The 57,671-nt window shown below is 61.0% G+C and carries 45 protein-coding genes and 9 tRNA genes (1 of these 54 running past the window's edge); 10 read left to right on the top strand and 44 right to left on the bottom strand.

The features are described 5' to 3' along the window. From uvrC to uvrB, 4 genes are all read right to left on the bottom strand, one after another. Positions 1-1,123, bottom strand: partial view of an excinuclease ABC subunit UvrC gene (gene uvrC / locus ICL81_RS05090; RefSeq protein ID WP_188033873.1) — the 5' portion only. 809 nt of this gene lie to the left of the window's left edge; only the first 1,123 of its 1,932 coding nucleotides appear in the window; the start codon lies at positions 1,121-1,123; its stop codon lies off the left edge, out of view. Then, on the bottom strand, positions 1,120-4,017 hold the full coding sequence (gene uvrA, locus ICL81_RS05085) for an excinuclease ABC subunit UvrA (protein WP_188034134.1): 2,898 nt from the start codon (positions 4,015-4,017) through the stop codon (positions 1,120-1,122). Before uvrA ends, uvrC begins: the two co-directional genes overlap by 4 nt. A gap of 86 nt (positions 4,018-4,103) precedes the next feature. Then, positions 4,104-4,673: a hypothetical protein gene (locus ICL81_RS05080; RefSeq protein ID WP_188033872.1), complete on the bottom strand. Its 570-nt coding sequence runs from the start codon at positions 4,671-4,673 to the stop codon at positions 4,104-4,106. A 49-nt stretch (positions 4,674-4,722) separates the two neighbouring features. Beyond that, positions 4,723-6,813, bottom strand: a complete 2,091-nt coding sequence (uvrB, locus tag ICL81_RS05075) for an excinuclease ABC subunit UvrB (protein WP_188033871.1) — start codon at positions 6,811-6,813, stop codon at positions 4,723-4,725. 237 nt (positions 6,814-7,050) lie between these two features. On the opposite strand from uvrB, the gene ICL81_RS05070 reads away from it, so the two are divergent. Beyond that, a complete protein-coding gene (locus ICL81_RS05070; RefSeq protein ID WP_188033870.1) occupies positions 7,051-7,482 on the top strand; it encodes a MarR family winged helix-turn-helix transcriptional regulator in 432 nt (143 codons plus the stop codon). On the opposite strand, the gene ICL81_RS05065 is transcribed toward ICL81_RS05070, so the two are convergent. Further along, on the bottom strand, positions 7,483-8,310 hold the full coding sequence (locus ICL81_RS05065; RefSeq protein WP_188033869.1) for a helix-turn-helix transcriptional regulator: 828 nt from the start codon (positions 8,308-8,310) through the stop codon (positions 7,483-7,485). It abuts the gene before it with no gap. A gap of 84 nt (positions 8,311-8,394) precedes the next feature. Between ICL81_RS05065 and ilvD the strand changes: the two genes are divergently transcribed. Continuing rightward, positions 8,395-10,254 (top strand): dihydroxy-acid dehydratase, encoded by a 1,860-nt coding sequence (gene ilvD, locus ICL81_RS05060; protein ID WP_188033868.1) that lies wholly within the window; start codon positions 8,395-8,397, stop codon positions 10,252-10,254. Between the two features lie 84 nt (positions 10,255-10,338). Here ilvD and ndk read toward each other — a convergent pair whose 3' ends face one another. The 4 genes from ndk to ileS form a co-directional block, all read right to left on the bottom strand. Continuing rightward, positions 10,339-10,755 carry a nucleoside-diphosphate kinase gene (gene ndk / locus ICL81_RS05055; RefSeq protein WP_188024004.1) on the bottom strand — a complete coding sequence of 139 codons (417 nt, stop codon included), beginning with the start codon at positions 10,753-10,755 and terminating at the stop codon, positions 10,339-10,341. Between the two features lie 76 nt (positions 10,756-10,831). Continuing rightward, on the bottom strand, positions 10,832-11,257 hold the full coding sequence (locus ICL81_RS05050; RefSeq protein WP_188034133.1) for a DUF4233 domain-containing protein: 426 nt from the start codon (positions 11,255-11,257) through the stop codon (positions 10,832-10,834). Between the two features lie 35 nt (positions 11,258-11,292). Further along, a complete protein-coding gene (locus tag ICL81_RS05045) occupies positions 11,293-12,654 on the bottom strand; it encodes a folylpolyglutamate synthase/dihydrofolate synthase family protein (protein ID WP_188033867.1) in 1,362 nt (453 codons plus the stop codon). Next, positions 12,651-16,037, bottom strand: a complete 3,387-nt coding sequence (gene ileS, locus ICL81_RS05040; protein WP_285895410.1) for an isoleucine--tRNA ligase — start codon at positions 16,035-16,037, stop codon at positions 12,651-12,653. The genes ICL81_RS05045 and ileS overlap by 4 nt, the downstream gene beginning before the upstream one ends. A 397-nt stretch (positions 16,038-16,434) precedes the next feature. Between ileS and valS the strand changes: the two genes are divergently transcribed. The 3 genes from valS to ICL81_RS05025 are packed head-to-tail and all read left to right on the top strand — an operon-like array spanning position 16,435 to position 19,858. Beyond that, positions 16,435-19,020, top strand: a complete 2,586-nt coding sequence (valS, locus tag ICL81_RS05035; RefSeq protein ID WP_188033865.1) for a valine--tRNA ligase — start codon at positions 16,435-16,437, stop codon at positions 19,018-19,020. Positions 19,021-19,025: 5 nt separating this feature from the next. Then, positions 19,026-19,340 (top strand): Fe-S oxidoreductase, encoded by a 315-nt coding sequence (locus ICL81_RS05030; RefSeq protein WP_188033864.1) that lies wholly within the window; start codon positions 19,026-19,028, stop codon positions 19,338-19,340. Positions 19,341-19,342: 2 nt separating this feature from the next. Continuing rightward, positions 19,343-19,858 (top strand): hypothetical protein, encoded by a 516-nt coding sequence (locus ICL81_RS05025; RefSeq protein ID WP_188033863.1) that lies wholly within the window; start codon positions 19,343-19,345, stop codon positions 19,856-19,858. A 200-nt stretch (positions 19,859-20,058) separates the two neighbouring features. Here ICL81_RS05025 and clpX read toward each other — a convergent pair whose 3' ends face one another. The 24 genes from clpX to recO all read right to left on the bottom strand — a co-directional run bounded on the left by clpX (position 20,059) and on the right by recO (position 43,524). Further along, on the bottom strand, positions 20,059-21,330 hold the full coding sequence (clpX, locus tag ICL81_RS05020) for an ATP-dependent Clp protease ATP-binding subunit ClpX (protein ID WP_188033862.1): 1,272 nt from the start codon (positions 21,328-21,330) through the stop codon (positions 20,059-20,061). A 118-nt stretch (positions 21,331-21,448) separates the two neighbouring features. Further along, a complete protein-coding gene (locus tag ICL81_RS05015; RefSeq protein WP_188033861.1) occupies positions 21,449-22,114 on the bottom strand; it encodes an ATP-dependent Clp protease proteolytic subunit in 666 nt (221 codons plus the stop codon). A gap of 32 nt (positions 22,115-22,146) precedes the next feature. Beyond that, positions 22,147-22,743 carry an ATP-dependent Clp protease proteolytic subunit gene (locus ICL81_RS05010; protein ID WP_188023996.1) on the bottom strand — a complete coding sequence of 199 codons (597 nt, stop codon included), beginning with the start codon at positions 22,741-22,743 and terminating at the stop codon, positions 22,147-22,149. Between the two features lie 146 nt (positions 22,744-22,889). Beyond that, complete coding sequence (gene tig, locus ICL81_RS05005; RefSeq protein WP_188033860.1) at positions 22,890-24,227, bottom strand: trigger factor; 1,338 nt, start codon at positions 24,225-24,227, stop codon at positions 22,890-22,892. 49 nt (positions 24,228-24,276) lie between these two features. Continuing rightward, a tRNA-Pro gene (locus ICL81_RS05000) sits at positions 24,277-24,354 on the bottom strand. Between the two features lie 126 nt (positions 24,355-24,480). Then, entirely contained in the window at positions 24,481-24,927 is a 447-nt protein-coding gene (locus ICL81_RS04995; protein ID WP_188033859.1) for an SRPBCC domain-containing protein, read from the bottom strand. A gap of 111 nt (positions 24,928-25,038) precedes the next feature. Further along, positions 25,039-26,241, bottom strand: coding sequence for an MFS transporter (locus tag ICL81_RS04990; protein ID WP_223160594.1), 1,203 nt, complete (start codon positions 26,239-26,241; stop codon positions 25,039-25,041). 118 nt (positions 26,242-26,359) lie between these two features. Then, entirely contained in the window at positions 26,360-26,806 is a 447-nt protein-coding gene (locus ICL81_RS04985) for a MarR family transcriptional regulator (protein ID WP_353055421.1), read from the bottom strand. A 176-nt stretch (positions 26,807-26,982) separates the two neighbouring features. Next, the gene (locus ICL81_RS04980; RefSeq protein ID WP_188033858.1) at positions 26,983-28,542 is read right to left on the bottom strand and encodes a hydantoinase/oxoprolinase N-terminal domain-containing protein; all 1,560 of its coding nucleotides are present in this window, start codon (positions 28,540-28,542) and stop codon (positions 26,983-26,985) included. Further along, positions 28,539-29,657 carry a DUF917 domain-containing protein gene (locus tag ICL81_RS04975; RefSeq protein WP_188033857.1) on the bottom strand — a complete coding sequence of 373 codons (1,119 nt, stop codon included), beginning with the start codon at positions 29,655-29,657 and terminating at the stop codon, positions 28,539-28,541. The genes ICL81_RS04980 and ICL81_RS04975 overlap by 4 nt, the downstream gene beginning before the upstream one ends. After that, the gene (locus ICL81_RS04970) at positions 29,654-31,045 is read right to left on the bottom strand and encodes a cytosine permease (RefSeq protein WP_188033856.1); all 1,392 of its coding nucleotides are present in this window, start codon (positions 31,043-31,045) and stop codon (positions 29,654-29,656) included. Before ICL81_RS04970 ends, ICL81_RS04975 begins: the two co-directional genes overlap by 4 nt. Continuing rightward, on the bottom strand, positions 31,045-31,650 hold the full coding sequence (locus ICL81_RS04965; RefSeq protein ID WP_188033855.1) for a TetR/AcrR family transcriptional regulator: 606 nt from the start codon (positions 31,648-31,650) through the stop codon (positions 31,045-31,047). The genes ICL81_RS04970 and ICL81_RS04965 overlap by 1 nt, the downstream gene beginning before the upstream one ends. A gap of 75 nt (positions 31,651-31,725) precedes the next feature. Further along, positions 31,726-33,153: an iron uptake transporter deferrochelatase/peroxidase subunit gene (efeB, locus tag ICL81_RS04960; RefSeq protein WP_188033854.1), complete on the bottom strand. Its 1,428-nt coding sequence runs from the start codon at positions 33,151-33,153 to the stop codon at positions 31,726-31,728. Between the two features lie 33 nt (positions 33,154-33,186). Continuing rightward, complete coding sequence (gene efeO / locus ICL81_RS04955; protein ID WP_353055420.1) at positions 33,187-34,413, bottom strand: iron uptake system protein EfeO; 1,227 nt, start codon at positions 34,411-34,413, stop codon at positions 33,187-33,189. A 29-nt stretch (positions 34,414-34,442) separates the two neighbouring features. Further along, entirely contained in the window at positions 34,443-35,426 is a 984-nt protein-coding gene (efeU, locus tag ICL81_RS04950; RefSeq protein ID WP_188033853.1) for an iron uptake transporter permease EfeU, read from the bottom strand. A 212-nt stretch (positions 35,427-35,638) separates the two neighbouring features. After that, a tRNA-Gly gene (locus ICL81_RS04945) sits at positions 35,639-35,712 on the bottom strand. 190 nt (positions 35,713-35,902) lie between these two features. Further along, positions 35,903-35,975 (bottom strand) — tRNA-Asn (locus ICL81_RS04940). Between the two features lie 533 nt (positions 35,976-36,508). Further along, positions 36,509-36,581 (bottom strand) — tRNA-Asn (locus ICL81_RS04935). Positions 36,582-36,715: 134 nt separating this feature from the next. Beyond that, complete coding sequence (locus tag ICL81_RS04930) at positions 36,716-37,561, bottom strand: ATP-binding cassette domain-containing protein (protein WP_188033852.1); 846 nt, start codon at positions 37,559-37,561, stop codon at positions 36,716-36,718. Positions 37,562-37,637: 76 nt separating this feature from the next. Then, positions 37,638-39,479 (bottom strand): DNA primase, encoded by a 1,842-nt coding sequence (dnaG, locus tag ICL81_RS04925; protein ID WP_188033851.1) that lies wholly within the window; start codon positions 39,477-39,479, stop codon positions 37,638-37,640. Positions 39,480-39,489: 10 nt separating this feature from the next. Continuing rightward, the gene (locus ICL81_RS04920; RefSeq protein ID WP_370566843.1) at positions 39,490-40,767 is read right to left on the bottom strand and encodes a deoxyguanosinetriphosphate triphosphohydrolase; all 1,278 of its coding nucleotides are present in this window, start codon (positions 40,765-40,767) and stop codon (positions 39,490-39,492) included. Next, on the bottom strand, positions 40,760-41,956 hold the full coding sequence (dusB, locus tag ICL81_RS04915; protein WP_188033850.1) for a tRNA dihydrouridine synthase DusB: 1,197 nt from the start codon (positions 41,954-41,956) through the stop codon (positions 40,760-40,762). Before dusB ends, ICL81_RS04920 begins: the two co-directional genes overlap by 8 nt. Before the next feature lie 28 nt (positions 41,957-41,984). Further along, positions 41,985-42,791 carry an isoprenyl transferase gene (locus ICL81_RS04910; RefSeq protein WP_188033849.1) on the bottom strand — a complete coding sequence of 269 codons (807 nt, stop codon included), beginning with the start codon at positions 42,789-42,791 and terminating at the stop codon, positions 41,985-41,987. A 10-nt stretch (positions 42,792-42,801) separates the two neighbouring features. Beyond that, entirely contained in the window at positions 42,802-43,524 is a 723-nt protein-coding gene (gene recO / locus ICL81_RS04905) for a DNA repair protein RecO (RefSeq protein WP_188033848.1), read from the bottom strand. A gap of 63 nt (positions 43,525-43,587) precedes the next feature. Between recO and ICL81_RS04900 the strand changes: the two genes are divergently transcribed. Beyond that, positions 43,588-44,415: a trimeric intracellular cation channel family protein gene (locus ICL81_RS04900; RefSeq protein WP_353055419.1), complete on the top strand. Its 828-nt coding sequence runs from the start codon at positions 43,588-43,590 to the stop codon at positions 44,413-44,415. Here the strand turns inward: ICL81_RS04900 and ruvC are convergent. The 7 genes from ruvC to ICL81_RS04865 form a co-directional block, all read right to left on the bottom strand. Next, positions 44,412-45,014, bottom strand: a complete 603-nt coding sequence (gene ruvC / locus ICL81_RS04895; protein WP_188033847.1) for a crossover junction endodeoxyribonuclease RuvC — start codon at positions 45,012-45,014, stop codon at positions 44,412-44,414. The genes ICL81_RS04900 and ruvC overlap by 4 nt on opposite strands. A 113-nt stretch (positions 45,015-45,127) precedes the next feature. Next, positions 45,128-45,892 (bottom strand): YebC/PmpR family DNA-binding transcriptional regulator, encoded by a 765-nt coding sequence (locus tag ICL81_RS04890; RefSeq protein WP_188033846.1) that lies wholly within the window; start codon positions 45,890-45,892, stop codon positions 45,128-45,130. A 61-nt stretch (positions 45,893-45,953) separates the two neighbouring features. Next, positions 45,954-46,529, bottom strand: a complete 576-nt coding sequence (locus ICL81_RS04885; protein WP_188033845.1) for an HIT domain-containing protein — start codon at positions 46,527-46,529, stop codon at positions 45,954-45,956. Next, on the bottom strand, positions 46,526-48,493 hold the full coding sequence (thrS, locus tag ICL81_RS04880; RefSeq protein WP_188033844.1) for a threonine--tRNA ligase: 1,968 nt from the start codon (positions 48,491-48,493) through the stop codon (positions 46,526-46,528). Before thrS ends, ICL81_RS04885 begins: the two co-directional genes overlap by 4 nt. A gap of 160 nt (positions 48,494-48,653) precedes the next feature. Beyond that, positions 48,654-48,725 (bottom strand) — tRNA-Val (locus ICL81_RS04875). Between the two features lie 26 nt (positions 48,726-48,751). After that, a tRNA-Cys gene (locus tag ICL81_RS04870) sits at positions 48,752-48,822 on the bottom strand. A 46-nt stretch (positions 48,823-48,868) separates the two neighbouring features. Then, a tRNA-Gly gene (locus ICL81_RS04865) sits at positions 48,869-48,941 on the bottom strand. 195 nt (positions 48,942-49,136) lie between these two features. Here ICL81_RS04865 and ICL81_RS04860 point away from each other — a divergent pair. Continuing rightward, the gene (locus ICL81_RS04860; protein WP_188033843.1) at positions 49,137-50,150 is read left to right on the top strand and encodes a hypothetical protein; all 1,014 of its coding nucleotides are present in this window, start codon (positions 49,137-49,139) and stop codon (positions 50,148-50,150) included. A gap of 130 nt (positions 50,151-50,280) precedes the next feature. After that, positions 50,281-50,355 (top strand) — tRNA-Val (locus tag ICL81_RS04855). A 208-nt stretch (positions 50,356-50,563) separates the two neighbouring features. Here ICL81_RS04855 and carB read toward each other — a convergent pair. The 3 genes from carB to pyrR form a co-directional block, all read right to left on the bottom strand. Continuing rightward, positions 50,564-53,854 (bottom strand): carbamoyl-phosphate synthase large subunit, encoded by a 3,291-nt coding sequence (carB, locus tag ICL81_RS04850; RefSeq protein WP_188033842.1) that lies wholly within the window; start codon positions 53,852-53,854, stop codon positions 50,564-50,566. Further along, entirely contained in the window at positions 53,854-55,062 is a 1,209-nt protein-coding gene (carA, locus tag ICL81_RS04845) for a glutamine-hydrolyzing carbamoyl-phosphate synthase small subunit (protein WP_188033841.1), read from the bottom strand. Before carA ends, carB begins: the two co-directional genes overlap by 1 nt. Before the next feature lie 88 nt (positions 55,063-55,150). Next, positions 55,151-55,702 carry a bifunctional pyr operon transcriptional regulator/uracil phosphoribosyltransferase PyrR gene (gene pyrR, locus ICL81_RS04840; RefSeq protein ID WP_188033840.1) on the bottom strand — a complete coding sequence of 184 codons (552 nt, stop codon included), beginning with the start codon at positions 55,700-55,702 and terminating at the stop codon, positions 55,151-55,153. Between the two features lie 341 nt (positions 55,703-56,043). On the opposite strand from pyrR, the gene ICL81_RS04835 reads away from it, so the two are divergent. Further along, positions 56,044-57,114, top strand: a complete 1,071-nt coding sequence (locus ICL81_RS04835; protein WP_370566854.1) for a fatty acid desaturase — start codon at positions 56,044-56,046, stop codon at positions 57,112-57,114. A 173-nt stretch (positions 57,115-57,287) separates the two neighbouring features. Then, positions 57,288-57,360: transfer RNA gene (locus tag ICL81_RS04830), tRNA-Gly, on the top strand. Positions 57,361-57,431: 71 nt separating this feature from the next. Here the strand turns inward: ICL81_RS04830 and ICL81_RS11830 are convergent. Continuing rightward, positions 57,432-57,671: hypothetical protein (locus ICL81_RS11830; RefSeq protein ID WP_215394752.1), on the bottom strand; the 240-nt coding region annotated here is incomplete at its 5' end.

Genomic DNA, 57,671 nt, shown 5'->3' with positions numbered 1-57,671 from the left:
GTACGAGGTTTTCCCCCGCGTTCAGGATTGCACGATCCATCAGCTGGGCCTTATCGCCGCGTTCTGGGATGCGGATCTTCACCCTGCCGCCGCGTGGACGCTGCTTGCCGAGCGCCTTTTGCAGCTCCTCGACCCCGTCTGGCATGACAGATACGAGGATCTCCGCAGGTGGCTCGCGATCCTGCGGGTATGCCGACTGCAGCACCTGTTCGACGAGTCGCGATGGTGAGTCGTCGAGTTCAACGTCAACGATCCAGCTACGCTCACCGCGGATACGGCCGCCTCGAATGATGAACTGGTGTGCCGCGGCAGACAGCTCGTCAGATCGCAGGCCAAACACGTCGAGGTTGACGTCCATGCCGAGCACGATCGCGTTTTTCTCAAGTACGTGAGCAACGGCTTGCATCTGATCACGGAGCTTGGCGGCATCTTCGTAGCGCTGCTCAACAGCTGCAGCTTTCATCTCACGCTCGAGGATTTTGAGGTGTGAGTCATCGGCACCAGCGAGAAATGCGCCGAGCTCCTCGATCCGCGCCCGGTGGTCAGCGATGCTGATCGTGCCGGAGCACGGACCACCGCACCGGCCAATCTGGCCGGCAAGGCACGGCCGACCGGAGGTCATGGCTCGCTTGTAATCGGCGTCGTTACAGGTGCGGATCGGGAATGCCTGCTGCAGTAGCGAAACCGTCTCTTTGAGCGCCCACACCTTCGGATACGGGCCAAAGTACTTCGCGCCACGGATGTGCTCGTTGCGAGTAATGATGAGTCGTGGCGACTCCTCACGAAGGGTGAGGGCAAGGTACGGATAGGTTTTGTCGTCCTTGAACTGGACGTTGAACGGAGGTTTGAACTCCGTGATCCAGGTGTGCTCAAGAACGAGCGATTCAGTGTCGGTTGCGACAACGGTCCAGTCGAGCTTGGCGGCAAGCATGAGCATGCGTTGCGTACGCGGCATGAGTGCGTGCATCGGCTGGAAATAGTTTGCGAGCCGTTGGCGCAGGTTTTTTGCTTTGCCGATGTACAGCACCCGGCCGTATCGGTCGCTGAACCGATACACGCCGGGGCTGGTGGGGATCTCCCCCTGCGCAGGGCGGAAGGAAGATCGGTTGTCTTCAGGTGTCACTTGCTGGCCTTTGCGGCCGCCTTCGCTTCACGGCCGTGCAGCACCTCTGCGAGAAATCGGCCGGTGTGGCTCTCGGGGTGCTCAGCGAGTTGCTCGGGGGTGCCCGTAGCGAGAATCGTGCCACCACCAGAGCCGCCCTCGGGGCCGAGGTCGATGACCCAATCGGCGCTGCGAATGACATCGAGGTTGTGCTCGATGGTGATGACCGTGTTGCCCTTATCAACGAGACCGTTGAGCACGAGCAGGAGCTTGCGCACGTCTTCGAAATGGAGACCGGTCGTCGGCTCATCCAGCACGTAGATGCTGCGGCCGTTCGAACGCTTCTGAAGTTCGGTTGCGAGCTTCACGCGCTGCGCCTCGCCGCCGGAGAGCGTTGTCGCGCTCTGCCCGAGGCGCACGTAGCCAAGCCCGACGTCGACGAGGGTCTTCATGTAGCGGTGGATCGACGAGATTGGCTCGAAGAACGACTCGGCCTCAGCGATCGGCATCTCGAGAACCTCGGAGATGTTTTTGCCCTTGTAACGGACCTGCAGCGTCTCGCGGTTGTAGCGGCTGCCGCCACAGATCTCACACGCGACGTACACGTCGGGCAGGAAGTTCATCTCGATCTTGAGGGTGCCGTCACCCGAACACGCCTCACAACGGCCGCCCTTGACGTTGAAGCTGAAGCGACCGGGCAGATAGCCGCGAGTCTTCGCTTCGGGTGTCTCAGCGAACAGATTTCGAATCTTGTCAAAAACGCCCGTGTAGGTTGCGGGGTTCGACCGCGGAGTTCGGCCAATTGGGGCCTGGTCGACGTGCACGACCTTGTCGAGGTGTTCGAGACCGGTGATGCGGGTGTGCTTGCCGGGAACGAGTCGTGCACCATTGAGCTGGTTCGCAAGCACGCGGTACAGGATGTCGTTCACGAGGGTCGACTTACCCGAGCCCGAGACGCCGGTAACCGCGGTCATGACACCGAGCGGGAACGTCGCGTCAACGTTCTGGAGGTTGTTTGAGCGTGCGCCAACGACCTTGAGTTCGCGCTTCTTGTCACGCTTGCGACGCTGCTTCGGCGTCTCGATACTGCGACGGCCCGCGAGATAGTCGCCAGTCACAGACTCGCGGTTGCTCAACAATTCTGCGTAGCTGCCCGAGTGGACAACCGTGCCGCCTTCAACGCCCGCACCTGGTCCGATATCAACGATCCAGTCAGCTGCCTCGATCGTCTCTTCATCGTGCTCAACGACGATAAGGGTATTGCCGAGATCGCGTAGCTTCACGAGCGTCTCGATGAGGCGGCGGTTGTCGCGCTGGTGCAGGCCGATCGACGGCTCATCGAGCACGTACAGCACTCCGGTGAGGCCGGAGCCGATCTGCGTTGCCAGGCGAATACGCTGTGCTTCGCCGCCAGAAAGCGTTCCTGCTGCGCGTGCGAGCGTGAGGTAGCCAAGGCCGACCTCAATGAGGAAGTCAAAACGGAGGCGGATCTCACGGAGCACCTGCGCCGCAATCTTTGCCTCGCGTTCGGTCAGGGTGACCTCGTCGAAGAACTGCTTTGCGTTCGACAGACTCAGCTCAGTAACCTGCGAGATCGACTGCTCGTTGACGGTAATTGCGAGCACCTCGGGCTTCAGGCGCTGCCCTGCACACGACTGGCAGGGCACCTCGCGCAGGAACTCCTGCCAGCGATCGCGCTTCGCGTCAGACTCCGCCTCGGCGTATTGGCGCTCAATGAAGGGAATAACGCCCTCAAAACCGCTCGAATACTTCACCTCACGGCCGAAGCGGTTCTTCCACCGAACGTTCACCTTGAAGTTGTTACCGTGCAGCACCGCCTCACGCACCTCTTCATCAAGCTCGCCCCACGGGGTCTTGAGTGAGAAGTCGAGGTCGTCTGCGAGGCCGACGAGCAGCTTTTCGTAGTACTGATAGAGGCTCTTGCCCTGACTCGTCCAGGGAACGATCACGCCCTCTGCAATCGAGAGAGCCGGATCGCCGAGCACAAGGTCTTCGTCAACTGACATGCTCGTGCCGAGACCTGAACAAGCGCCACAGGCGCCAAAAGGCGCGTTGAACGAGAATGTGCGGGGCTCGATCTCGGTGAGCTGCACGGGATGTTGGTTCGGGCAGCTGAGCTTCTCCGAGAAGAGCTGCACTCGGTCGTCGCTCCCCTTGTCGCGATCAACATATTCAATCGCGACGATGCCACCAGCGAGACGCAACGCGGTCTCGAGTGAGTCGGTGAGGCGGCCGAGAACGTCAGGCGTCGCCACGAGACGGTCAATGACGACAGAGATGTCGTGCTTGACCTGCTTCTTGAGCTTGGGTGGCTCGGAAAGCTGAATCATCTCGCCATCAACGATCGCGCGTGAGTAGCCGCCAGCAGCGAGCTCCTGGAAGAGGTCGACAAATTCGCCCTTCTTCTTGCTCACGACGGGAGCGAGCACCTGGTAGCGGGTACGCTCTTCAAGCTCCATGAGGCGGTCGGCGATCTGCTGCACCGTTTGTGCCTGGATAGCTTCGCCACACTGCGCACAGTGCGGGATGCCAACGCGCGCCCAGAGTAGACGCATGTAGTCATAAATCTCGGTGATCGTGCCGACGGTCGAACGCGGGTTGCGGTTTGTTGACTTTTGGTCGATCGAAACCGCGGGGCTCAGGCCCTCGATGAAGTCAACGTCTGGGCGGTCAACCTGGCCGAGGAACTGGCGGGCATACGCGCTCAGACTCTCAACGTAGCGGCGCTGACCCTCTGCGAAGATCGTGTCAAACGCGAGGCTGGACTTACCGCTGCCTGAAAGGCCGGTAAACACCACCATGGAGTCACGCGGAATCGACAGATCGACATTGCGGAGATTGTGGACGCGGGCACCCTTGACACTAATCTCGGCGTGCGCTGCTGAGGAGCGAATCGGGGTGCTGGGGGCAAGGTCGAAGTTCTTCGAAGTCACGGCTCTATCTTACGTTGCGAAGGGCAATAGTTCGAACATATGTGCGATTAAAATGCGCTGGGAAAGCGAGCGAGCTGTTCCTTCCAAAATGCTCGCCAACTCTCGACGTCGCTCTCGGCCGGAAGCCCCTCATGGCTCATCGTCACGATCGTCTTCGTCTCGTCCTTGACGGCAGCCGCCACTTCAAGCTTGCCGAGCCCGGTCAGGTTCGACCGCCAGAACGTTCGCTTATCGGTGCGCGAGCGGCGCGGCTCGGACCGCTCGGCCCCGAGAAAATTAGTGCTGAGCGCAGCCTTGGCCCAGAATTCGATAGCCGCATCGCGGTCCCCCACAATCGTGCGGCTCGCACTCACCCGGTACGTGCCGTCTGCCGACTGGCCCGGGCGTCGAATGCCCACGTGCTGCTCGAACGCGATCGTCGCCATCTGCGCCCACCACTCCGGATTCTCAAGCGCGGCTGGCATTCGAGCAAGTGCGACTGTCGCAATCTCGCCATGGCTGAGTGATGCGGCATTCGCGGCCGCAAACAGCTCGAGCCATTCCGGCCAGGTCACATTTGATGCGCGCTCGAGGGCGGGGATGTTCGCCCCGCGGGTGGCGTTCGTAGCTGCGGTCATCGGTGCTCCGTTGTTTCCTGATCGTTTGAGTGGGCGCGGATCGTCAGGCCTAGAGGTGGCCCGCCTCATCCATGCTCCGCAGCTCACGCTTGAGCTCAGTGAGCTCATCACGCAGGCGCGCGGCGAGCTCGAACTTGAGTTCCTCTGCTGCGAGCAGCATCTGCTCGGTGAGTTCGCTGATGAGTTCTTCGAGTTTCGCCGCACCCTCGGAAGCGATTGCGCCGGCGCGGGCCGCAGCCTTGCCCTTCGCTTTCTGCGCCGACCCACCCTTGCGCTGTGCGTGTGCGCCAGAGCGCGAGAGCACATCTTCGGTGTCGGCCGCCTCACGGTTGAGCATCTCGGTGATGTCACCGATCTTCTTCCGGAGGGGCTGCGGGTCGATGCCATGCTCGGTGTTGTATGCGACCTGAATCTCACGGCGGCGATTAGTCTCTTCGATCGCCTCCTGCATCGAACGCGTAATCTTGTCGGCGTACATGTGTACCTGACCCGAGACGTTACGTGCCGCACGACCAATGGTCTGAATGAGTGACGTCGAGGAGCGCAGGAAGCCCTCTTTGTCTGCGTCAAGAATCGAAACGAGCGACACCTCGGGAAGGTCAAGGCCCTCTCGCAGCAGGTTAATGCCGATCAATACGTCGTACACGCCAGCGCGCAGCTCCGTAAGTAGCTCGACGCGGCGCAGCGTATCGACGTCTGAGTGCAGGTAGCGAACGCGAACGCCCGCCTCCTCCATGAATGTGGTCAGCTGCTCAGCCATCTTCTTGGTGAGGGTCGTGACGAGCACGCGCTCATCACGCTCAGCGCGTGCGCGCACCTCTTCGAGAAGGTCGTCGATCTGACCTTCGGAGGGCTTCACGACGATCTCAGGGTCGATCAGGCCTGTCGGGCGGATGATCTGCTCGACGATGCCGTCTGCGCGTTCCATCTCATACTTACCCGGCGTTGCCGACAGGTAAATCGTCTGGCCGACGCGCTCCTTGAACTCTGCGAACTTCAGCGGCCGGTTGTCGAGCGCACTCGGCAGGCGGAAGCCGTGGTCAACGAGCGTGCGCTTACGCGAAGCGTCACCCTCGTACATTGCGCCGATCTGCGGCACGGTCACGTGCGACTCGTCGATGACGACGAGGAAGTCGTCCGGGAAGTAGTCGAGCAGACAGTGTGGCGCCTCCCCTGGCTTGCGCCCATCAATGTGCAGCGAATAGTTCTCGATGCCTGAGCAGAAACCGATCTGCTCCATCATCTCGAGGTCAAACGTCGTGCGCATGCGAAGACGCTGCTCTTCAACAAGCTTGTTCTGGCGCTTGAGCTCGGCGAGACGCTCGTCGAGCTCGGTCGCGATCGTGCCCATCGCGCGGTTCATGACGTCGCGGCTAGCAACGTAGTGCGAGCCAGGGAACACCGAAACAGTCTCAACCTGCTTGATGACGTCGCCCGTGAGTGGATGGAGATAGTAAAGCGCCTCGATCTCGTCACCGAAGAACTCAATGCGAATCGCGAGCTCCTCATACATCGGGATGATTTCGACAGTGTCGCCGCGCACGCGGAAGTTGCCACGCACGAACTCGATGTCGTTGCGCTGATACTGCATGTCGACAAAGCGACGCAGCAGCACATCGCGGTCGAGGCGGTCGCCCACTACGAGCGGCACCATCGCCTCGTAATACTCTTCAGGCTTGCCAAGGCCATAGATGCACGAGACCGTCGAAACTACGATCACGTCTCGCCGAGACAACAGCGCGTTCGTTGTTGAGTGGCGCAGGCGCTCAACCTCGGCGTTCACCGAGGAGTCCTTCTCAATGAAGGTGTCTGTCTGCGGAACGTACGCCTCAGGCTGGTAGTAGTCGTAGTAACTCACGAAGTACTCGACCGCGTTGTTTGGGAAAAGTTCACGGAACTCACTCGCTAGCTGTGCAGCCAGCGTCTTGTTGTGCGCGAGGACGAGCGTCGGACGCTGCACGGCCTCGACCAGCCAGGCCGTGGTCGCCGACTTACCGGTGCCGGTTGCGCCGAGCAGTACGACGTCAGTCTCGCCAGCGTTAATGCGCGCAGCAAGCTCTTCGATCGCCTTCGGCTGATCGCCGCTCGGCTCGTATTCCGAGATGACCTCAAAAGGCCGAACACTGCGCGTGGTTTCCATGTTTCTCACCCTACCTTTTGCCACCGACATTCGACCGTGAAGTGGCCAATTCGCAAGCCAGCTGAAGCACGCCCATCGCGAACAACTCATCATTACAGGTGGTAACGATCACCCCACACCAACACTTCCCAAACACGCCCGAGGGAGCCACGATCCGCCATATGACAGGTCAATCACCCCACTACCAAAGTGGCAACGCGTTCATTACACCACCTCACAAAGTGCTAGCGTAAAGGCGTGAACCCGACCCTGCTCGACCGACTGCTCGCTATCAGCACACTTTTCAAGCGAAACGAGCACCGTTCACTCAAGGGCACGTCACTGACGGCTGCCAGAATCCAGGCGATGCAGACGCTGTTCCACGCGGGTCCGTCGTCCCAGCAGGCGCTCGCCCGGGCGATGGGCATCACCCCGCGCAGCATTTCGTCATTGATTGACGGCTTGGTGGAATCTGGTTACGCGATCCGCGCCGCCGACCCACACGACCGCCGTGCGGTACTCGTCACCCTTACGCCAATGGCGCATCAAGAAATGCGGGTGCGCCAGCTGGCGCACGCCGAGGTCTCTCGCGAGCTGGTCCGCGCCATCGCGCCAGAGGACCGGGCCGCGTTCGATCGCGGACTCAACGCGGTGTTCCGTAAGTACGACGAGATCGTGCGCCGAGGCTAGTTAGCTCGCGGTCGGCTCACTTGCCGTTTCCGCAACCGGCTCCACGACGGGCACATACATCACGACGTGCAGATCGGTCGCGTCTGACGGCACCAGGCGATGATGCTCGAATACTCGCACGCCAGCTTCCGGGTGCACAAATGTGCGCAACCGAGACTTGAAGCGCTCGACGCTTTGCTCTGCCCACTGCCGCTTGAAGTCTTCACTCTGCGCGAGCAGACGTTCGACGACCTCGCGGTGGCCTTCTGAGCTCAGGCGCGCACCGGACTCTGCACGGAACTCGGCCATGAATGCGCGGCTATCGCTCTCCCAATCGGGGAGCATTTCTCGCAGGCGCGGATCGGTATACACGAGGCCAAGCAGGTTGCGTTCCGCAGTGGGGAGCGTCGCAATGGGGCCGTATAGCCATTCGTAACCTTGGTTCCAGCCGAGAATGTCCCACGCCGACGACACGATGAACGCCGGGTAATCGAGCGAGTCGATCAGTCGCTGCAGATGCGCTGGCGCCATCTTGTGCTCGACTACAGAAAAGTCTGCGTTCGGCCCAGCGAGCGCAAACACGTACTCCGCCTCAGAAGAAGTGAGCTGCAGCACGCGAGCGACTGCCGCGAGCACCTGACGTGAGGCGTTAATGTCGCGACCCTGTTCGAGCCAGGTGTACCAGCTGACGCTCATGCCGGCGAGAATCGCTACTTCCTCGCGACTCAGGCCAGAGGAAGAGCGGCGCGTGCCGCCGAGCAGGCCGAGGCCAGCTCGATCCACGCCCTTGCGTTTCGTGGCAAGGAACTCACCGAGCTGGACACCACGCGGGGTACGGGGACGAATCATGCATTCATAGTACCAGGAGTACTAGTAGTAACTCTGTTCGCGCCCCGACCTCCCACCTGGAAAAAGGGGTGGATAATATGAGTTATGGTCGCCTATCGCTCATTTACTGTTACCCATGGCCGCAACATGGCTGGCGCTCGTGCGCTCTTCCGTGCAGCCGGCGTTCCCGGCGCCGATCTTGGCCGCAAGCCCATCATCGCCGTGGCAAACTCGTTCACCGAGTTCGTCCCCGGCCACACCCATCTCGCACCCGTCGGTCGCATCGTCTCTGAGGCGATCACCCGCGCAGGTGGCATCCCCCGAGAGTTCAATACCATTGCTGTCGATGACGGCATCGCAATGGGCCACGGCGGCATGCTGTACTCGCTTCCCTCGCGTGACATCATTGCTGATTCGGTCGAGTACATGGCGAATGCACACTGCGCTGACGCACTTATCTGCATCTCGAACTGTGACAAGATCACCCCGGGCATGCTCCTCGCAGCGCTGCGTCTGAACATCCCCGTCGTGTTCGTGTCGGGCGGCCCTATGGAGTCGGGTCGCGCGACGCTCGCGAACGGCATGGTTCGCACCCTTGATCTCGTTGACGCGATCTCTGAGGCAGTGAACGAGAACGTTTCTGACGAAGATCTCCAGAAGATCGAGGAGTCGGCGTGCCCGACCTGTGGTTCGTGCTCAGGCATGTTCACCGCAAACTCGATGAACTGCCTCGTTGAGGCAATCGGTCTCGCACTGCCGGGCAACGGCTCGACCCTCGCGACCCACACCGCACGCCGCGCACTCTACGAAGAAGCAGGCGAGCTCATCGTGGACATCACCAAGCGCTACTACGAGGAAGACGACGCAAGCGTTCTCCCCCGCAACATCGCAACCCAGGCTGCCTTCGAGAACGCAATGGCGCTCGATATTGCAATGGGCGGATCGACGAACACGATTCTTCACCTCCTCGCCGCGGCGCACGAAGCTGGCGTCGACTTCGGCTTGGAAGAGATCGATGCGGTTTCGCGTCGCGTCCCCTGCCTCGCGAAGGTCGCCCCGAATGTTGCGAACGGTAAGACCTACTACATGGAGGATGTGCACCGCGCAGGTGGCATTCCCGCGCTCCTCGGTGAGCTCCGCCGCGGCGGCATGCTCAACGACGAGGTCCACACCGTACACGCGAAGACCCTCGGCGAGTGGCTCGACGAGTGGGACGTGCGTGGTGGCAAGGCTTCGGAGAAGGCATTCGAGCTGTGGCACGCTGCTCCCGGTGGTGTTCGCTCGTCGACCGCGTTCTCGCAGTCGGAGCGCTGGCGCGAGCTTGACCTCAACCAGGAGGGTGGCTGCATCCACTCGGTTGAGCACGCATACTCGAAGGACGGCGGCCTGGCTGTGCTCCGCGGCAACATCGCCGTTGATGGCGCAGTGGTGAAGACCGCTGGTGTTGACGAGTCGATCTGGACGTTCTCTGGCCCCGCAGTTGTCTGCGAGTCGCAGGACGAGGCTGTTGAGAAGATCCTCAACAAGCAGGTCGTCGAGGGTGACGTCGTTGTGATCCGCTACGAGGGCCCTAAGGGCGGCCCCGGTATGCAGGAGATGCTCTACCCAACTTCGTTCCTCAAGGGACGCGGTCTCGGCAAGGCGTGCGCGCTCATCACCGACGGTCGCTTCTCGGGCGGCACCTCGGGCCTCTCGATCGGCCACGTCTCCCCCGAGGCGGCTCGTGGCGGCGTCATCGCTCTGGTTGAGGACGGCGACATCATCAAGATCGACATCCCGACCCGTGAGCTCACGCTCGATGTGCCCCAGGATGAGCTCGATCGCCGTCGCGCAGAGCTCGAGGCAAACGGCGGCTACAAGCCGAAGAACCGTATCCGTCCCGTGACCGATGCGCTGCGTGCCTACGCTGCGTTCGCACAGTCGGCAGACAAGGGCGCGGTCCGCGTCATTCCCGAAGACGTCTAAGTCTTCGCTGCAATGCCGAAGGGCTGGCGCTGATCCAATTGCGGATCGGCGCCAGCCCTTCAGTGTGTGCTGGTGAGTACTCGCTTATGCGAACCAGAGACCCAGCTCGCGCTCTGCGGAGAGCGTCGAGTCAGAGCCGTGCACGAGGTTCTGCTGCACTTTGAGGCCCCAGTCGCGGCCGAGATCACCACGGATGGTGCCGGGAGCTGCGGTCGTGGGATCGGTTGCGCCTGCGAGCGAACGGAAGCCCTCGATGACGCGCTCGCCTTCCGCCTTGATGGCAACAATGGGACCCGAGAGCATGAACTCAAGGAGCGGCTCGTAGAACGGCTTGCCCTCGTGCTCGGCGTAGTGCTGCGCAAGGAGTTCGCGATCTGCGTTCACGAAGCGGATGTCTGCGAGGGTGTAGCCCTTTGCCTCAATGCGGCGGAGAATCTCACCGGTCAAGCCACGAGCGACGCCGTCGGGCTTCACGAGGATGAGAGTTGCTTCTACGGACATGCATGCTCCATTCAAATGTAATGCTGCGGGGGTGTCCCCCGGCGTTCAGTGTATCCGAGCGAACTCGGCAAATATGTTAGCGGCCCATTGCCGCGAAGTGCGCGATGCGACCGCGGTCGATCTGCGCCCCCTTGATCATGCAGTACACCCAGAGTGCAGTAAACAGCAGACCAACGATGAGCGCCATCGGCAGGATGAATGCGCACAGCAGCATGAGCGCGTGTGCAATCCAGCCGACGATGATACCGACGCGACCGATCCGCATCGTCCCGAGACCGATGATCTGGACGAGCGCGAGGCCGCCGCCGATGTAGAGGCCGAGTTCGCGCGGCTCGAGCAGGCCGAGACCGAAGATGGCCAGGCCAATGAGAACAACGATGATCAGCTCGAAGCCGAGCACGATCGAACCCAGTGCCTTCTGCGTCTTGGCCGCATCGTCGGTACGGCCCGCGCCGGAAATACGCATCGCCGAGTTGTGGGCGAGCGTCTCCGACGGAGACATCTTGAATTCTTCTTCGGAATTGGCGTTCTGGTGGCTCACGCGATGCCCCAATCTTCCCGATGCGAAAGCGCGAGTGCCTGACCCGCGAGTACGACCGAGCCAACAATGAGCACTGCGCGGCCGTCTTCCTCAGCTGCCCACTGGTGTGCCTCAGCGACTGCGTCTTCAAACACATCGACCGTGAGGACAGGCGTTTCAGGTATAGCTTCTTCAGCGAGCTCCGCGATGCGATCCGCCTCAAGCGAGCGAGGCGAATCTACCGCGGTCGCGTACACACGGTGTGCGATCGGTGCGAGCGTGCGAAGCAGGCCAGCGGCATCCTTCTCCCCCAGCACGCCAACAACGACGGCAAGCTCGGAGAACGAGAAGGACTCGGTGACCGCACGCACGAGCGCCTCGGCACCGTGCGGGTTGTGTGCCGCGTCGACATAGGTGACGGGCTCCTTCGAGATGAGCTGCAGGCGGCCCGGCGACGTGAAGTGACCGAGACCCTCCTCAAGTACCTCGTCAGGGATCGGGCGCTCAGCGCCGAAGAACGCCTCAACCGCAGCGATTGCGAGCGAGGTGTTCGCCGCCTGGTGGTGTCCGAAGAGCGGCACGAACGCAGGCTCGTACGCGTGACCGGTGATGCCAACGAAATCGACCTGGCGGCCACCGACTGCGAGACGATCCTCACCAATCGAGAAGTCAGTGCCAGCCACGTAGAGCTTCGCATCGTGGGCGACAGCGGCAGCGGCGATCTCGGCGAGTGCCGAGTCGTCCTGTGCCGCGCTCACGACGGTCGCACCCTGCTTGATGATGCCAGACTTCGTCTTTGCGATCTTGGCGATCGTGTCGCCGAGAATCTCGGTGTGATCGAGGCCGATTGGTGTGAAAACGGCGACGGTTGCGTCGACGATGTTCGTCGCGTCCCACTCGCCACCCATGCCAACCTCGATGACGGCAACATCAACGGGGGCGTCAGCGAAGACCGCGAAGCCGAGCACGACGAGCGCCTCAAAGAAGGTGATCTTCGGCTCGTTCTTCGCTGCAAGCTCAGCGTCAACGACCGACAGCGGCAGCTGTAGCTCGTCCCAGATCGACTCGAGCAGTTCAGCGTCGATGGGCTGGCCATCGATCTGGAAGCGCTCGGTGAAGTCGATGAGGTGCGGGCTCGTGAAGAGACCTGAACGCACGCCGTGCGCGCTGAGCAGCGTCTGAATGGCGCGGCTCGTCGAGGTCTTACCGTTGGTGCCAGCGACCTGGATCACCGGGTACTGGAGCTGGGGTGAACCCGCGAGCTCCGCCAGCCGGCGAACCGGCCCGAGTCGAGGCTCGGGCACGGCTTCGCCGGTGCGTTCGAGGAGCGCAGCATAGATGCGCTCGCTCGGGGTCAGGTTCTGTGAGATCGCGCTCATGCTCCGGCCTCGGTTGCGCGACGGACGCTCACGCGGATCTCGCCACGGTTCGCGTACTTATCTGCTTCAACGGTCTCGGTGTGCTCGAACTCGCCAGCGAAGCGGCCGTCAGCCAACGAGCTCGAAGCGAGCGCCGCGGTGTCGTCCGAACCGAGCGAGTACGCGACGCTGAGGGTGTCGTCAGCGACGGCAACGGCAACGAATGCGCTCGTGACGTCCGCGAGGTCTTCAGCCGAGGCGAACCAGAGTTCAAGCTCAATGCGATCGCTGATCTCGAAGCCAGCGTTCTTACGTGCTTCCTGTACCGCGCGGGTGACGTCACGCGTGAGGCCCTCTGCGAGGAGCTCGGGAGTGAGGTCGGTCGCGAGCAGCACGAAGCCGCCGGTGGGCAGCAGGCCGAGTGCGCGGCCAGCAGCTGCTGCGCCATCTGCGGTGAGGGTGAGCTCGTACTCGCCCTCGACCAGCTCGATGCCGCCAGCGGTGACCACACCGTTGACCTCTGACCAGTCGCCCGACTTTGCGCCCTTGATCGCCTGCTGCACGCTCTTGCCAATGCGCGGGCCAGCTGCACGTGCGTTGACTGCGAGCGAGTGCACGATGCCGTACTCGGCAGCGCTCTCGGGCTTCTGCTCAACGATGCTGACCGACTTCACGTTCAGCTCGTCGCGCAGGATGTCCGCGAAGGGCTCGATGCCGGCGGGCTGGTCGGTCACGACCGTGAGCTCGGCGAGCGGCAGGCGCACGCGGAGGCCGTTTGCCTTTCGCAACGCGAGCGCCGACGAGGTGACCTGGCGGATCTCGTCCATCGCAGCAACGAGAGACTCGTTGTTCGGGAAGACCGAAGCGTCGGGCCAGTCGGTGAGGTGCACCGAGCGACCGCCGGTGAGGCCGCGCCAGATCTCCTCGGTAACGAGCGGTGCCATGGGAGCCGCGATGCGAGTCAGGGTCTCGAGGACAGTGAAGAGCGTGTTGAACGCCTGCTGGTTCTCGGGCTTACCGTTCTCGCCGTTGACACCCTCCCAGAAACGGTCGCGCGAGCGACGCACGAACCAGTTCGTGAGGACCTCTGCGAAGTCGCGCAGCGACTCGGCAGCCGAGGTGGTGTCAAGGTTCTCGAGGTGAGCCTCAACCGAGCGCACGAGGTCGCCGGTCTTCGACAGGATGTACTGATCGAGCGGATCGGTCGAATCAACGCTCAACTGTGCGTCGACGCCGTCGGCGTTTGCGTAGAGGCTGAAGAAGTACCAGGTGTTCCAGAGCGGCAGGATGAACTGACGCACGCCCTCGCGGATGCCCTCTTCGGTCACGATGAGGTTGCCGCCGCGCACGACTGGCGATGCCATGAGGAACCAGCGCATCGCGTCGGAACCGTCACGGTTGAACACGTCGTTCACGTCTGGGTAGTTGCGGAGGCTCTTCGACATCTTGTTGCCGTCAGAACCGAGCACGATGCCGTGGCTGATGACGCTCTTGAACGCGGGGCGGTCGAAGAGAGCCGTCGCGAGGACGTGCATGACGTAGAACCAGCCACGGGTCTGGCCGATGTACTCCACGATGAAGTCTGCGGGCTGCGTCGCGTCGAACCACTCGCGGTTCTCGAACGGGTAGTGCGCCTGCGCGAACGGCATCGAGCCCGAGTCGAACCAGACGTCGAAGACGTCTTCGATGCGGCGCATGGTCGACTTGCCGCTGGGGTCGTCCGGATTCGGACGTGTCAGCGAGTCAATGTATGGGCGGTGCAGATCAACTTCACCGTCGTCGTTCACGGGGAGCGTGCCGAAGTCGGCCTTGATCTCCTCGAGCGAGCCATAGACATCGACGCGCGGGAAGTCGGGGTTGTCGCTCTTCCACACGGGAATCGGGCTGCCCCAGTAGCGGTTACGGCTGACCGACCAGTCGCGTGCGCCCTCAAGCCACTTGCCGAACTGACCGTGCTTGACGTTGCCGGGAACCCAGGTGATCTGCTCGTTGTTCTCGAGCATGCGCTCCTTGATCGGGCCAACGCTGACAAACCAGCTCGATACGGCGCGGTAGATCAGTGGGTTGCGGCAGCGCCAGCAGTGCGGGTAGGAGTGCTCGTACGAGCGCTCGCGCAGCAGGCGACCCTGTTCCTTCACGAGGCGGATCAGCGGACGGTTCGCATCCTGCCACAGCTCGCCGGCGACGTCGGTCACCGCCGCAATGAAGCGACCGCCCTCGTCAACGCTGAGAATCGGGGGCATGCCAGCCTCGCCGGTGATGCGCATATCGTCCTCACCGTAAGCAGGAGCCTGGTGGACGATGCCGGTGCCGTCGGTCGTCGAGACGTAGTCGTCAACGAGGATGCGCCAGTAGTTTTCGGTGCCCCACTTCTCAGTGTCAGCAAAGTAGTCAAAGAGCGGCTCGAATTCGACGTTTTCGAGATCCGCGCCCGTCACGGTCTTGGTGACTGCGGCCAGTGCGTCCTCGGCCGATTCGTACCCCAGCTCCTTGACGTGAGCTGCAACAAGATCGGTCGCGAGCATGTAGCTCGCGACGCCGGTCTCGCCACCGTCAGCGGCGCCGAGCGGGCCAGCGGGCACGATCGCATACGCGATCTCCGGGCCAACTGCGAGCGCAGCGTTCGTGGGAAGGGTCCAGGGAGTCGTCGTCCACGCGAGCGCGCGCACGCCGGTGAGGCCGAGCGACGCCGCCTTTTCGCCCTGCAGTGGGAAGGTGACGGTCACCGACGGGTCCTGACGCATCTGGTAGACGTCGTCATCCATGCGCAGCTCGTGGTTCGACAGCGGGGTCTCATCACGCCAGCAGTATGGGAGCACGCGGTGGCCCTCGTACGCGAGGCCCTTTTCGTGCAGCTGCTTGAACGCCCACAGGACGCTCTCCATGAACGGCAGGTTGAGCGTCTTGTAATCGTTCTCGAAGTCCACCCAGCGCGCCTGGCGGGTGACGTAGGTCTCCCACTCACCGGTGTAGTGCAGGACCGACTCGCGAGCCTTCTTATTGAAGACGTCGATGCCCATGGCCTCGATCTCGCTCTTCTCGGTAATACCGAGCTGCTTCATGACCTCGAGCTCAGCGGGCAGGCCGTGCGTGTCCCAGCCGAATCGGCGTTCTACCTTCTTGCCACGCATGGTCTGGAAGCGCGGGAACACGTCCTTCGCGTAGCCGGTCAGCAGGTGACCGTAGTGCGGCAGACCGTTTGCGAAGGGAGGGCCGTCGTTAAAGATCCACTCTTCTGCGCCTTCACGCTGGCGGATCGATTCCAAGAACGTATCGTCGTTCTTCCAGAACGCGAGCACCTGCTCTTCGAGCGAGGGGAAGTTCGGCGACGGCACGACGCCAAAACTTGCGCCATTCTGGGTTGCTGCATCGCCCGCGTTGGTGGGCTGCTTGGGGTAAGCCATGTGGCTCCTTCGGTCGAACGTCATCACGTATCGTGCCGGGACGAGCGGCAAGTCGCACTGACTCGCTACCCGCGGTACCACCCCGCTTGCTGACCTGCGCCCTAATTGAATAGGGTGCGGATCGCGCCACTTCATTCGGCGTAACGTGCCGTTGCCCGTTCGGTTCTACTGGGGCTTCTGACTCTCGCCAGCCACCCGTTCTTCCGAAGACTCCCCGGTGATAGCCGGATCAAAGTCGTATGACCCACATACTACCAGTGCGCGACACTGCGTGGGCTGCACACTCACTGACACTTTCCGAAGCTAGACTGGAGTGGTTTACACCTTCAGGCACCAGTGCACCCATCTCGCGGTGTGCGACTACGCGGTGCCGCCCATACTGAATCGGAGCCCCTCAATGAGTGCTATCCCTGACAAGCCGAAACTCGAAGGCCTTGAAGAGAAGTGGGGCCAGGTCTGGGAAGAGCAGGGTACCTACGCATTCTCGCGTGAGGGCGCGGATCGCGACGACGTCTACAGCATCGACACCCCGCCGCCCACCGCGTCGGGCTCGCTGCACGTCGGCCACGTGTTCTCGTACACCCACACCGACACCGTTGCGCGCTACAAGCGCATGCAGGGTAAGCGCGTCTTCTACCCGATGGGCTGGGACGACAACGGCCTCCCCACCGAGCGTCGCGTTCAGAACTACTATGGCGTGCGCTGCGATCCGTCACTCCCTTACGTCGAGGGCTTCGTTCCCCCGCACGACGGCGGCGAAGGCAAGAGCATCAAGGCAGCTGACCAGCAGCCGATCTCGCGTCGTAACTTCATCGAGCTCTGCGAGAAGCTGACCGTCGAAGACGAGAAGCAGTTCGAAGATCTCTGGCGCACCCTCGGCCTCTCGGTCGACTGGAAGCAGACCTACCGCACGATTGGCGCAGACTCGCTCCGCGCATCGCAGCTCGCATTCCTCCGCAACGTTGAGCGTGGCGAGGCGTACCAGGCACAGGCTCCGACGCTCTGGGACGTTACCTTCCGCACCGCAGTTGCGCAGGCAGAGCTCGAAGACCGCGAGCAGCCCAGTGCGTACCACCAGCTTGCGTTCCACCCGGTTGACGGCGGCGATGACATCCTCATCGATACCACTCGTCCCGAGCTGCTCGCAGCGTGTGTCGCACTCGTTGCGCACCCCGACGACGAGCGTTTCAAGGACCGCCTCGGTTCACTCGTGCGTACCCCGCTCTTCGACGTTGAGGTCCCGATCCTCGCGCACCACCTCGCGCAGCCCGACAAGGGCACGGGCATCGCGATGATCTGTACCTTCGGCGACGTCACCGACGTGATTTGGTGGCGCGAGCTCAGCCTCCCGAACCGTGCGATCCTTGGCTTCGACGGCCGCATCATCTCGGAGGCTCCCGAGGTCATCACCTCGGAGCGTGGCCGCGAGCTATACGCACAGATCGCAGGCAAGACCGTCTTCAGCGCGAAGGCAGCAATCGTTGAGGCTGCACAGGCTTCGGGCGAACTCGTCGGCGAGATCCGCAAGATCAACCACCCCGTCAAGTTCTTCGAAAAGGGTGACAAGCCCCTCGAAATCGTTTCGACCCGCCAGTGGTACATCAAGAACGGCGCAAAGGACGAAGCGCTCCGTGAGCGCCTGCTCGCACACGGCAAGGAACTCGACTGGCACCCCGACTTCATGCGCGTGCGCTACGAGAACTGGGTAGAGGGCCTCTCGGGCGACTGGCTCATCTCGCGCCAGCGCTTCTTCGGCGTCCCGATCCCCGTTTGGTACCCCATTGACGGCGACGGCAACCCCGTCTTCGACAAGCCCATCCTGCCGACGACCGATCAGCTCCCCGTTGATCCCTCGACCGACATCCCTGCTGGTTACACCGCTGAGCAGCGCGGCCAGGCCGGCGGTTTCCAGGGCGAAGTTGACGTCATGGACACCTGGGCGACCTCGTCGCTCACCCCGCACCTCGCTGGCGGCTGGGAGCGCGACGAGGAGCTGTACAAGCTCGTCTTCCCGTTCGACCTTCGCCCCCAGGGCCAGGACATCATCCGCACCTGGCTGTTCTCGACCCTGCTCCGCTCGGAGCTTGAGTCGGGCGAGCTCCCCTGGAAGAACGCAGGCATCTCGGGCTGGATCCTCGATCCCGACCGTAAGAAGATGTCGAAGTCGAAGGGCAACGTAGTTACCCCGGCAGGCATGCTCGAGCAGCACGGCTCGGACGCGGTTCGCTACTGGGCTGCTTCGGCAAAGCTTGGCACCGACGCATCGTTCGATCCGCAGAACCCGACGCAGATCAAGATTGGTCGCCGTCTGGCGATCAAACTGCTCAACGCAGCGAAGTTCACGCTCGGCTTCGATGCTTCGAGCGCCGGCCAGGTTACCGAGGCACTCGATCGTTCGATGCTCGCGGGCCTCGCTCGCGTCATCGAGCAGGCAACTCGTTCGTTCGAGACTTACGATCACCAGCGTGCACTCGAGATCACCGAGTCGTACTTCTGGACCTTCTGCGACGACTACCTCGAGCTCGTCAAGGACCGCGCACACGCAGGCACCGGCCAGGCTCAGGCTTCGGCAGTGACCGCGCTTCGCGAGGCGCTCTCGGTCTTCGTTCGTCTACTCGCACCGTTCATCCCCTTCGCTACCGAAGAGGTTTGGTCGTGGTTCGCTGAGGGTTCGGTACACCAGGCTTCGTGGCCCGTTGCATCGGAGCTCGCAGAGTTCATCGGCGAAGACGCAGACATCGACCTGCTCGATCTCGTCGGCACCGCGCTCATCGGCATCCGTGGCGCAAAGTCTGAGGCGAAGGTTTCGCAGCGCACCCAGGCAACGCTCGCAGTTGTCCAGGCGCCCGCTGCCCTGCAAGAGCGTCTCGTGCTCGCAGCAGAGGACCTCGCTGGCGTTGGTCGCATCACCGAGCTTCGCATCGAAGCTGCAGACGTCGATGGCGTCGTAGTAGCTGAGATCAACCTCGAGACCGCAGAGTAACGATCATGCAGTTGGGGGCACGCTGGCAGGTTGGCAACGACCCGCACCGCAGTGTGCCCCCAGCCTTGTTCGACACTATTGCTACGTGCGAGCAGGCTCACCCATCCGCGCGTGCATGGACCCTTACATGGCTTGAGGGTCGACCACGTCTGGCGCTCGATGACCTCGCTGAGATTTCCGTCGACCAGCAAGGCGCTGTGCGGGTAAAAGAACTCACCGCGTTGGCTTCCAATGCGAAAGACGTGCTTGGCGAAGAATCGTCCCTGTCATCGTATGATGATGACGAAGACGATGATGATGACTGGCTACTGGGAGGCTAATCATGCAGATCAACTTCATTCACAGCCGCAATTCAGCGCACAGTATTCGTCGCGCGCTCGCGGTGGTAGCTGCTGGCACAATCGCATTCGGTGTGTTGACGGGCTGTGCTCCCGAACCCGAGATCCCGACGCCAGACGAAATCACCACTCAGACAGATGAAGAGACGAAGTGGCCGGAGCTTGACAAAGAACCGGAAAAGGCGACCGTTCTTCCCGCTGATTTCCCTGATGCATTCCCGGTGCCAGAGGGCGTAGAGATTTACGATGTTGGGTCTCGAGACGACGGAAGTTGGTACTTGGTGCTTCGAGCACCAACCGCGGCCGAAGCTGATGCGCTCTGGCAGCAAATCATTGCTGCCGGAAACTTCGAAGCAGCCGACGCTGTGGAAACCGTCGAGGGCGGCACCTCTGCAACCCTCACCTCAGAGAAGGCGAACGTTGCCGCGATGAGCCTCCCCCAAGAGGATGGCTCAGTGCTGATGAACTATGACATCAGCGTATTCACGTTGATGCCGTAAGCCCCAGAGGTTTCCTGCGTTCAACCTCAGTTTTCCTGCAGCCAATTTCGTAGGTTGGACCCTGCGGACCTCAGAATGACAGGAGGCGGCGGGGCCGCCACTGCCCAGCTCTCCCCCGGCTTCGCCAGGAACGATCCTCCGTGAACTGCACGCGAGGAAAAAAGAGGCTGAAGAACGTCGGCCGGAGAAATGCGGAGCTGTTACGCACTCTCCCGCGCGTTGGCTTCGTATACGTAGGTAGGTTCTGCGTCGTCTTCAATCGTGGCGCGAGTGACAATGACTCGTGAGATGTCTTCTTCCGAAGGCACGTTAAACATGACTGGGCCGAGCACTGATTCGAGAATCGCGCGGAGGCCACGAGCACCGGTTTGACGTGAGACTGCGAGCTCGGCGATTGCTGAAAGTGCGTCTGGCTCGAACTCGAGCTTGACGCCGTCCATCTCGAAGATGCGCTGGTATTGCTTCACCAGCGCGTTCTTCGGTTCGACAAGAATTCGCGTGAGGGCATCTACATCGAGCGGGTCGACCGTCGCGACCACAGGAAGACGACCGATGAACTCGGGGATAAGACCAAACTTGTGGAGATCTTCGGGCAGCACTTCTGAGAAGAGCTCCTGCTCATTCTGCTTCGCCGCAACAGGAGCGCCGAAGCCGATGCCGCCCTTGCCGAGACGCGAGGCGATAATCTCTTCGAGGCCGGCAAATGCGCCGGCAACAATGAAGAGGACATTCGTGGTATCGAGCTGCAGCATCTCCTGATTGGGGTGCTTACGGCCACCCTGCGGCGGAATAGATGCCACGGTACCCTCAAGAATCTTGAGGAGCGCTTGCTGTACTCCCTCACCCGAAACGTCACGGGTGATAGAGGGATTCTCAGCCTTGCGAGTGATCTTATCGATCTCGTCAATGTAGATGATGCCGTGTTCAGCGCGCTGGACGTCAAAGTCTGCGGCCTGCAACAGCTTGAGAAGAATGTTCTCGACATCTTCACCGACGTAACCCGCCTCCGTCAGAGCTGTTGCGTCAGCAACAGCAAACGGAACGCCGAGCTGGCGTGCGAGCGACTGGGCGAGGTAAGTCTTGCCACAACCGGTAGGGCCAAGCATGAGAATGTTCGACTTTGCGATCTCGACCTGGTCGCCAGCAAGGTCAGTGCTCGCGAGCGAGCTCGCAGCCTTCACGCGCTTGTAGTGGTTGTACACCGCCACCGCGAGCGACTGCTTGGCACGCTCTTGGCCAATGACGTATTCGTCAAGAAACTCTGCGATCTCACGAGGCTTATGCAACGCGACATCGCTAGGTTCCGGCGCCTGCTGTTCGGACAGGCGTTCTTCGATGATCTCATTACATAGGGCCACGCATTCATCGCAGATGTAAATCTGCGGACCTGCGATTAGCTGTGCAACCTGCTTCTGCGATTTGCCGCAGAAGGAGCACTTGAGCACTTCACTGCTCTCAGTCATACGTGCCATGGCTGAGCCCCCTTAGTGATCATCGTGAGATTACCATCGAGCCTAGTCGCACCCACTGACATTTCGAGATTCCGACGGGGTCGTGTCGTGTACTTGCCACGACCCCGCCGAGCATCACTTAGGCCGAAACTGCCTGAATCGGGTTCTTTCGGCTGGTGAGCACCTGGTCAACAAGACCGTACTCGAGTGCCTCAGAAGCGCTCAGGATCTTGTCACGATCGATGTCCTGGTGCACCTGCTCGATCGAACGGTTTGAGTGCTTCGCAAGCGTCTCTTCCGTCCACTCACGCATACGCATGATCTCGCGCGCCTGGATCTCGATGTCAGAAGCCTGGCCGCCACCCTGGCCGGTAGCCGGCTGGTGAATGAGAACGCGCGCGTTCGGGAGCGCGAGGCGCTTGCCCGGCGTGCCACCCGCAAGCAGCACGGCAGCAGCTGACGCTGCTTGGCCGAGGCACACAGTCTGGATGTGCGGGCGAATGTACTGCATCGTGTCGTAGATCGCGGTCATCGCGGTGAACGAGCCACCCGGCGAGTTGATGTACATGGTGATATCACGCTCGGGATCCTGGCTTTCCAGGACAAGCAGCTGAGCCATAACGTCATCGGCCGATGCGTCATCGACCTGGACGCCCAGGAAGATGATGCGATCTTCGAAAAGCTTTGCGTAGGGGTCTTGGCGCTTAAAGCCGTATGCGGTGCGCTCCTCGAACGAGGGCAGCACGTACCGTGAGCTCGGCATCATCAGACCAGAACCGCCTGCCTGCGGAATTGAAGTGTTCATCTGTTCGTACTCCGTGTCTCTTGCGTCCGTGATTACTTGCTGGTGCCGCCGCCGCCGGAAACCTCAGCAGCAGAATCGCGGATGAAGTCCACGAAACCGTACTCGAGTGCTTCTTCAGCGGTGAACCAACGATCGCGATCGCCGTCAGCGTTGACCTGCTCGACCGTCTTCCCGGTCTGAGCCGCAGTGATAGCCGCAAGGCGCTGCTTCATCGAGTTAATGAGCTGAGCCTGGGTCTGAATATCGCTCGCGGTTCCACCAAAACCACCGTGGGGCTGGTGCAGCAGGACGCGCGCGTTGGGCGTGATATAACGCTTGCCCTTGGTGCCTGCGGTGAGCAGGAACTGGCCCATCGACGCTGCCATGCCAATGCCGACGGTAACAATGTCGTTGGGCACGAAGCTCATCGTGTCGTAGATCGCCATGCCAGCGGTGATCGAGCCACCCGGCGAGTTGATGTAGAGGTAAATATCTGCCTCGGGATCTTCAGCTGCAAGCAGCAAGATCTTGGCGCAGATCTCATTCGCCATGTCGTCTCGCACCTCTGACCCAAGCCAGATAATGCGATCCTTGAGCAGTCGGTCGAACACACTGTTCGGTGCCATCTGATCAGCCATTCGGGGCTCCATTCGTCGAGTATCTGATTCGAGGTTATCGACTCACAGCGAATCTAGCGGCTCTGTTCGCCGTAGGCGTGAGCGATAAACAGAGGAACCCCTCACCAGGCGAACTGGCGAGGGGTTCCTCAACACGATCTACGTGCAGTGAGAGAAGATTACTTCTCGTCTGCTGCTACCTCTTCGGTCGCTGCTTCTTCAGCTGCGTCCTCAGCGGGCTCGTTGTCGACAGCGGTGAACTCGGTGAGGTCGACAGCGTTGCCGTCCTTGTCGGTGACCTTTGCCTGTGCGAGTGCAATCGCGAGAGCCTTGTTACGGGTAACCTCGCCGATGATGACGCCCATCTGGTTGCCCTGGCTGATTGCCTGGAGGAACTGACCGGGCTCCATGCCGTACTGCTGTGCCGACTGGAAGATGTACTGCTGGAGTTCGTTCTGCGTGGGAACTACCTCTTCAGCGTCGACGAGTGCGTCGAGGAGGAGCTGCAGCTGGATCTGGTCCTCTGCCTGCTTGCGAACCTCTGCGCGGTGCTCGTCGTCCTCAAGACGGCCTTCGCCCTCGAGGTGGTTGTGTACCTCTTCTTCAACGAGCTCCTCAGAAACCGGGATTCCCGCCTTCTCGATGAGGGTCGAAGTGAAGATGTCGCGTGCCTGCTGGCCCTGTGCGAAGACTGCTGCGCGGCCAACCTGGTCCTTCAGGCTGTCGCGGAGCTCAGCGATGGTGTCAAACTCGCTCGCAAGCTGTGCAAAGTCATCGTTCGCCTCAGGAAGCTCGCGCTCCTTGACTGCGGTGAGGGTGAGCTCAACCTCTGCGTCCTTGCCCTCGTGCTCGCCGCCAAGCAGCTGCGAAGTGAAGGTCGTCGACTCACCAGCGGTGAGAGTCTCGATTGCCTCGTCGGTGCCGTTGAGCAGGTTGCCTGCGCCGACCTCGTACGAAACGCCGCTTGCCTGGTCAACCTCGACGCCGTCGATCTTCGCGAGAAGGTCGAGCTCGACGAAGTCGCCGGTCTTAGCGGGACGATCAGCGGTCACGAGGGTGCCGAAGCGCTCACGAAGCTTGGTGAGCTCTGCCTCAACCGCAGCCTCGTCGATCTCCGCGTTGTCAACGGTGATCTTCATGCCTGCGTACTTAGGAAGCTTGAACTCGGGGCGAACCTCGACCTCGAAGGTAAGCTCGAGGTCTGCGTCCTTAGCCTCGGGCCAGGTCACAACATCTGCGGTCGGGCGGCCCATGGGCTGCTCGCCGGACTCTTCGAGAGCCGCGCGGAAGAAATCGTCGAGCGAAGCGTTCACTGCTTCCTGAACAACTGCGTCGCGACCAACACGCTGATCGATGATCTGCGCGGGAGCCTTGCCCTTACGGAAGCCGGGGATGTTGACCTGCTCGGCAACCGTCTTGTACGCGGTCTTGAGGTACGGCGCGAGCTCGTCTGCCGTGACAGTCACGTTGAACTTGACGCGGGTCGGGGTGAGCTTCTCAGCGATCGTCTTCGGCAATTTGGCCTCTCATCGTTGTGTTAGGGCTGCGAATCGGACCGGACGGCCCTGGTCGGGGTAACAGGATTCGAACCTGCGACCTCCCGCTCCCAAAGCGGGCGCTCTAGCCAAGCTGAGCTATACCCCGTAACCCTGTGGGTTCTCGGTAGTTACGCATTGAGAAATGAGCAACCTGGGAAAGTATAGCCGATACTCCCCCTTGGAAAGCAACCCGGGTAAGTTATCCGGCGGTTCCTGGGCGTGTCATCCCGCTCTAGCGCGGGAGCAGCTCTGCCATTGCGTCGAAGAATGACTCCCAGCCCTGCAGTACTGCCGACTGCTGCTCGGGGGTAAACCCGGGAGTTTCCTGGGTGAATTTCATCAGCGTGCCACGCTCAGAACTTTCAAGATCAACAACGATAACCGCACGCGATGGGTCTGCGGGCTGATCCGTCATCGTAAGCACCAGACGTGCGCCGGGGGTGACCTCGATGAACTCACCCACCCAGTCAATGTGATTACCGTCGGGGAGTTCCATTCGCGCTCGCCATTCGCGACCTGCCTCTGCGATGTACTCCAGGTGTTCAAGTGGAACACTTACGCCTCCTCCACCGAACCAGTGCGCGAAGGACTGACCCGTCGTCCATGCGGTGAAGACCGAGGTTGGTGCAGCGTCGAACTCGCGCTGAATTTCGATTCCAGATGAGGTGATGTCGTTCATGTTGCTCTCCTTGTTCAGGCAGGCAGGTTTTGCGGTGTCGAGCCAGGCTAACAGTGACCAGGGAAGAGAAACACCCCCTGAGCGGGAATGCTCAGGGGGTGTTCAGTGGGGTTAGGCCGCGTCACCTGCTCCGATGATTGCCGCTTCGGCAACCGGGTTGCGATGCTCTGCACCAATGGGAGCAAGTCGCTTATGAGAGAAGGCCAACACCAGAATCGCAATGAGCACTGCTGTGGCCCCGACCCAGTAGGGCACCGGTGCCCCGAATGCTGCCGCAATGGGTCCGGCTACCGCTGGGGCGATCGCACCACCAATAAATCGCACCCCTGAGTAGGTCGATGACGCCACATTGCGCGGGAGGTCAGTGGCTTCCATCACCGCTTCCGTGAGCGCGGTGTTAATCACACCAAGGAGCAATCCGCTCACAACGACGACGACCACGAGTCCAGTGAGGGAGTTTACAAACACCCCGAGCAACATGAGGCACACGGTGAGGCCACCAAGCATCACGAAGAGCACGGTCGCGAGTCCGAACCGTCGTGTGAGTACCGGCGCAACCAACACGGACGTAAGTGCGAGAGCAACGCCCCAACCGAAGAAGACGAAGCCGAGCTCGTGCGCGCCGAATGATTGGGCGCCAGCGAGCTTCGCGGCCGCCTCCATCGGGTACGGGCTGTATGCCAACAGTACGAAGAAGCCGAAGTTGTAGAACACTGCAACGAGCGCGAGCGATCGGAGCGCGGGGTTGCGCAGCGCGCGGAAGCTGGAAAACAGCGAGGGCTGCTCCCCCACTGGTACCGCTACCGCTTGCGCGGCCGGCTGCTTGGGCGAATTCAGGAACACGAGGATCGCCACGAGCGCAACCGCCATCAGCGCCGCGGTGCCAAAGAACGGCCCGCGCCACGAGATGGAGCCGAGCGCACCGCCAACGAGTGGGCCAACCGCCATGCCAACACCGAGCGCAGCCTCGTACAGCACGATGGCCTGGCGTGATCCGCCAGAGGCTGCGCCAACGATTGCCGCAAGTGCGGTTGAGATGAAGAGCGCGTTACCGAGACCCCATCCCGCGCGGAACCCGATAATTGCGTCGACCGAACCAGCGGAACCGGCGAGCGCCGCGAAGATCACAACGAGGATGAGCCCGATAACGAGGGTCCAGCGAACACCGAGGCGGCCTGAGACCCAGCTTGTGAAGAGCATTGCGACGCCGGTGACAAACAGATAGCTCGTGAAGAGGAGCATGGTTTGACTGGGTGATGCGCCAAGTTCATGGCTAATCGCGGGGAGGATCGGGTCGACGAGACCGATGCCCATGAATGAGATCGCACATGCAAACGCGATTGCCCAGACGGCGGTCGGCTGTCGCCAGAGTGAAGCTTTGGGTGGAGTCTCAGTATTCGTTTTCGTTCCTTTTGCTGATGGGCACGTGTGGTTACGCGACTTCGACGATTCGGTGCATGATTTCTGCCGCCCGGAGGAGCGTCACCTGATCATCGCTGGGCAGGTCGGCAAGGTGCGGAACCAGCACGGCTGCCGCATTGGTGCGGTAGTCGGCGAGGGCCTGAGCGCCGCGTGACGTAATGGTGACCAGTGTCGCGCGTCCGTCCGTTGGATCGGGCTCGCGCGTCACCCACCCCTCGCTGCCGAGCCGCTGCATAAGCGCTGTCATGGTGGGTTGTGCGACATTTTGCTGTTGCGCGAGATCGCTCACGCGCTGCGCGCCGTGGCGCTCAAGATCGGAAAGCACTCGCCACGCATTCGAGGAATACGCCGAGCCTGACTTCTTTCCAACGACGCGCGTCAATCGCGCAGCGGAAACAATAAATTCAAGGGCGAGCGCCTCAAGCGCCTCGCGTTCAGCAGCAGAAGTTTTGGTCACAGCATGCAGTGTATCAGATTTACATAGCTTGACTATGTAAATTATCACCAGCGCACAATGCCCCGAATTCTGGGCGCGGATCACCTCGCAGCGTATGCAAATCGGCCCGCTCCACACTGAGGTGTGGAGCGGGCCGTATGTCTTGCGCGTCACCGCAGGGCGGCGTCAGTGCGAAACTATGCGAGGCGACCGGCCGCGCGAGCGCGGACGATGACTGTGTCCTCCATGTAGGCGACGGGCAACTCTTCAAGTGAAAGAACCTCGACGGTGTCAGGATCCGCGCCCGCCGCAACCGCACGCGCAATCGCGTCGTCACGCACGTGCGCGACCGCCTCCTGGCGAGTCATCTCACGCAGTGAGAACACGCGCTCGGCCTGACCGGCTACGTCCCCGAGCGCCGCACCAACTGCGTTTGCCGCGCTCGAGTGCTCGGTGCGAATGACCTCTGAAACGCCAGCGAGGGCTGTCGGCGAGATCGCGGCGCCGCCACCGACGAGCACGATGGGCACGGGTGCCGCGCTCGGCTTTATCTGATCGATTGCTTCTTCAATGACTTCGCGGATCGCCTGATCGGCAGCAGTGATGACGTCTGCTGGCAGCTCAGGAGCCTGGCCATCAGCGATCTCAAGGCGACCCACTGCAACGGCGATATCGGTTGCGGTGACGGTTGATCCGCCGAAGACGAGCGCTTCGCTCGCGATGCGGTACCCGACACTGTCGGGTCCGAGCTTCATGGGGTCGCCTGCGCCGGTGCCGTTTGCGCCGAGGCCGCGCACGATCGTGCCGCCACCGAGGCCAACCGAGAGCACGTCAGGCATCCGGAAGTTCGTGCGAATTCCACCGATCTCTGCCGCGTGCGCCGACTGACGTGGGAAACCATCGACCAGCACGCCGATGTCGGTCGTGGTACCTCCGATGTCAACGACGAGTGCGTCTGAGACTCCCGAGAGGTGCGCCGCACCGCGGATCGAGTTCGTCGGCCCACACCCGATTGTGAAGACCGGGTACTTCAGCGCGTACGCGAGACGCATGAGCGTGCCGTCGTTCTGACCGAAGTAGATGTCTGCGTCGATACCGTGCTCGGCAAGCGAGCGCTCGAAGCCGGCGGCCATGTCGCCAAGGGTGCGGATCAGCGCAGCGTTGAGAATGGTCGCGTTCTCGCGTTCGAGCAGGCCGATCGAGCCGATCTCCACCGACTTTGAGATGGGAACATCAATGATTTCCGCCACAATCTCAGCTGCGCGGTGCTCGTGCGCCGTCGCGACGGGCGAGAAGACGCCAACGATTGCGATCGCGTCAACTTTGCCTCGCATGGCTGCAGCAGCCTCACGGATTCCGGCCTCATCGAGTGCACTAATCTCGCGGCCATCAAACTCATTGCCGCCGGCGATGATGAACGACGGCCCCTCAACAGCAGCTTGCAGGTCAGCGGGCCAGCCTTCGAACGGTGGCACGGCACTCGTTGCTGGCCCACCAAGGCGGAGCACTCCAACTTTGCCGAGGCCCTTGCGCTCGACGATTGCATTCGTGCAGTGCGTGGTGCCAAGCATTGCCGAGCGCACCTCGCTACTGGGAATACTGGATGCCTCGAGCACGAGGTCAATCGCGCGGGCGACACCGTCTCCCGACTGCGCCCGAGTTGGGGTCTTTACCGATGCAATTACTCGACGCTCCGCATCGAGAACGATGGCGTCGGTGTTCGTGCCTCCGACATCGATACCAATTCGGTAGCTCATGCGTGTGCCTCCTCGGTGGTTGCTGCCATCAACGTTTCCACGGGCGTGAATTCAACCTCGTAGCCGAAGTAGCCGGGGCCAGCGGTCTCGATGCCGCGTGCGGTGCGCCACTGCGGGTGGCACGGGAACGCAACAATCGTGACGCGTGCGCCATACCGCAGGGTCTCAGTCGTAATCGGGTGACCGGTGGCCTGATCGAGCACTGCGATGAGATCCGGGGTCACCGCAGCAAGGTCGCCGTTGCGCTGCGCCAGGAGCATTTCGTTTTGGAAGCTCAGTTCGAAGGTGTCGCCACGGTCAGCGCCCGTGCCAGCGAGCTCAGCCCGACCGCGGGTGAAGCCCCCCTGCACCGCGCGTTCGATCTCGGTCACCTTGCCCATGAAGAGACGGTACCCACCAAGCTTTTCGAGCATTGCGTCGGTACGCTCGTCATCGCGCAGCTCCGAGCTGCGGAGCATGCGGCCAATGTCACGCGCCATCGTCAGTGTGCCAGGAATAGCGCACTCGCGTGCGACGGCGCCGGGATAGGCGTAATCAATCATGGTGGCGGATCCGCCCATCTCGAACGTGATGACGCGCGCCAGGCGCTCCGACCACGCCCCATTGATCGGGTACGACAGTACGGCGTTGCCTTGCGCGTCCACGAGAACTGTCGCGCCGGGGCCATAACCGGCGAGGTGGAATGTCACCATTTGCGCCTCGGGGAACGCACGCCCCATTGCGTCACCGTCAACGATCGGCAGGCCACGCTCTGCAGCTGCGGCGATGGGGATCAGCGAGTTGCCGCCGCCGATTTCGATCGGCATGATGGCGGCGATACGCTTGCCGGTCCCCTGCTCGAGCATGTCGAGCGCGCGGCTGAGCTCGTTTGCGCCAGCAATCTTCTCAATAGACACTGACGGGGCGCCAATCATGCCGACAGGAACAACGAGCCCCTCGTCGTCGAGATCGGCGACCTGCAGTACGGGAACCTCGCCGTGGAGGCGGATCGCACGCTTCGCGTGCAGGGATCCGACATGTGGGTCGCCGCCGCCGCCGGTACCGAGTACCGCAGCACCAATGGCGATGTCGTCGATATCAGCTTCGGTGATGACGGTGAGGTGATCAGTGCTCAACCTTCAGCTCCTTCGGTCTGTGCACCCACGAGTGCAGGCGTGGTCGTAGCCTTCGAGCCAGCTGCTCGACGCACCCAGCCAATGACCATGTGCGCTGCGAACGCAACAAGGATCGCGTCGAGTGCAGGAATCGTGGTGATGGTCATGACGCCGATCCCGAAGCCATCGTTCGGGCTCGTGGTGAGCAGGCCGGCAACGCAGCCAATACCCCAGGCGACAAACGCCCATGCATCAACCTTCGGAACATCGGTGCTCCCGGCACGAAGGCGACCCTTCACGTTCGTGAAGAAGTCAGCGAGGTACACGCCGCCGTAGGGTGCGATGAACGTACCCATGAGCGAAATGAAGGGGATGAACGCGTCGTAGATACCAGCGAGCGCGGCGGCAATTGCAACAACACCACCGATGAGCGTGAGCGAGCGACGGCTGACCTTCGGGAACACTGCCGATAGGTTGAGTGCTGCCGAATAGAGGTTGTTCGTGTTCGTGGTCCACTGCGCGAGGGTCAGCACAACGATCGCGACGCCACCGAGGCCGAGCATGAAGAACATGCGCATGAAGTCTTCTGTACCCATCACGCGCGAGAGTACGAGGGACACGATCACAATGAGCGAGTTACCGATGAAGAAGCCAACAAAACCAGCAGCCATTGCCCGCTTCGGAGTCTTCGCCCAGCGCGCAATGTCGGGCGATACGATGACGCCAAACACGAAGATGCCCATGACGAGCGAGACCGCGCCGCCAAAGCTGAACGCAGGAGCGACGTCCTTGAACAGGTCTCCGGTGCCGAACTGCATGAACGCCATGATGACCGCGAGTGAGAGCAGCGCGATCAGCAGGGGCACGGCCCACGAACTCAGGCGCTGAATCGAGCGGTAGCCCCAGAGTGCGGTGAGGATCATGAGCGCACCGCCGATGACTGTGAACACCTGCACGGGCACGCTCATGCCGAAGAGCTCGTCGAATGCGATCCGCGCATTGTCGGCAAAGAAGCCGGTCTGCACGCCGAACCAACCGAGCGAGGAGATCGCCATCGCGACGGCGATGACGAGGCCACCAACGCGACCGAAGACTGCGCGCGAGAGCATTGCGCTCGTGAGGCCGGTTGCGGCACCAACATAGGTGCACGCCATAGCCAGCAGGCCAAGCAGTACAGAACCGAGGATGGTCGCAGCGAGCGCATCACCGAAGGGCAATCCGCTGCCGAGCGAGACGCCCATGATGGTGCCCGACAGATCGATACCGATCGCGATCCAGATGCCAGCGATCGGGAGCCAGCCCTTGCGCTCCGCGGCAGGGACGGTGCCAAGCTCGTAGTCGGAGCGGGCCTTTTCGGTCGGTGCGGCGACAGGCGCGTTCGCGGACGGCGGTTCAGTGGTGTGAGACATTACGAGCTCTCCTGGGATACGTGCGCAGTAAGGAACTGCACGAAGACATCCCATGTCTGAGTGAGGTGCGCATCAAAAAGCGCAGACGGATAGTGGCCCATCTGGAGGAAGAGTCCATCCAGGAGGCACATGAAGTGGGATGTAAAGGCCTCGGGTGGCAGGCTCGTGAACTGCCCCCGCGCAACGCCCTCGAGATATGCCTCTCGGACGGCTGCCGACAAATCCGCATCCCAAACTTGGAATGTGTCGGCCATGCCTGGCGCCTTCGCTCGATTGTGTCCGAGTGCGGTGCTCAGGTGAAATTCAAGGAGTTCTGGACGTGAACGGTAGAAATCGCGCACGCCAGTGAACAGTTGGTGGAGCCGCTCAATCGGTTCGAGCGCTGTGGCATCGCCGATACGAGTGGTGAAGTAGTCTCGGTGGTCACCGATTGAGCGCATATAGACCTCTGCATAGAGTTCTTCTTTGCTCGTAAAGTGTGCGTAGATCGATGGCGCTTTGATGCCAACATCCGCTGCGATGTCTTTGAGGGACGTCGAGGTGTAATCCGACTGTGCGAAGCGAAGCAATGCCGCACTGAGGATGCGTGAGCGTGTCTCTGCCACGATAACCGCCTAACTAATGTTAGTTAGGGAGTTTAGAGCGCGAGGACGGGCGCCACAAAATCTGAAGACGAACCGTTACTCAAACAACGCCTGACCGATGAACTCGTCACCACCCCGTTCAAGCCCGCGCGGAACGGCCCACAGACCTGAGCCGATATGGCGAATGTACTCATTCAGCAAATCACTCTTCAGGGATTGCTGCACCCGCACGAAGCTTTCAGGGTCCCGCTGGAACGAGATGAAGAACAGCCCAGCATTGAGCTGACCAAGCGAATTCGATCCATCAACATAGTTGTAACCGCGGCGAAGTAGGCGGACTCCCCCGTTGCGTACGGGATGCGCGAGCCGCACATGTGCCGCCATGTCGATCTTCGGGCTTCCAGCAGCGTGATCCATCGCGTCGAAGTCAGGTGTATCGAACTCATGAGCACTGGTAAGCGGCGCGCCCTCTCGCTTCGTGCGCCCAAAGATGCGCTCCTGCTCCGCCAGGTTTGCGCGATCCCACGTCTCAATGGTCATCTGAATCTTCCGAGCGACAAGATACGAACCTCCCCGAAGCCACTCGGGCGCTTCGCTTCCAACCCACACGTGGTTGGCAAGCTCCTCGGTCTCCTCCGCCATGACATTGGCGGTGCCGTCCTTGAAGCCAAAAAGATTTCGGGGGGTGTCTTGTTCAAGCGATGTCGACGCTGTGCGACCGAACCCTAACTGACTCCAGGCAAGATGCGCACGGCCTGTGGCGATCCGCGCCAAATTGCGGATCGCATGCACAGCAATTTGCGGGTCATCGCTGCACGCCTGTACACACAGATCACCGCCACTCTGCGTGGCATCGAGCAGGTCAAAAGCGAACGAAGGCAGCGGCTCAAACTGCTTAGGTAACTGGTCGCGAATGCCGAACGGGTCAGCCTCAGAGCTCACCGTGCCGGTGCCGCTGCGCTCACCGCCCACAAACAGGGAACGCCCGAACCCGAAGGTGAGCGTCAAATTTCCAGGGCCAAGGCCCGTCGCCTCACCAGTGTCATCAGGCGGCAAAAGCGCGTTCCCGGGTTCCATCCCTTCACCCACCTCTTCACCGCGTGAGAGCGCGCTCGCCGCAGTGGTCCAATCACGCAACAACGAGATGAGGTCGTCGCGCGTTGTGCCCGTGTTCATTGCGAACGCGGCGAAGTGCAGGCGGTCTTGCGCGGGTGTGACGATGCCAGCTTGGTGGGGGCCGCCAAAGTCTACGGTTGCCTGCGCGAGGGCTGCGGTTGATCCGCGCCCCCGCTGGAGAGCATTTCCGGCGACGCCACCCAGCGCAAGCCCCGCGGCACCAGCGCCGAGGAGTCCGAAGAGACCGCGACGCGACGGACGAGCCAGGGAGGAACTCTGGACTGACCGGTCGGGGTCGCCTGCATCTTCGGAGTGCGAATTGCGCTGCTGTCGACCCTGTGGCGCTGTGGGGACTGACAAATCAGCGGGATCGGTTGGGATGGGAGTGGTGGCGTCGTCGGAAAACATGGATACCTAGCTACACCTCTGGTTGTGCCGGCCTTAAGCCGAGACGACGCCAGCGGTCAGGCGCGACATCGGCTCGCTCAGCGCGGTGAGCTTTGCCGCCAGCTCGTTGCGCTGCGAAGCATCAACCGTGTCATACGAGACGAATCCTGCATCGAACGAACCATAGGTTGCGAGCAGCTCGAACATGTCAGCGAAACGGGCGTCGAGTTCGGTCGCGAGCTCCTCGCCACCGTTCGCGACGAGCAGGGGTCGAACAGTGTCGAATGCCACCTGGGCACCCTCAACGTTTGCAACGAAATCGTAGAGGTCAGTGTGTGCAAACTCATTCTCTTCACCAGGCAGCTTGCCATCAGGTGCAGCTACCTCGTCGAGCAGGCCCTTCGCGCCCTCAGTGATGTCTGCAAGGGTGAGCGTGAACTCAGGGCTTGCAACCTTGTCCTTGAGTTCGGTGACGTCCGCAACGAGCTGATCGCCGATCTCAGCACGCTGCTCAGGGGTCAGCGCGACGAGGTCGTCCTTCGGGTAGTGGTTTTTCTCGGGCTGCGAGTAGTTTTCGATGGCACGTTCGAGCCACAGATCTTGCTCGATGCGATGGAAGCCGGTGAATTCAAGGCCTTCCTCGATCGCGCCCGGTTTGCGGTAGTCAATCTTCGGGTCCAGGTCGCCGAACTGCTCTGCTGTCGGTTCGATCCGCTCGTAATTAATGCGCGCGATTGGGAACAGCGCGCGCGCCTCATCATCATTGCCAGCCTTGTACGCGTCGACAAACGCCTGCACCTCGGGAACGAGCTCTTCGGTTTGCGTCTTCACGTACGCGACATATTGCGCAATAACTGCCTCTTCCTCAGGCGAGGCGCTTACCGCGTCACCGCTGACGGTGAATGCCGCCTGGCCGACACCCGCACCGATCATGCCGGGCTTGCAGCTCGTGAAGTAGTCACCTGCCCCCACCTGGATCGTCAGCTCGCGGGTCGTACCTGGAGCGATGTTCTCCACCTCGCCGACGATCGTGAGCTCGTTGCTGCCGAGAACGTAGAACTCGTTCACCTTGGTGCCGGAGTTCGCCACCTGGAACGTGATGGTGCCTGCATCAGCGGACGGAGTCGACACCGAGCAGCCGTCGTCTGACGCCGCAACCGCGATGGTGGTCGCGTCGGCTGCACCGTTCGGCACGCAGCCGGTAAGCGCGAGCGTCGCGATGCCGCAGGCGCCTGCCGCGCCGAGCAGGCGAAGGGTGGAGGGAGTGTGCGTGGAAATCACGGATGGTCCTTTCAGGACATGAGGGAAAATTACGAGCGCGGATCAGCGCCGGTGCACGACTTCGCTGGCGCTGAGGTCTGGCCGGCGTAAGCCGCCGCTGACTCCCCTTGCTTTTCCGGCACCGAAATATCCGGGGTCTGCGCCGCAGGCTTCGACGAACGGTACGAGCGCATCAGGAAGAGCGGGAGAACAACGATGAGATAGGTGGCCCATGCCAGTACCTCGAGTTTGGTCATCTCGGGCGAGAAACCAATTGTGCCCTTCAACAGGACACCCAAGAACCCGTCTGGCGCGATGACGTGCGAGATCTGGAAGGCCCAGGCAGCCTCACCAAACCAGGTCGCCATCACGGGTCCTGCACTCAGAGGTACTGGCATGAACGGCCCGGGCAGAAGCCCGGCTTCCTGCAGGTCATGCACGCCATACGCAAGCACGCCCGCAGCGAAGATAATGAGCAGGACGCCACTCCAGCGGAAGAACACCGTGAGGTTGATCACGAGGAGCCCGCGGTAGAGCGCCCAGCCGAGTACCGCGGCGATGACGATGCCTGAGATTGCTGACAGAAAGCCAACGAGCGGAGTCGTGTCGCTCGCGCGGGTAGTGGCCCAGATAAAGAGCGCGGTCTCGATACCCTCGCGGGCAACGGAGATGAACGCTACCGCGGCAACTCCCCAACCGCCGCCCAACAGTGCTTTGTCGAGCTGGTCGCGGAGCTGACCACTCAAGCCCCGCGACATCCGCAGCATCCAAAACACCATCCAGGTGACCATTGCGACGGCAACGAGCGACAAGGTGCCACCAATTGCCTCCTGCGCCACAAACGAGAGGCCGTAAGCCCCGTACGTCAGCACAGCACCGACGATGAGCGACAGCAGGATCGCTGCGCCAACACCAAACCAAATCTTCCGAGCTGCATCTCGGCGACCGATCTTGTTGACGTAAGCGAGCAGTACGCTCACCACTAGCGCCGCTTCGAGCCCCTCACGCATTCCAATAAGTAGCGTCGCGAGCATGCTCCGGGCCTTTCACTTCAAACATCAGATCTATGCAAGGTGAACCTTACGGAGCGACTGTAGCAGATTCATCAGATGTTTGTGAAGCGAGTTGGGGATACTGAATCAGAGGCGGGTGCAGATTAGCCCAACGGGGAGTCCTTGACCGGCAGAGTGGACGCCGCTCGCTTGTCCCGCAAAACGCAAGAACCCCTGCCGCAGCAGGGGTTCAATGGAGGGGATGACGGGAATCGAACCCGCGTAGCCAGTTTGGAAGACTGGAGCTTTACCATTAAGCTACATCCCCATAACTCTGGGAGTTATGTAGTGCAGAAGCACCTCGATCAGCATAGTGGAAAAGCGCGGTTGCGCACATCTTCGTTTCGCCCCGCGTGTCGGAGGATTGCGGGGCACGCTCCCGCCAGGAGACTGAGGTCACACGGGAATCTCGTCTACTCAAACAAAAGACCCTCACCCGAAGGTGAGGGTCTAACTTGCTCCCCCGGCTGGGCTCGAACCAGCGACATCCTGATTAACAGTCAAGCGCTCTGCCAACTGAGCTACAGGGGATCATTGCTTAAGCAACGTTTACGATAGTAGCGGCCAGCGAAGCGCAACTGCAAATCATTCACCCGTGTCGCGCGTCGTGTCGGAAATTCTTTTCCAGAACCAACGACTTTCCAGGCAATCGAGTCCATCACCGCCGCAACCCACCGTGACAGTTCGTGTTTCTCTCTCGGAAACCAGATCGTCCAGCCAAACCGCTCCGGTGCGCCACCACGGCTGAAACTCTTGCCGTAGACATGCGATCTGACCTCAATATGCCATTTCAGCCCCTCTGGAACATATCTACGGCCGATTACATATTGGCGGCAAAATGCGGGAGCCCCCACGCCGCCCCCAGGCCACTCTTGCCACATGCCAAAAGCGCAGCCACTGCCTCGAAACAGGCCTGTTTTCCGAAACAGGGTCTTTCAGGCACATGAAACCATCAATCTCGGCAGAGACTGCCCTTTGCGCCGGGTTGAACCGAAGCCGGCGCCAAACCAACAGAGCAGGCGACAAAGCAAAAGACCCTCACCCGAAGGTGAGGGTCTAACTTGCTCCCCCGGCTGGGCTCGAACCAGCGACATCCTGATTAACAGTCAAGCGCTCTGCCAACTGAGCTACAGGGGATCATTGCCGAAGCAACGTAAACGATAGTAGCCCGCGCGAATGGGCCGCCGCAAATCACCACCGGATCCCGCGCGCGTCATCCGGGCGACGCTTCGACGCCACTCTGTGACACGCGTGCGTGACCGCCGTGCGGCCTACTCCATCGCGATTTCGTCGTACGCAGTGCTGCGCAACGCTTGCGCGAGTCGCTGCACGTATTCGTGATCCGCCTGTCGGAAGATCGCGTTAATGTCGCCCGCACCAACGATGGCGCCCTGCTGCATCACGAGCACGTCTTCAACAAGTGCTTCGAGCATGCCGATGTCGTGGCTAATGAGCATCATCGCTGAGTTTGTGCGCTCGTGATACCAGCGCAGCAGCTCAACGATCCGCGGCCGATTGTTTGCATCGACGCCGAGTGTTGGCTCATCTGCGATGAGGACGGGCGGTTCAAGCATGAGTGAACGCATGACGGCAATGCGCTGGCGCTGCCCCTTAGAGAGCTCGTGCGGGAACTGCTGCAGCGTGCTGAGCGGGAGCGCGACGATATCCATCATCTCCGCGATAATCTCACCCATCGCGTCGCGATCGAACTTTCGGGTGCGCTCAGATACTGGCTCAAGCAGCACGTCCCCGATGGTCAGCTCAGCGGTGAGCGTCGCGCCCTCATTCTGACTGAGGTAGCCGACATACGCAGTGAGTTTGTTTCGAGTGCCCTTAGATGCGCGCGAAAGATCAATGTCGAGGGTCCGGCCGGTGCCACCGGAGTGCTTGATCCGCGCTCCTTTGTCGCCAGCGTCCTTCCCGCGTCCCGCAAGGAACTTGGTGAGTGTCGACTTGCCTGACCCACTCTCGCCAAGCACCGCGAGGACTCCCCCGCGAGCAAGCTCGAAGCTCACGCCTTCAACAGCCTGGAAAGCTGCGCCGCCGTGCGCCGGATAGCTGAGTGACAGATCCTCGACAAAGATGGCCGGGTCCGCCTGCGGATTTGGGTGAGCCATGCTGCTACTTCCGTTCCGGGATGAAAATGTACGTAACTCACCCTACTGGCGGAAGCCAGCAAGGCTGCGGATCTCGCTACTCGTTTTTCAGGCTACGGCGCGCCGCTTCAAGTGCGACGAGCTGCTGCTGAATAAGGAGCGAGTCCTCGCCACCAGTGCCGCTTTGGCGCTGAAGACGGGCGAGAAGTTCTTGCTTCAGGGCCTGCAAATCACGGTCGAGAAGCGCAATCGTCACGCCGCGCGCATAGGTGCCGAGCAGATCAGCGTTCTTCTGCGGCAATGGCGCCACGGCAAGCTCACGAACCAGGGTGCGGTGCGATTCTGGTGCGGCCGCCACGATCGCGGGAATCCAGGCATCGCCCTGCCACTCTGGGAGCGCCGCAGCAAGTGCATCGCGCACCACCCGCAGATTCGGCTCGTGCACCTGCGCAGTCACGACCTGCGCAAGCAGATCATGACCGATCGCCGGCGCCTGCTGAATCATCGCCATCAGCGCGTCGCGCTCAAGCAGCATGGTCGGTTGGAACTGCAGGGTCGCGAGCGTTGGCCCGTTCGCCCACGGCTCTGGCTCCGTAGAAATCTCTCGCATAGGCGCTTCCTGCGAGCGTCCTGTGCGCACGGCATGCTGCACCTCAGGAAGATCCATACCGAGCATGCGCGCGAGTTCGCGCGTGTATGCGGGGCGGATCGACGGATCTTTAATACCAGCAACGATCGGCGCCGCTGCTCGCAGCGCAGCGATCCGCCCCTCAATCGTGTTGAGGTCAAAGCGACTGATCGCCTGTTTTAACGCGAACTGGAACAGCGGGATCTTGCGATCGAACAGGTCACGAACCGCTTCGTCTCCCTGGTGCAATCGGAGGTCGCAGGGATCGTAGCCATCTGGCGCGACTGCCGCGTAGGTCTGTGCGGAGAATCGCTTCTCCTCCGCGAACGCCCGCAGCGCCGCCTTCTGGCCGGCCTCATCAGGGTCAAAGGTGAAGATCACCTCTGCCGCGGTGTCATCGCCCATCATGCGGCGAAGCACCTGAATGTGATCGGGGCCGAATGCCGTGCCACAGGTCGCAACCGCGCACTCGACGCCAGCGAGATAGCAGGCCATGACGTCGGTATAGCCCTCGACGACCACCACGCGTTTACCGCGCGAGATCGCCTTCTTCGCAAGATCAAGGCCGTACAGCACGCGCGATTTATGGTAGACCGGCGTTTCGGGGGTATTCAGGTATTTTGGGCCTTGGTCATCGTCGTAGAGCTTACGAGCGCCAAATCCGAGCACCTGTCCGCTGGTATCGCGGATCGGCCAGACGACACGACCGCGGAATCGGTCGTACACTCCGCGCTGTCCCTCAGAGACAAGACCAGAAAGTACGAGCTCCTGCGGGGTGTACCCCTTCCCGCGAAGATGCGAGGTGAGGGCGTCCCAACCGCGTGGCGCATAGCCCACGCCGAACGTTGCCCACGCGTCACGATCGAACCCACGCTGCTCAAGAAAGGCGCGGCCAGTGCCGGCTTCTTCAGACTGCAGCAATTGCTCGCGATAGAACTGTGCTGCCTCCTGATTAGCGGCAAGCAGGCGAGCGCGTGGCGGGCCGTCTTCGCGGGCCGTTGGGCCATCCTCATACGTGAGGACGTAGTTTGTTCGCGCAGCGAGCCGCTCGACCGACTCACTAAACGAGAGATGATCGTGCTTCTGCAGAAAGCTAATCGCGTCCCCAGATTCACCGCAGCCGAAGCAGTGGAAATATCCGAGCGCGGGACGAACGTGGAAACTCGGGCTGCGCTCGTCGTGGAATGGGCACAGACCCTTCATCGAGTCGATGCCACCGTTCTTCAGCGCAACGTAGTCCCCTACGAGGTCTGCGAGGTTTGTGCGTCGCTTGACCTCTTCAACATCACTTGCTTTGATTCGGCCGGCCATGAGGTGAAGTTTAGACGAGAGAAGCCGTGCAGAGGCGCTCGTACCAGGCGATTGCCGACTGATCTGTCAGCGATGCCACCTGGTCGACGATTGCGCGTCGGGCACCAGCGTCGTCCTGTGCAGCGCGGAAATCCGCGGCAAACGCCGGTTCCAGTTCGTGCGGGCCGGCCTCCTCGAGCGTGTGGAGGAGCTCAATCAGCAAACTACGCTGTCGGCGATATGTTGGCTGTCGGCGACCGCTCTGCATGACAAATGCGGCCACGATGCCCTTGAGAGTGGCGATTTCGGCGCGGATCTCGCGCGGCACCACAATCTCCGCACCGTACCTGGCGAGTGAGGCTCCATCAGCGGCAGTCACAGTCGCCACGATCGAGGTGCGCGCAAAACGCCCAATCATGTCGCTCGTAAAGTTCTTGAGCTTTGCCTGGTCGCGGCGCGAGCCATCCCAGCTGGTAAGCCAGTTCTGGCTGTGCGCCATACGATCAAAGGCTGCCCCGAGCTCATCGGTCGAGAAGTCCCCGCCTGCCCAATCAGAGACGGTGCGAATCAGTGAATCATGACCGGACCTGGCGGTCAAAAAGAGCGGATCAATGTGTTCACTGACGATCGCATCTTCGAAGTCGTGCACGGAATACGCGATGTCATCGGAAAGATCCATGACCTGAGCTTCTGCGCACTTTTGGCGATCCTTTGCGCCCTGACGCAACCAGTCAAAGACCGGCGCGTCATCGGCGAAATAGCCGAACTTCATGCTGCCGGGGGCCGCTTCTTCGAGCGCCCACGGGTACTTGCAGCTCGCGTCGAGCGTCGCACGTGTGAGGTTCAGGCCAACGCTGTCACCCTCCGGGGAGAAATGCTTGGGTTCGAGGCGCGTCAGAATACGCAGTGTCTGCGCGTTACCCTCGAAGCCGCCAAAGCCGGTCATCCACTCGTTCAATGCACGTTCACCGTTGTGCCCGAACGGCGGGTGGCCAAGGTCATGCGCGAGACACGCCGTATCTACGACGTCCTGCGACAGCTCAAGCGAGGCCGCAAGCTCACGGCCGATCTGTGCGACCTCGAGCGAGTGGGTCAGTCGATTGCGCGCGAAATCCACTCCGGCGGTGGGGCTCAGCACCTGCGTCTTTGCAGAGAGCCGCCGCCATCCGCTGGAGTGGAGCACGCGGGCGCGGTCGCGCGCAAAGTCGCTCCGCGCACCGCTGTGTGTTTCTGGCAGGAAACGCTCGGTGTCACCCGAGCTGTATCCGGGAGGCAACGCTGCCTCGCCGGATAGCGAACGATTAACCACCGTCTACTCCGGTCTCATCGCCTTCGCCCTCAGCAAGGGCTGCAAGGTCAATGTGGGTCGTCTCGCGGCTGTCGAGCCAGCCGTAGGGAAGAATCGTGCGCTTCGGGCTACCTGCGCGGCCACGCTGACCCTCAGCGCCCTCGCCGGGGTAGGGCATCTCGCGATCCATCGTGTCGAAGATGGCGTCCATCTGGTCGAACGACTCGACGGTCGCAAGCGCACGACGGGTCTCGCCGCCGACGCCGTAGCCCTTGAAGTACCACGCGACGTGCTTACGAATGTCGCGGCAAGCGCGCTCTTCCGAGCCGTCGTAGAAGTCTACGAGCAATTCGGTGTGGCGACGCATTGCGACCATGACCTCGCCAAGGTTCGGGTGCGCAAGTGCAGCCTGTGCCTCGTCTGCGCTGATCTGGCCAGCCTCGGCCTTGAAGGCAGCGGCGAGGTCGCCAAAGAGCCAGGGGCGACCGAGGCAGCCACGGCCAACCACAACACCATCGCAGCCGGTTTCACGAACCATGCGGATCGCGTCATCAGCGGCCCAGATATCGCCATTGCCGAGCACGGGAACGCTTGTGATGGTTTCCTTCAGCTTGGCAATCGAAGACCAGTCGGCCTGGCCCGAGTAGAACTCGTTCGCCGTACGTCCGTGCAAAGCGATCGCCGCCACACCTGCGTCCTCTGCCGCGCGAGCAGCATCAAGGTAGGTGAGGTGATCCGCGTCAATGCCCTTGCGCATCTTCACCGTGAGGGGAATGTCGCCAGCTGCTTTGACCGCACCCTCGACGATCGCACGGAACAGGTCACTCTTCCACGGAAGTGCCGAGCCGCCGCCGCGACGCGTCACCTTGGGAACCGGGCAACCAAAGTTCAAGTCGATGTGATCAGCGAGGTTCTCGCCAACCAAGAATTTCACTGCCTCAGACACGGTCGTCGGGTCGACACCATACAGCTGGATCGAGCGAGTCGTCTCACTCTCGTGATGCTTGATGAGCTGCAGCGACTTCGGCGTACGCTCAACGAGCGCGCGAGTCGTCACCATCTCGCTCACATACAGGCCAACACCGTACTCCCGGCACAGGCGACGGAATGCGGTGTTCGTAATTCCGGCCATGGGAGCCAAGATGACGGGGACGTCGAGTTCTAGCGGGCCGATCTTCAGGGCGGGCGCCGCGGCAGTCTGAGCAGTCATATCGCTTCTATTCTCTCAGATCCAGCTGTCAGCTGAGTTCAGCTGTGGACTGACCGGCTTCTGGCGTGTCGACAGCGCCGCCGAAGCGACGATCGCGCGCATGAAAAATGCGGATCGCCTCCCAGAGATCCTTACGCCCAAAATCTGGCCAGAGCGTATCGAGGAACACCATCTCCGCGTAGGCCGATTGCCACAGCATGAAGTTGCTCGTGCGCTGCTCGCCAGAACTGCGCACGAATAGGTCTACCTCTGGCAGCTCAGGCACATAGAGATGGCGTTCGATGACACGCTCTGTAATGCCCTTCGGGCTGAGCTCCCCGCGCTTTACTTCTTCGGCAATTCGGCGAACCGCGTCGGTGATCTCGTTACGACCGCCATAGTTCACGCACATGGTGAGGGTGAGGCCCGTGTTGTTGCGAGTGACGCGTTCCGAAGCCTGCAGTTCTTTGATGACCGAGCCCCAGAGCTTCGGCCGACGGCCGGCCCAGCGCATACGCACGTTCCAGCTATCAAGTTGATTGCGACGACGACGCAGTACGTCGCGGTTGAAGCCCATGAGGAAGCGCACCTCATCAGGCGAGCGCCGCCAATTCTCGGTTGAAAAGGCGTACACGCTCAGGTGGGTGACACCTGCCTGAATCGCGCCAGCAACAACGTCGAGGAGCGCCTGTTCGCCCATCTTGTGTCCCTCAACGCGAGCGAGGCCGCGCTGATTCGCCCAGCGGCCATTACCGTCCATAACGATGGCGACGTGCTTCGGTGCTGGCCCAGCAAATTTCGGGGGCTGCTCCCCCGTCCAATCGACCGGGACGAGATTTTCGGGTGCCTGGTGCATGGGTGACAGTTTAAGCCCGGCCAACCTTCAGGGCTCGCAGGCCGCGCTCAAGGTGCCACTGGGCGTACGCGGCCACGATGCCCGCAGCCTGGTCGATTGCGCGGGATTGTGCCGAAGAAATCGTTTCCCAATCGCCTGCGCCGAGTGCTGTGAGCAACGCTATCGCCTCGGGGTCCAGGCGTGGAATTCCGGCGATGCGACATGCCTCACAAATCACGCCACCGAGCTGCACAGCAAAGAGTGTGTGCGGGCCTGCTGCACCACAGCGCACGCACTCATCAAGGCCGGGCGTCCAGCCCGCCTCGCTGAGTGCCCGCAGTAAATAGCTGTCACGCACAAGACCGGACGGCATTTTGCCCGCCGCGAGTGTCCGCAACGCGCCGATCAGAAGCCGGAGCTGCTGCTCAGACGGATCTCCCTCACCCAACCGCTCAGCCATTTCAGCAACCACGCTCGCCGCACGGTAGCGGTCATAGTCAGCGGTGATCTGGGCGCCATACGAGCCGAGGGTCGAGGCCTGCGTAATCGTGTCGAGGGTGCGACCCTCGAAGCATTGCAGATCCGCCACCATGAAAGGTTCAAGTCGCGCACCGAACTTTGACGAAGTACGGCGCACCCCCTTCGCGACCGCGCGCAAAATGCCGTGGTTTCGTGTGAAGAGGGTGATGATGCGGTCTGCTTCACCCAACTTCTGCGTGCGCAACACGACGCCAACTTCACGGTACAGGGGCATGCCTCTAGTATTCCCTATTCCGCATCGAGCGAACTGCGAGTAAACGGGTGAAAGAATAGGAGTGTGTTGCTCGACGAAACGTTTCAGACTCCGCTTGCAGCCGACCTCATCGCGGTCGGCACCGGCAGCCTACAGGGTGCCCTGTTTGCCGCGGGCTTCAAGAAACTTGACCTGCTCGGAGTCGCGCTCATCGGCGTTGCAACGGGCGTCGGTGGTGGCTTCTTGCGCGACATGCTGCTCGGCGTGACGCCCGCAGCGTTCTCGAACAACTACTACTTGATCGTCGCGGTCGGAGCAGCCTTGCTCGGCATGAGCCTGCCGCGCATCTTCGAGCGGCTCGACCCGGCGATCACGTTCCTCGATGCAATCAGCATCGGCATGTTCGGTGCGATCGGCACGACGAAGGCGTTTGAGATGGGCTTGCCATTCGTGCCAGCCATCTTCATCGGCGTAATATCGGCAGTTGGTGGTGGCGCGTTGCGCGACGTCATGTTGAACATGCCGATCGCGCTCATGCATGTCGGCTCGCTCTACGCCGTCGCGAGCCTCGCTGGTGTGACTGTGCTCACGGTCTTGCTGATGTTCAAGGTACCCGTGCTGGTCGCCGGAATTGTCTGCGTCCTCGTCACGACGGTAGTTCGGCTGCTGGCAGTTCGCTTCGGCTGGAGCTTGCCCGAGCAGCGAGCGCTCACTCGGATTCGTCTGCGCAAGCAGCGCGAGGTCGAAGTCGCGATTCAGGAAGCACTGGAGACCGGCGCGCTCAATTTGCCGATGCCACTCCCCGACATCCTGCCTGATGCGTACCCGCTTCCGAACGCTGGTCCGGAGCCTGCACCGAACGACGAAGAAGACGAACGCTTCGGCTACACCGGGCCCACCCCGAAAGTTTAGGTTCGAGCGCCGCGGCGCTTGCCAAGCTTCGCCTCGGCTTCACGCCACGCGCGCTGCGCTGGTGTTTCGGTGACGGGCGCGCCGACACCGTCGAACCGTTCCATGCGGCTGGCGGATCCGCCCCTACTCACATTCCATGCGTGCGTGATGGCGAGTGCGAGCGCGTCGGCAGCATCCGCAGGCTTGGGAGGCGCGGCGAGCTTAAGCAGGCGGGTGACCATCGTCGTGACCTGCGCCTTGTCGGCAGCACCGTAACCGGTGACCTGCGCCTTAACCTCGTTTGGCGTGTACAGCGAAACGGGAATACCGCGCTCTTCGGCGAGGAACATCACGACGCCACTGATCTGGGCAACGCCCATCACGCTCGCGACGTTGTCCTGCGCGAAGACACGCTCAAGCGCGATCGCGGTGGGCTTTTCACCGTCAAGCAGGCGGCCGATGCTCTTGCCGAGCGTGTGAAGACGCTGCGGGAGTGGCATGTCAGCGGAGGTGCGCAGCACCTCGACGTGCTCGAACGTGACCTGCCGTGAGGCGCCAGCGGTGACGATTCCGACGCCCAGACGGGTGAGGCCGGGGTCGATGCCGATAATGCGGCTCATGTGAGGCTCGTTTCTTGGTGCGCCTTGCGCGGGTGGCTGTAAGAGGTACGGGGATACGGCTGAGGGCCTGCCGTGAAACGCATTCACGTAGCAGGCCCTCAACTCGTAACGCCTTACTCGTCTTCTGCGAGCTCCGCCTGCACCTCTGCGGTGAGGTCGAAGTTCGAGAACACATTCTGTACGTCGTCGCTGTCTTCAAGCGCGTCAATGAGGCGGAACACCTTACGTGCGGTGTCTGCGTCGATCTCGACCTTGAGGTTCGGAACGAACTCTGTCTCAGCCGAGTCGTACTCGATACCAGCGTCGACGAGCGCCTTGCGGACAACCTCGATGTCGGTGGGCTCGGTGTACACCTCGAAAGCTTCGCCGTTCGGGGTCGGGGTGACTTCGTCAGCGCCTGCATCGAGCACTGCCATGAGAACGTCGTCCTCGGTGGTGCCCGCTGCCGGAACAGTGATGACACCCTTGCGCGCGAAGTTGTACGCAACGCTGCCTTGCTCACCGAGTGCGCCGTTGTTGCGGGTCAACGCGGTGCGAACCTCTGCTGCTGCACGGTTCTTGTTGTCGGTCAGACATTCGATCATGAGCGCGACGCCGTTGGGGCCGTATGCCTCGTACATGATGTTCATGTACTCAACCGACTCACCGGTGAGGCCAGCGCCACGCTTGATCGCGCGGTCGATGTTGTCACCGGGAACCGAGTTCTTCTTAGCCTTGTGGACTGCCTCGGCAAGAGCCGGGTTACCTGCGAGGTCAGCGCCGCCGATGCGAGCTGCGACCTCGATCACCTTGATGTACTTCGCGAATGCCTTTGCGCGGCGCGAGTCAAGGATGGCCTTCTTGTGCTTGGTGGTTGCCCACTTGGAGTGTCCTGACATGTGGAGCTCCTTTTCGTGAAAATTCGATCGATACTACGGGGTGAAATGCGGCGGGTGTGGATCAATCCGGTGGATCGGCCCACGCGACCGCAATCGCCTCTCGCAGATCTCCGAGCAACTGCGGCATCGCCTTCGTCTTCGCGATGATTGGGAAGAAGTTTGCATCGTTTGCCCAGCGGGGCACGATGTGCTGGTGCAGGTGCGCAGCAATGCCGGCGCCTGCGATTTCACCCTGGTTCATGCCCAAGTTGAAACCGTGGCAGCCCATCACTTTGCGCAACACGCGCATCGCCTTCTGGGTCAGCGCTCCAATTTCGGCCACCTCTTCGGTGGTCGCTTCGTCATATTGAGCGATATGTCGGTACGGGCAGACCAGAACGTGTCCGTTGTTGTATGGGAACAGGTTCATGATCACGTACGCGGACTTACCACGGAACACAATGAGCGAGTCTTCGTCGCTCATTTCAGGGGCAGCGCAGAACGGGCAGTCAGTCTGTGTCGGCTGGCGATCGTCTGAAACGTAGACCATGCGGTGCGGAACCCAGAGGCGGGCGAGGTCGTCGGCAACGCCGACGGTACCCCGCTCGCCCACACCCTCAACCGAGGGTGTGGGGTCTACAGCCGCAGACTCGTTCATTCGGTCCACGCAGTCGTGACCTGCTCATGAGTTTCAATTGCGCTCACGATGCGAGCAATCGCATCTTCTACGGGCACGCCGTTGAGCTGCGTGCCGTCACGGAAACGGAAGCTCACAGCACCCGCGGCACGGTCATCCTCACCAGCGATGAGCTGGAACGGCACCTTCGCCTTGGTGTGGTTGCGAATCTTCTTCGACATACGGTCGTCTGAGTGGTCGACCTCTGCGCGCACGCCAGCCTTGCGAAGCTTCGCAATGACATCGTCGAGGTAGGGGCCGTACTCTTCAGCAACGGGAATGCCCACTGCCTGGACGGGAGAAAGCCACACGGGGAAGACACCAGCGTAGTGCTCGAGCAGAATTGCGAAGAAGCGCTCAACCGAGCCGAGCAGTGCGCGGTGGATCATGACGGGCTGCTTACGCGTGCCGTCTGCTGCCGCGTAGTCGAGCTCGAAAAGCTCAGGCTGGTTGAAGTCGAGCTGAACGGTCGAGAGCTGCCAGGTACGGCCAATCGCGTCGCGCGCCTGAACCGAAATCTTCGGCCCATAGAACGCTGCTCCACCGGGATCGGCTACGAGCTCGAGACCCGACTCTTCGCCAACCTCGCGAAGCGTCTGCTCTGCGGTTGCCCACTGCTCGTCGGTACCCACGGACTTTTCAGGGTCACGGGTCGAAAGCTCAAGATAGAAGTCATCAAGACCATACGCGCGAAGCGTCGCGAACACGAACTCGAGCTGGCGCTTGAGCTCGCCCTTGACCTGCTCATCGGTGACGTAGATGTGTGCGTCGTCCTGAGTCAAGCCGCGCACACGAGTCAGGCCGGCGAGAGTGCCGCTCTTTTCGTAGCGATATACGGTGCCGAACTCGGCGAGGCGAAGCGGCAGCTCACGGTAGCTGCGTGCACGCGAGCGGAAAATCAAGTTGTGGAACGGGCAGTTCATGGGCTTCAGGTAGTAGTCCTGACCCTGCTTGACAACCTGGCCCTCGTCGTTGACGACCTCGTCGAGGTGCATCGCGGGGAACATGCCGTCCTTGTACCAGTTCAGGTGCTGACTGGTCTCGAACAGGGTGCCCTTGGTGATGTGCGGCGTGTTAACAACCTCGTACCCGTTACGGATGAGCTCTTCACGCATGAAGGTCTCGATCTCGTGACGGATGATGCCACCCTTCGGGTGGAATACCGCGAGACCGGAACCGATCTCATCGGGGAAGCTGAACAGATCGAGCTCAACACCGAGCTTACGGTGATCGCGCTTTGCTGCTTCTTCGAGGCGAACCTGGTAGGTACGCAGCTCGTCCTTGGTCGGCCATGCCGTGCCGTAGATACGCTGCAGCATCGGGTTCTTCTCACTACCGCGCCAGTACGCACCAGCCGAACGCATGAGCGCCCAGCCATTGCCGAGCATACGGGTCGAAGGAACGTGCGGGCCGCGGCAGAGGTCCTTCCAGCAGAGCTCGCCGGTCTTCGGATCAACGTTGTCGTAGATGGTGAGCTCGGCGCCGCCGACCTCAACACTCTCGTTGTCGGAGCCCTCATCTGCGCCACCCTTGAGGCCGATCAACTCAAGCTTGTACGGCTCGTCTGCAAGTTCAGCACGTGCTTCGTCTTCGGTAACAACACGACGAACGAAGCGCTGGCCCTGCTTCACGATCTTCTGCATTTCCTTCTCAAGCGCCTTGAGGTCTTCAGGCGTGAATGGAGTCGCGGGGTCGAAGTCGTAGTAAAAACCATCAGTGATGGGCGGGCCAATACCGAGCTTGGTTTCGGGGTTGATGCGCTGCACCGCCTGCGCGAGCACGTGCGCAGCCGAGTGGCGAAGGATCGAAATACCGTCTTCGCTGTCGATAGTGACAGGCTCGACCGTATCGGTCTCAGTTACCGTCGCGGCAAGATCTTTCAGCTCGCCATTGACGCGCATTGCAACGATCGAACGATCGGTAAACAGGGAGAAGCCATCGGCCACAGGGGCACACTCCTTCGAAGACAGTAGAGACTAACCCCACAATCTTAACGCCTGATGCGACGACGATTGCCAGCCGCGCTCAGGGTTGCGCAGGAAAGTTCGGTCTCACGGGTCACTGAAAACAAAAACCCCCGGGCTCAAAAGACCGGGGGTTAACTTGTGCGCGATACTGGGATCGAACCAGTGACCCCTTCCGTGTCAGGGAAGTGCGCTACCGCTGCGCCAATCGCGCCTATATAGGCTATTCAGTTGTATACGAGGTGGCGACGGGATTCGAACCCGTGTATACGGCTTTGCAGGCCGCTGCCTCGCCTCTCGGCCACGCCACCGTATTGTGATTTGCCACCACAAAATCATCAGAAAACTAATGATCAGAGCGGATGACGAGATTCGAACTCGCGACCCTCACCTTGGCAAGGTGATGCGCTACCAGCTGCGCTACATCCGCATGTCGGCCAGGCTCACGTTTCCGTTCGTCCTTGCGACGTAGATAACTATAGGGGGATTTTGGGGAGCAGTGCAAATTCCTCCCCCTTCCCCGGGAGTGGCGGAGCCGAATACTGGCTTATTTACGCCAAATTCCTGGCTTTTCACTCGAATTCTCAATAGCCTTAGAATCATGCGTCGCACAGGTGGGGTGGTCATGAGGCGATGTGCTGCGGTCATCGTTTCGCTCCTTCTTGTTGCGTTTTTGGTGCTTGCGTTCGCTAATCGCGGCCTCATTAGAGACCATTTCGTAGCTGCAACGTTTGATGCGTCGCCAGAAGTTCAGGCGCTCACGGAGAATCTTGACCTCACTCAGGCAGGCGAACGGGTGTTCCTTGCCTCCGAGCCAGCAATTGGTGGGGCTGAACACTTCACCGCGTGGTGCTCGGGCGTCGTTCGCTCAGAAGAGAGCCACGTCCTTGGCTGCTATAAGAGCGAAAATATTTACCTCTTCAATGTGACAGATCCACGCCTGGAAGGCATTGTGGAGGTCACTGCCGCGCACGAACTCTTGCACGCGGTTTTTGCGCGCATGAGCCCTCGAGAGCAACAAGCGCTCGCAAAAGAATTACGCAGCGAATATGAAGCTCTTATTGTCGATTCGCCCGAGCTTGCAGAGCGGATGGCTGTCTACGAGCCCCTCTCCCCCACCGCCTATGCAAACGAGCTTTTCGCAGTACTTGGAACCGAAGAGTTTCCCCTGAGCGAGAAACTCGAATCACGTTACTCGGGCTGGTTCAACGACCGTGAAGGAATCGTTGATGTGCACCAGCAGGTCTTTAGTGTGTTTGTGGATCTGCGCGCCAGAGCCACAGAGCTTGCTGATGAACTTACGACACTCAAAGCCTCAATCGAAGAACGCAATGAGGAATACACGGCATCAGTAGCCGCTTACAATTCGAAGGCTGCCGAGTTTAAAGACCGAAATGGGCGATTTGAGTTCAGTGACAACGTCGCCGAGTTTGACGAAATTCGATGGCATCTTCTTGATTGGCACGCTGATCTTGAAGACGAGTTGGCATCGCTGCGCACCGACACGGATCATTACAACGAACTTCGTGAGGAACTCGAGGGACTCAAGCAAATTGGCGCAGAGCTCGACGCATCCATGAATTCAATGCCTGCACCCGCGATCGAGGCACCGACCCCGAGTGAAGAGATTGACGAATAGATATCCCCCCACGTGGCCGGAGCTCTTTGAGCCATGCCGCGCCACGCGCCCGGAATGCAACGAGTTTAGAAGCCACAGACAGGTCGTGTAACGTATGTGGAGTTGCAAGGCGTTACTGCCTGAACAGCACGGGCGATTAGCGCAGCGGTAGCGCACTTCCTTCACACGGAAGGGGTCACTGGTTCGATCCCAGTATCGCCCACCATACAGAGGCCCCCGGTTACCCCGGGGGCCTCTTGCGTTGCGCCCGCAGTACCCCGCCGTTTCACGGTGCGGTGAACGCAGTTCCGGGCGCCAGAATCCGAGCAACATTGCTTTCGCCCGTCGCTACAAACTGATTCAGAACACCCTAAAACGCAGGTGCCCTGCCGGTTGACTCAACAGTCACGGGCAGGGCACCTATCTCGATTTACTTACGCCTGAGCGAGAACCGCGTCGCGATCCGCCTGGTACTCCTGGAGCGACTTCACGTTGAACGTAATCGCGGCTGCAGAGAGCGCCCCAACGGTTGCCGAGAGCTCTGACATCGTCGTGAAGATGGGTACGCCAGCGGCAACCGCAGCCGCACGGATCTCGTACCCGTCAGCACGCGCCGATCCACCAGCAGGCGTATTGACGATCAGGTCAACTTGCTCGCTGTTGATGAGATCCACGATCGACTCACCCTCAGTGCGAGCCGAGTGCTTCGCAACGGTCGTCGAGGTAATGCCGTTACGCGCAAGCACCACCTGGGTGCCCTGAGTTGCGAGGATCTTGTAACCCAGCTCCTGCAGGCGCAGTGCGGGAAGTACCACTGCACGCTTGTCGCGATCCGCCACTGAGAGGAACACCGTGCCGCTGGTCGGCAGTGCGCTTCCTGCGGCAGCCTGGCTCTTGGCGAACGCGGTCGGGAAGTCGAGGTCCATACCCATAACCTCACCAGTCGAACGCATCTCCGGGCCGAGCAGTGCGTCAACGACCTTGCCGTCCTTCGTGTGGAAGCGCTTGAACGGCATCACTGCTTCCTTCACCGCGACGGGGGCGTCAATTGCGACGCGTGATCCATCACGCTCGGGAAGGAGCCCGGCAGCGATCAGCTCGGCAATGGACTCGCCAGCCATGACGCGCGAAGCAGCCTTTGCCAGCGGGATTCCGAGCGCCTTCGACACGAAGGGAACCGTACGCGACGCGCGAGGGTTTGCCTCAAGCACGTACAGCACACCCTGAGCAATTGCGAACTGCACGTTCAGCAGACCACGAACGCCGATACCTTCTGCGATGCCGCGGGTTGCCTCACGGACCTTCGCGATCTCCGCATGGCCAAGCGTGATGGGAGGCAGAGTGCAGCTCGAGTCGCCCGAGTGAACTCCGGCTTCCTCGATGTGCTCCATGATGCCGCCAACGTACATCTGCTCACCGTCGTACAGGGCGTCGACATCGATCTCGATCGCGTCATCGAGGAATCGATCGATCAGAAGCGGGTGGCCGGGGCCGACCAGCGCGTGGCCTTCGATGCGCTCGAAGTAGCCGTGCAGCGACTCGGTGTCGTACACGATTTCCATGCCACGACCGCCAAGCACGAACGACGGACGCACGAGAACCGGGTAACCGATCTCTTCTGCGACGCGGATCGCGCCCTCTTCGTCGATAGCAGTGCCGTTGCGCGGCGCCAGGATTCCAGCCTGGTCGAGGATCTGAGCAAATGCGCCACGCTCCTCGGCGAGGTCAATCGCCTCAGGAGTGGTGCCGAGGATCGGGATGCCAGCATCCTTCAGCGGCTGCGCGAGGCCAAGAGCGGTCTGACCACCGAGCTGCACGACGACGCCAACGAGTTCGCCAGATGCCTGCTCGGCGTGGATGACCTCGAGCACGTCCTCAAGAGTGAGCGGCTCGAAGTACAGGCGATCAGAGGTGTCGTAGTCCGTCGAGACAGTCTCGGGGTTGCAGTTGATCATGATCGTCTCATAGCCAGCCTCTGCCAGCGCGAACGACGCATGGACGCACGAGTAGTCAAACTCAACGCCCTGACCGATACGGTTCGGCCCCGAGCCAAGGATGACGACCTTCTTGCGATCCGAAGGGGTGACCTCGGTCTCGAAATCGTACGAGGAGTAGTGATACGGCGTGAGCGCAGGGAACTCGCCAGCACAGGTATCGACCGTCTTGAAGACTGGTCGCAGGCCGAGGCCGTGGCGGAGACCGCGAACCTCAGACTCGCTCGAGCCGCGCAACTGCGCGATCTGCACGTCCGAGAAACCGTGTTCCTTCGCTTCGAGTAGCACCTCGGGGCTGAGCTTGTCAGCCTGCTGCACCAATTCTGCAACCTCATTGATGAGGACGATCTGGTCAAGGAACCAGGGATCGATCGAGGTAGCAGCGTATACCTGCTCAATCGTCGCGCCCTTACGCAGTGCCTGCTGGATGTCGATGATACGACCATCGGTCGGACGCTTCATGGTTTCGAGCAGGTCTTCGACCGTGCGATCGTTCTCGCCCCAGTGGAACGAAGAGCCACGCTTCTCGAGCGAACGGAGCGACTTCTGCAGTGCCGTCGTAAAGTTTCGACCGATTGCCATTGCTTCGCCGACCGATTTCATGGTCGTGGTGAGGGTGTCATCGGCAGCGGGGAACTTCTCGAACGCGAAGCGCGGAGTCTTCACTACGACATAGTCGATCGAAGGCTCGAAGCTCGCAGGAGTCTTCTGCGTGATGTCGTTCGGAATCTCATCGAGACGGTACCCCAGCGCGAGCTTCGCAGCGATTTTCGCAATCGGGAATCCGGTAGCCTTCGATGCGAGTGCCGACGAACGCGAAACGCGGGGGTTCATCTCGATCACAATGATGCGGCCCGTCTTCGGGTCGATCGCGAACTGAATGTTGCAGCCACCCGTGTCAACGCCAACCGAACGGATGATGTCGATCGAGATGTCACGCAGCTTCTGGTACTCACGGTCGGTCAGCGTCAGCGCCGGCGCGACGGTGATCGAGTCGCCCGTGTGCACACCGACAGCGTCCACATTCTCAATCGAGCAGATGACCACCGAGTTGTCTGCGTTGTCGCGCATGAGCTCGAGCTCATACTCTTTCCAACCGAGAATTGACTCTTCGAGGAGTACCTCGGTAGTCGTACTGTAGTGCAGGCCGTCGCGCACGATTCGCACGAGTTCTTCTTCGGTGTACGCGAAGCCTGAGCCGAGGCCACCCATGGTGAACGAGGGGCGAACGACGAGCGGGTAACCGAGATCCTTCGCGAATTCCTTCGCCTCTTCTACGGTGTGGGCGATGTGCGAGCGAGCAACGTCAGCACCGCACTCAAGGACGAGGTCCTTGAAGATCTGACGATCCTCACCACGCTTAATGGCCTCGGGCTTCGCACCGATGAGCTCAACATTGTACTTTTCGAGGATGCCCTGCTCGTGCAGTTCCATTGCCGCGTTCAGTGCGGTCTGGCCGCCGAGCGTCGGCAGAATTGCGTCAGGCTTTTCCTTGATGATGATCGACTCGATGACCTCAGAGGTGATCGGTTCGACGTAGGTCGCGTCAGCGAAGTCTGGGTCGGTCATGATCGTCGCGGGGTTCGAGTTCACGAGGATCACGCGAACTCCTTCCTCACGAAGCACGCGGCAGGCCTGGGTGCCCGAGTAGTCAAACTCACATGCCTGACCGATAACGATCGGGCCAGAGCCGATGACGAGAACTGAGTTGATGTCTTGACGCTTTGGCATTAGTTGTCGTCCCCCGAAGTAGTAGTGCTGACTGCGCGATCCTTCACAAGTGTGCGGAAGCGGTCGAAGAGGTAGAAGGCGTCGTGCGGGCCCGCTGCCGCTTCCGGGTGGTACTGCACCGAGAACGCAGGAATGTCGAGGCATTCAAGACCCTCAACAACGTGATCGTTCAGGCTGTAGTGGCTCACCTGCACGCGACCGAAGCCCGCAGGTGAATCGAATTCGCTATCAATAGGCGCGTCAACTGCAAAACCGTGATTCTGGGCAGTGATTTCGACGCGGCCAGTGCGCTTGTCGAGCACCGGCTGGTTGATGCCACGGTGACCGAACGGCAGCTTGTAGGTCTGCAGGCCGAGTGCACGACCGAGCAGCTGGTTGCCGAAGCAGATGCCGAAGTACGGGACACCCTGCTGCAACATGGTGCGCAGCAATTCCACCTGACCATTGCTTGCGGCAGGATCGCCTGGACCGTTCGAGAAGAACAGCGCGTCGGGTGAAAGTGCCTGAACCTCTTCTGCAGTCGTCGCTGCGGGAAGTACCTCAACGTCGAAGCCGTGCTCGGCGAGGTAGTTCACGGTCGCACGCTTTACACCAAGGTCAAGTACGGCGATCGTGCCGACTCGTTCTACGCCTTCGGTGGCGGGAACCGAGTAGCGCTCCTTCGTGGAGACCTCAACCGACAGATTGCGGCCGGCCATCGACGCCTGATTCTTCACGCGTTCGAGCTGCTCAGCCTCAGTAAGTTCGAGTGCTTCGCCTGAGAAGACGCCGCCGCGCATCGCGCCAGCATCACGCAGGATACGGGTGATCGCACGGGTATCGACTCCAGCGATACCGACAATGCCGTCGTTCACGAGGTCTTCGTCGAGTGAGCGGGTTGCCCGGAAGTTCGAGACGCGTCGAGCGCGATCTCGAACCACGAAACCTGACACCCAGATCTTGTCCGACTCCATGTCGGTGTCGTTGGCGCCGGTGTTGCCGATGTGGGGCGCTGTCATCACGACGATCTGTCCCGCGTACGACGGGTCAGTGAGCGTCTCCTGGTAGCCGGTCATGCCTGTTGCGAAGACAACCTCACCGAGGGTCTCCCCCGTCGCACCGTATGCGCGGCCAGGGAATCGCGAGCCATCTTCAAGCACCAGCACCGCAGCACCGATTGGTACGACGCTCGATGGGGGTACAGTCACTTCAATCGTGTTCGTGTTCACGCGTCCTCCTGGGTCTGGTCTTTACAAATGGTTGAGTAATTCGTCACTGGAATTCCTGAGACGAAAATCTTGGTTCTTCGCATGCGGTTCATGCGAGAGGGCGTGGGTCGCCTGCAGAAATGGCAACCTCGTCAACGCCGTCGTGTTCTGTGAGCCGCACTGAAATTCGTTCTTGCTTGGCACTCGGCAGGTTCTTACCGATGAAATCGGCACGAATTGGGAGCTCTCGATGCCCGCGGTCAATCAGGGTCGCCAATCGAACCGTTTGTGGACGGCCGTAGTCGTTGAGTGCATCGAGCGCTGCACGCACGGTTCGTCCCGAGTAGAGGACGTCGTCCACAAGCACGACCGTTGCACCATCGATACCTTCGATAGGCATCTCACTTGACTGCGGGGACAAGGTGGGCCTGCCTGCCAAATCATCGCGGTACATCGTCACATCGAGCGTCGCAGTGGGAATTTCAACACCGGAAATACGCGAAATGATGGCAGCAATACGCTGCGCCAAGATGCTGCCGCGCGTAGGAATACCTACAAGCACAAGACCGGAAACACCTTTGTTGGCCTCGACGATTTCGTGCGAGATTCGAGTCAGCGCCCGCGAAATATCAGCACTTTCAAGCACAATTCGCGTACCCATAATCGAGCCTCCCTTCTCCGCCTCACAGGACGGTCATTAAAGAAAAGCTGAAGTACTCAATATCTTACCGCACGCTCGTGGGCCGCTCTTACACGACCTGTCATTTTTCTTCAAGCCAGCTTCACCGTCTGGCTCGATCCACTTATTTCGCCGCGGCCCCTGAAGCCTTCTCCCCGATAAATTAAGCATGCAGCTTCCTGCATGCTTTGCATAGTAGGTTGAGCCTCAGCGAGCGGCATCTGCCAGTAGCTTTACCAGGATCACCTCGGTTCGATCCGCCACGGAAGCAGGTGTCGCCAATGACGGCTACCCATACTCAGCCAACCCCAAGTGCTCGCGAAATGTATCGGCCCACGCGCGCGAACAGCGGCGATTTCCCGCCAATTGCGCGCGCTTACACGCAGGTGTCACAAACGGTACGCGACGCGGGACTCCTGCGCCGCGCATACTGGTTCTATGCTCTTGTCGCAGGTGCGATTCTCGTCGCGCTGGGTGGCGCCGTCACCGGGTTCATTCTTCTCGGCACCAGTTGGTTCCAGTTACTGATCGCAGCCGGCCTGGGAGTCATCTTCACTCAGATCGCCTTCCTCACTCACGAAGCAGCGCATCGTCAGATTTTGCGACTGGGGCCAGCGAACGACCGTCTAGCGCGCATTCTCGCCGGCTCAATCGGTCTCAGCTATTCCTGGTGGGACTCGAAGCACACCCGCCATCACTCCAACCCGAACCGCGTCGGTAAAGACCCTGACATTGAAGTCGACACCATCTCCTTCATTGAGGAAGATGCCGTCTCAGCCACCGGGCTCCGTCGCGCAATCACTCAACGTCAAGGCTGGTTCTTCTTCCCTCTACTCACTTTGGAGGGAATCAACCTGCACCTACACAGTCTGCGTCACCTCATGAGCAAGGGTCAGGTGCGCGGGCGCTGGACAGAGCTCAGCATCATTGCCGCACGATTCACGCTGTTCCTTGTTCCCCTGTTCTGGTTCTTGCCACTCGGAATGGCATTCGCTTTCCTTGGCGTGCAGCTTGCCGTATTCGGCCTCCTTATGGGCGCTTCCTTTGCCCCCAACCACAAAGGCATGCCGATCATCGCGCACGATGCGAAGCTCGACTTCTTCTCCAAGCAGGTACGCACCTCGCGCAACATTCGCGGCGGCTGGTGGGCGACGATCCTCATGGGCGGGCTGAATTACCAGGTGGAACATCACCTGTTCCCCAGCATGGCGCGACCTCACCTCGCGAAGGCGCGTCTCATCGTCCGAGAGCACTGCGCGACCCTCAACGTCCCATACACCGAGACCTCACTGATCCGCTCATATGCGATTGTCATTGAGTACCTGAACCGCGTAGGCCTCGCCGCACGCGACCCGTTCGAGTGCCCAATTACCGCGGAATATCGGCGGGCATAGCGCTCGGCATTTCCCCGTCAGAAGGGGTTGGCGGATCAGGAATAATCAGCCGCAACCGTACGCTGCAGCCATAGGGCGACGCGCCGAAACCCAGCGCCAATTAGGCAGAGTGGGGTGACGTGCGGCATAGTTATTGAGTCGCAAGGCGCCGGAAACAGCAACTTGAATGACATGCGGATGTAGCGCAGCTGGTAGCGCATCACCTTGCCAAGGTGAGGGTCGCGAGTTCGAATCTCGTCATCCGCTCGGACAGCGCCTGGGGAAACCCAGGCGCTTTTTCGTTTACTCGCGGCCGTTCCGGGCGGCACGGCGGGCGCTTACGGCAGTGCTCCCCCCTCATCTACGTGCGCAAGTTCATGCCATACGATCATCACGCTCAGGCCCACCAATATTGCCCCGTAGAGAACAGTTTGGGCGAAGACTAAAAACGGGGTTATAGGACAAAACGTGTGTAAACGGTTGGGCGGGTCATGCCCGTCCTCCCCATCCAGCACGTAGCCAGAGCCCTTCCGCAGCATCGAGTCCTGTGCCGTAGAGCTCTGGCCCATTGTCGGGTT

The organism is Leucobacter sp. cx-328 (genome assembly GCF_014530035.1).
Taxonomy (GTDB): Bacteria; Actinomycetota; Actinomycetes; order Actinomycetales; family Microbacteriaceae; genus Leucobacter.
This window is presented reverse-complemented; position numbering and strand designations above follow the sequence as displayed.

Excerpts from the sequence above, each read along its gene's own strand:
- ICL81_RS04990 (WP_223160594.1), bottom strand. The coding sequence starts at position 26,241 with ATGGGCATCGGTCTCGTCGACCCGATCCTCCCCGCGATTAGCCATGAA.
- ICL81_RS05030 (WP_188033864.1), top strand. The coding sequence starts at position 19,026 with ATGCAGTTGGGGGCACGCTGGCAGGTTGGCAACGACCCGCACCGCAGT.
- ICL81_RS04970 (WP_188033856.1), bottom strand. The coding sequence starts at position 31,045 with ATGTCTCACACCACTGAACCGCCGTCCGCGAACGCGCCTGTCGCCGCA.
- ICL81_RS04835 (WP_370566854.1), top strand. The coding sequence starts at position 56,044 with ATGTATCGGCCCACGCGCGCGAACAGCGGCGATTTCCCGCCAATTGCG.
- recO (WP_188033848.1), bottom strand. The coding sequence starts at position 43,524 with ATGCCCCTGTACCGTGAAGTTGGCGTCGTGTTGCGCACGCAGAAGTTG.
- ilvD (WP_188033868.1), top strand. The coding sequence starts at position 8,395 with ATGGTCGCCTATCGCTCATTTACTGTTACCCATGGCCGCAACATGGCT.
- ICL81_RS04860 (WP_188033843.1), top strand. The coding sequence starts at position 49,137 with ATGAGGCGATGTGCTGCGGTCATCGTTTCGCTCCTTCTTGTTGCGTTT.
- carB (WP_188033842.1), bottom strand. The coding sequence starts at position 53,854 with ATGCCAAAGCGTCAAGACATCAACTCAGTTCTCGTCATCGGCTCTGGC.
- ICL81_RS05010 (WP_188023996.1), bottom strand. The coding sequence starts at position 22,743 with ATGGAGCCCCGAATGGCTGATCAGATGGCACCGAACAGTGTGTTCGAC.
- ICL81_RS05015 (WP_188033861.1), bottom strand. The coding sequence starts at position 22,114 with ATGAACACTTCAATTCCGCAGGCAGGCGGTTCTGGTCTGATGATGCCG.
- dnaG (WP_188033851.1), bottom strand. The coding sequence starts at position 39,479 with ATGGCCGGCCGAATCAAAGCAAGTGATGTTGAAGAGGTCAAGCGACGC.
- efeU (WP_188033853.1), bottom strand. The coding sequence starts at position 35,426 with ATGCTCGCGACGCTACTTATTGGAATGCGTGAGGGGCTCGAAGCGGCG.
- ICL81_RS04885 (WP_188033845.1), bottom strand. The coding sequence starts at position 46,529 with ATGAACGAGTCTGCGGCTGTAGACCCCACACCCTCGGTTGAGGGTGTG.
- efeB (WP_188033854.1), bottom strand. The coding sequence starts at position 33,153 with ATGTTTTCCGACGACGCCACCACTCCCATCCCAACCGATCCCGCTGAT.
- pyrR (WP_188033840.1), bottom strand. The coding sequence starts at position 55,702 with ATGGGTACGCGAATTGTGCTTGAAAGTGCTGATATTTCGCGGGCGCTG.
- ruvC (WP_188033847.1), bottom strand. The coding sequence starts at position 45,014 with ATGAGCCGCATTATCGGCATCGACCCCGGCCTCACCCGTCTGGGCGTC.
- ndk (WP_188024004.1), bottom strand. The coding sequence starts at position 10,755 with ATGTCCGTAGAAGCAACTCTCATCCTCGTGAAGCCCGACGGCGTCGCT.
- uvrB (WP_188033871.1), bottom strand. The coding sequence starts at position 6,813 with ATGGAAACCACGCGCAGTGTTCGGCCTTTTGAGGTCATCTCGGAATAC.
- ICL81_RS05025 (WP_188033863.1), top strand. The coding sequence starts at position 19,343 with ATGCAGATCAACTTCATTCACAGCCGCAATTCAGCGCACAGTATTCGT.
- ICL81_RS05045 (WP_188033867.1), bottom strand. The coding sequence starts at position 12,654 with ATGAGCGCGATCTCACAGAACCTGACCCCGAGCGAGCGCATCTATGCT.
- ileS (WP_285895410.1), bottom strand. The coding sequence starts at position 16,037 with ATGGCTTACCCCAAGCAGCCCACCAACGCGGGCGATGCAGCAACCCAG.
- ICL81_RS04995 (WP_188033859.1), bottom strand. The coding sequence starts at position 24,927 with ATGAACGACATCACCTCATCTGGAATCGAAATTCAGCGCGAGTTCGAC.
- ICL81_RS05080 (WP_188033872.1), bottom strand. The coding sequence starts at position 4,673 with ATGACCGCAGCTACGAACGCCACCCGCGGGGCGAACATCCCCGCCCTC.
- ICL81_RS04910 (WP_188033849.1), bottom strand. The coding sequence starts at position 42,791 with ATGCACCAGGCACCCGAAAATCTCGTCCCGGTCGATTGGACGGGGGAG.
- ICL81_RS05065 (WP_188033869.1), bottom strand. The coding sequence starts at position 8,310 with ATGATTCGTCCCCGTACCCCGCGTGGTGTCCAGCTCGGTGAGTTCCTT.
- ICL81_RS04980 (WP_188033858.1), bottom strand. The coding sequence starts at position 28,542 with ATGAGCTACCGAATTGGTATCGATGTCGGAGGCACGAACACCGACGCC.
- ICL81_RS05050 (WP_188034133.1), bottom strand. The coding sequence starts at position 11,257 with ATGTCTCCGTCGGAGACGCTCGCCCACAACTCGGCGATGCGTATTTCC.
- ICL81_RS04890 (WP_188033846.1), bottom strand. The coding sequence starts at position 45,892 with ATGTCAGGACACTCCAAGTGGGCAACCACCAAGCACAAGAAGGCCATC.
- dusB (WP_188033850.1), bottom strand. The coding sequence starts at position 41,956 with ATGACTGCTCAGACTGCCGCGGCGCCCGCCCTGAAGATCGGCCCGCTA.
- valS (WP_188033865.1), top strand. The coding sequence starts at position 16,435 with ATGAGTGCTATCCCTGACAAGCCGAAACTCGAAGGCCTTGAAGAGAAG.
- clpX (WP_188033862.1), bottom strand. The coding sequence starts at position 21,330 with ATGGCACGTATGACTGAGAGCAGTGAAGTGCTCAAGTGCTCCTTCTGC.
- ICL81_RS04930 (WP_188033852.1), bottom strand. The coding sequence starts at position 37,561 with ATGGCTCACCCAAATCCGCAGGCGGACCCGGCCATCTTTGTCGAGGAT.